A 57,671-nucleotide genomic window follows, 5' to 3' on the forward strand; every position below is an offset into this window, starting at 1 on the left:
TTTACATTACTGCTTTTGAAATATTTTAAATCTATATCTTAAAACTTATGCTCGTCTTTGCTAATTACCAAGAATGAAACTAAAGATATAATTGCCGCGGTTACTAAATAGAAACCTACATAACTCACATCATAGGTCTTAGCTAACCAAATTGCAATCATTGGCGCAAAAGCTGCGCCCAAAATTCCCGCCATATTAAAAGTCAAAGAAGCTCCTGAATAGCGAACATTTGTTGGAAATAACTCCGATAGAAAAGTTCCCAAAGGACCGTAAGTAAAACCCATTAATGACATTCCGATGCAGGCAAAAATGGTAACCAAAACTATATTTCCAGAACTTAAAAAGTAAGAAAAGAAGAATCCGAAAACGGCAATAGCCGCAGTTGCAGCGATAAGCATTTTGCGACGACCAATTTTATCAGCCACAACAGCAGAAACTGGAATAAAAAATGCAAAAAACAATACTGAGAATAATTGAATCAATAATCCGTCTCTTTTTACAATTCCTAAATCTGAAGTTGCCCAGCTTAATGTAAATACGGTCATTAAATAGAAAACTAAGAATGTTGTTATGGCAGCGAATGTTCCAAAAATCAATTGGTTTTTATATGATTTCACCAATTCTAAAAAAGGGACTTTCACTTCTTCTTCTTGCTTTTTAGCATTTTCAAACGAAGGCGTTTCTGTAATTTTAGTTCTTATATAAAACCCGACTATCACTAAAAATGCACTGGCAATAAAAGGAATTCTCCAACCATAATTCATAAAATCTTCATTACTCATAGAATCTGTCAATAACAAGAAAGTTCCACCAGAAAGCAATAATCCTATTGGAGCACCTAATTGCGGAAACATTCCGTACCAAGCACGTTTATTTGGTGGTGCATTTTCGATCGCCAATAAAACAGCTCCTCCCCACTCACCTCCTAGCCCAACACCTTGTCCGAATCGGCAAAGCATTAATAATAATGGCGCAGCAACGCCAATACTTTCATAACTTGGTAAAAATCCAATAGTTACTGTAGAAATTCCCATAGTTAATAAGGCCGCAACAAGAGTAAACTTACGTCCGATTTTATCGCCATAATGTCCAAAAAAAGCAGAACCTAAAGGGCGTGATAAAAAGGCAATAGAGAAAGTTGCTAAAGATTCTAATGTTGCCATTGTAGAATCTGAACTTGGGAAAAATAATTGCGGAAAAACCAACACCGCTGCATTGGCATAAATATAAAAATCAAAAAATTCGATTGTGGTACCAATAAGGCTTCCAAAAAGAACGTGTTTTAGAGAGTTCTTTTTATTCTCGTTAGTTTTCATGTAAAATAGATATAACTTTTTTTTTGATTACAAAAATATAGTTTCATCATTAATAATTCATATTTCAAAGAATTAGTTTTAGAACATCATTCGTTTTTTAACAAATTTGCTGTTTTTTCCAATTTAAAAACACGAGTTTTACTCCAATTTAAAAACTTGATTTTAGGTGCTTTAAAACAAAAATCAAAAATCAAATCTTAAGCATTCGTTAAAAGCGTTTTTAACTGTATATTTTCATTAAATTTACAGCTGTCAAAAATAAATTTAAAATTATGCCTACCGACTGTATCAGCTTTCAATCATCTGGATATTTCTCTAAATTAATGCAAGATTACTTAGATCAAAAGCCAGAGTTAAAACCGCTGTACAATAATTTTCCAACCTTAGAAAATTTCGAAAAACAAATTGCTGAAAAATCAGCTAATTTTGATCATAACAACCGAACTGCATTGGTTGACACTTTGCAAAAGCAATATCAAAATATTGAAATTTCAGATTTAACCAAACAAAATATTTCGCTTTTAGCACTCGAAAATACTTTTACCATTACAACCGGACATCAGTTAAATCTTTTTAGCGGACCATTGTATTTTTTATATAAAATTATTTCTACGATTAATTTAACTAAGGAATTAAAATCAAAATATCCTTCGTACAATTTTGTTCCAGTTTATTGGATGGCGACCGAAGATCACGATTTTGAAGAAATTAATTATTTTAATTTCAAAGGAAAAAAAATCCGCTGGAATGCTGAAAGTACTGGGCCAGTTGGAAGACTTTCATCTGAAGGTTTAGAAGATTTATTTGAAGTGTATTCGAAAGAATTAGGTTCAAGTACAAACGCAAATACACTAAAAAAACTTTTTGAAGACGCTTATTTAAAACACGAAAATCTAGCCGATGCAACTCGTTTTTTAGCCAATGCGCTTTTCGCAAATTACGGTTTGGTTATTCTAGACGCTGATAATGCGGATTTGAAACGTACTTTTATTCCTTTCGTAAAAGAAGAATTAGAAAATCAGACTTCATTTAAAGCTGTTCAAAAATCAATTGAAGAGCTTGCGGCTTATACCGTTCAAGTAAATCCGCGTGAGATTAATTTATTTTATATTGAAGACAAACTTCGCGAAAGAATTATTTTTGAAAATGATAAATATCTAGTTAACAACACTAAAATTTCATTTTCGAAAGAAGAAATTCTAAAACTTTTAGAAAGTAATCCTGAAAAATTCAGCCCAAACGTAATCATGCGTCCGCTGTATCAGGAAATTATTTTGCCAAATCTTTGCTACATTGGCGGAGGCGGAGAAATTGCTTATTGGTTAGAATTAAAAGCGTTTTTTGAGGCTGTAAATATTACTTTCCCGATATTATTAGTTCGAAATTCAGTTCTTTTGGCAACCGAAAAACAGGCTAAAAAAGCTGATAATTTAAATTTATCATGGAAAGATTTATTCAATAAATCAGAGAATTTAATTAATGAAATCACGCATAAACTTTCTCCTTTTCCAATTGATTTAGCGGAGCAAAAAGAAGCGCTCGAAAAACAATTTGCTTATCTTTTTGAATTGGCTGAAAAAACAGACAAATCTTTCTCAGGTGCGGTAAAAGCACAAGAAGTAAAGCAGAAGAAAGGCCTTGAAAATTTAGAAAAACGTTTATTAAAAGCTCAAAAAAGAAAACTTCAAGATCAGTTACAACGTGTTACAGATTTGCAATGCGAATTGTTTCCAAATTACAGTCTTCAAGAACGTCAAGCTAATTTTTCTGAATTTTATTTAGAAAAAGGAGAACAATTGGTTCCGCTTTTAATTCAGAAATTAAAACCTTTAGAACATAATTTTGACATCATAATAATCTAAAATAATTATCTTTAGAAATTAAAAGTGCTGATTTAGGAACAAATAACCAGCTCATTTCCTAGATTATTGCTCTCTCAAACCAAATAGAATTATATTTTATAACCATTAACTAACTAACCTAATGGTAAGAGAACGCCTAATTTCGCTTGATGTCTTTCGCGGACTGACTATTCTATTGATGACTATTGTAAACAATCCCGGTGATTGGGGAAATGTTTATCCTCCGCTTTTACACGCACACTGGAACGGCTGCACACCAACCGATCTAGTATTTCCATTTTTTATTTTTATAATGGGAGTTGCCGTACCGCTTGCAATGCCAGAGAAAACGTATGATGAAACAACATTCAACAAAATCCTGATTCGTTCTTTAAGAATGTTCTGTTTGGGGATTTTCTTTAATTTTTTTGGAAAAATTCAGCTTTTTGGATTAGACGGAATTCCACTTCTAATAGCAAGATTAGTCATTACTTTTGCAGTTGGTTATGCTTTGATGGGAAATTTCAGCACGCGTCTAAAAAACATTTTCGCATTTAGCATTTTAGCCATTTATCTCATTTTAGCTTACGGTGGATTTGAAAATTATCAAGACGTTCGTCTTCCTGGAGTTTTGCAGCGCATTGCAGTAGTATATTTTGTTGTTTCGCTTTTGTATCTAAAAACATCCCGAAAAACTCAAATTATTACAGGGGCAATTTTGCTTTTAGGATATTGGGCCGTTATGACTTTAATTCCTGTTCCTGGTTTTGGAGAAGCTAATTTAGAAAGAGGCACCAATTTAGCTGCTTGGGTTGACAGCATCTTCTTAAAAGGACACATGTATCACGAAACTAATACTTGGGATCCAGAAGGTATTTTAAGCACATTACCTTCAATCGTAAATGGAATTATCGGTTTATTCATTGGGCAAATTTTACTACTTAATATAAGCAAAATTCAAAAAGCATTTACAATGGGCAGAATTGGAACTGCACTTATATTTTTCGGATTAATCTGGGATTTAATTTTTCCAATAAACAAATCAATTTGGACAAGCAGTTATGTTTTATACACCACTGGTTTAGCAACTGTTTGTTTAACAGCTCTATATTACATCATCGACATTAAGGAATACAAAAAAGGCTTTAAACTATTTATTATTTGGGGAGTAAACCCAATGATTGTTTTCTTTGCTTCACAAATTATTCCTCAAGCTTTGGTAATGATTCGTTTTCAGCATCCATCGCTTGCTGGCGAACAAATTAACCTTTTAGATTATCTATACCGTTTTGGAATTGCACCATTTTTCAGCAATCCGATGACAGCTTCATTGGCTGGTGCATTAACTTATGTTGGAATATGGACATTTATATTGTGGATTTTCTACAGAAATAAACTGATTTTTAAAGTATAAAAAGCACCACATTATGTAGAGACGCACCGCAGTGCGTCTTTATTGTTTTTATCAAAATTGCGCTAGATGCACTACAGCGCATCTCTACAATCACCTATATGGTTTAAGAAAATGCTTTTATTGGTCAAAACATCATTCTAATGTGTTTAAATTATGAATTTATTAAAATCAATTCATAAAAAAAGTATACTTTTGCACAAAATTTAATAAAATACAAAATGGCAACAAATAGAACTTTTACAATGATTAAACCAGATGCTGTTGCAAACGGACACATCGGGAATATCTTAGCAATGATTACTAATGGTGGTTTCAAAATCGTTTCATTAAAATTAACTCAATTAACTGTTGCAGATGCAAAAGCATTTTACGCAGTTCACGCAGAAAGACCTTTCTACGGAGAATTAGTTGAATTCATGTCTCGTGGACCAATTGTTGCTGCTATTTTAGAGAAAGATAACGCAGTAGAAGATTTCAGAACTTTAATTGGAGCTACAAACCCAGCTGAAGCTGCTGAAGGAACTATTCGTAAAGCATACGCTACTTCTATCGGAGAAAATGCAGTTCACGGATCTGACAGCGACGAAAACGCTGCTATCGAAAGTGCATTCCACTTTGCAGGAAGAGAGCAATTTTAATTTTAGGTTAGACTTAAAATTTTAAATTATAAAACACAAAAAACCCCGCTTCAATTGAAGCGGGGTTTTTCTTTTAAGTATAAAATTGACTAAAGGTTATCAGAAGTCTTTTTTACCATTTTCTCGATTCTTCCATCTAAATCTTTTAGAAGCTCGTCTAATGCACTTTCACACATTGGCAATACTTTTTCAAAAGATAAAACAGGAATTCCTCCTACAATAGTTCCAGTTTTCTTAGAGTTTGCTCCTTCATTGAAAGCAAATACTTTTTTTCCGTTTTTATCATACAAAGCAATTCTTGCATAAGCTCTCATCTTGATAGTTCCTGTACCACCAACAGCAAATCCTTTTACAACAGCAAAATGAATTTCAGTAAATAAAACACCGTCAGCATTATCTTTAAACATAGTAGCTGTTGCTACTTCATTTGCAGAACCATTTATCCCTTCATAAATATATTTGTATCCAGGGAAATTGATAATATATTTTCCAGCTTCTCCTTCTTTGTCAAAATGAGGAACGTAATCAATATATTCTTGTTTTTGAGTCACATCAGTTTCTGGAATTAAATCAAATGGGAATTTTTTTGAATAATCATTGAAAAATGCCGTATGATATTTCTCCAAAATTGGCAATAAATTAAAGTTCGGATTACTTCCTAAATCTGTTACTGCTGCCAGACCATTTAAACCAAGCTCAGAAAGATCTATTGTTTTATCTGTATAAAAAGAAACAACAGCAACTTTTTTCTTTTGCGAATAACCAGTTAAAGTAAATAATACGGTTAAAATAAGTAAAATTTTTTTCATTGTTTTGTTAATTTGTTTGGGTTATTAAAAGGATGTTACTTACAAAAAATAACGCTCAAATGTATCGTAAAAAAAAACACTCCACAAGTGAAGTGTTAATTATTTTTAAAATTTATCTTATTAAAAAAAGCCTAATAAAATCAGCGTAAAACAACTTCTTTTACTACCTCACGACCCAATTCTTCATTGATCATTTTTATTATTTTATACTTTCCATGAGTCAATTCTTCACGTAGAACAGAAGAACCTAATTCCACATAAAGCGTACCTCCTTTCAAAACAACATTTCGAGTATAAGTATTCACTCCGCTCCCCATAAGATTTTTCCAAGCATCACGAACATCAATCTCATCCATTCCTGGCTGCAATTTATTCACTTGAATAATCTGCTGTAATACAGCACTAATAGTACTTTCGTTATTTAGTCTTTTCGCCATCGTCTAATAAATTTACTGGTCCAGCTTTTTTATAATGATATTCTATTTTTTGCGGATTCTTAACCACTAATTTGTCATCTGAAAGTGAAATAATTTCTTCACTCCATTTTGCATACTTTGTTTTATAATCCAAGAAAACCTGCTCTCCGGCAAAACGAACCGAAACATTTTCAAAAGTATCTGTTGTTAGAAAAGTTCCATCAAACTGTGGCATAACTTTCGTTCGAACACCTTTATTATTCTTGATTTGAAAAAAATCAAAAGTCTCGTTCATCTTATAATCTTTCTCTTCACCTTTATCAAAAACCACTTTTTCAATTTCCCAGTAGCCATTTAATTTAGTAATATCATCAGGTTTAATTTCCTGTTTGCAGCTCACAAATAAGAACGACAAAACCAAAATCATAAAAGTGTTTCTCATAAATAATATATTTTTTTAGCAGCCACTTACTTCGTTAGCCAACTTTAGCGCATTGCTATCTGTTTTGCAGAAATTTTTCTCGGACTACAAAGATAGCCTTATAATCATCAAAAAAATACTTTACATTAATTATTTCATTCTAAAAAAAACAAATTTACCAAGATGAAAAAAACATCAAAATACCTTATTCTGATTATATAATAACTTCTATGGGTAATGCTTATTTTAAAAGATAAGGATTTTTACACCCAAATACTCTAATTTAAAAATCAAATTTAAAATACCTTTTTCTACTAAAAAATGAAAAAAATATTACTACTAGTTTTTAGCACTATATTTTTATTTTCAAAATGTTATCAGCCAAAACAAGAAAAAAAAGCTTTCAATAAATCTGAAAAACATTCAAAAGAAAACGAGAGCAAACCTAGTAAAACAGATACTCTTTCTACAAAAAAAAACATCTCAAAAAGCACAAATTCAGAAGATTTCCCAATAAAGATCATTAAAGCAACACTATTAGACAATAGTTATTCTCATCATAAGAATATCAAAATAGTTTACAAGAATTCTAGCAAAAAAATGATTAAAGCTATAAAACTTAAGTGGTTTTGCATCAACGCATTTGAAGACCCTGCAAGCGGCAATTATTTTTATGGTGAAGGAAATTTTAAAGGAAATATAACTCGTTTAATAAAACCTGGAGAAACCAAATCAGAAATTTGGGAAGATTTCTCAACAGATGCAGATAAAATCATTAAGGTCACCGTTTATTACATTGTCTATAATGACGGCACTAAATGGGAATTAAACGAAGAAAAAACTACTCTATAGTCTATATAAATCTAAAAATAAGTTCCTTAACAGATTAAACTTTTTTGCATATTTTTGGTCAAACCCCAAACTAAAACCAAAAACATGACCAAATCAATTTTCACAATCTTGTTAGCACTATTTTTTACAGCCTGCAGCAAAGACTCATCTGAACCTGATCCTGTTCCAAATCCAGAAGAAACAATGTATTTTCCTCCATTAACAGGAACAACTTGGGAAACAAAATCTATTTCTGACCTAAAATGGAACCAAAGTGCTGTACAACCACTTTTAGATTATTTAGAACTCAAAAATTCAAAATCGTTTATCATTTTAGTAAACGGCCGAATTGTTTTAGAAAATTATTTTAACAAACACACCGCAACAACAAACTGGTATTGGGCTAGTGCAGGAAAAACATTAACATCAACAATGACAGGAATTGCTCAGCAAGAAGGTCTTTTAAACATTAACAATAAAGTTTCTGATTATCTTGGAACGGGCTGGACAAGCGAAACTCTTGCTCAAGAAAACCAAATTACCTGCAAACACTTACTAACTATGACTTCTGGAATTGATGACACTTCAGACGAAGTCGATCCAGAAGACTTAATATACAAAGCCGATGCAGGAAAAAGATGGGCTTACCATAATGTTTATGTAAAACTTCAAGATGTTGTAGAAAAAGCAAGTGGAAAAACTTGGAAGGATTATTTCAACACTAAATTAAGAGACAAAATTGGAATGGACGGCAATTGGGTTCAACTTGGTGTAAATAGCGTTTATACAAGCACAACAAGAAGTATGGCGCGTTTTGGATTACTAATGCTTAATAAAGGAAAATGGGATAATACTACAATTCTAAATGAATCTTTCTTTAACGAAGCAACTGCAACTTCTCAAGACATCAATTTAGGGTATGGATATTTATGGTGGTTAAACGGAAAAACTTCTTATCATTTACCACAATCGCAATTAACTTTTCAAGGAAGTGTAATTCCAACTGGACCGAGTGATATGTTTATGGCTTTAGGGAAAAATGACCAAAAAATATATGTTGTTCCGAGCAAGAAAATGGTTATTGTAAGAATGGGAGATGCTGCAGATGATGAAAATCTTGCTTTATCAGATTTTGACAAAACATTATGGCAGAAAATTAATGCTTTGTATCAATAAAACTAGCAATTTAAATCAATTGCCATCCTTTACTTTTCAAAAAGCTTTTGCAATCCTTGCAGAAGCTTTTTTCTTGATTAAAAGGATTACGCCCCTCGGCATCACGCATTAAACAAGTTTGTATTTTACAATGTGGCAGACCTTCGGTATGCCCTAATTCGTGCAAAACCAGTTTATAAAACTGTTCGTTTTTATTTTTTCGAGACAATCTAAAATCAGAAACAACACAAGCTTTTCCAGGTCTATAACCCAAACCCATTATACCCCAATCTTTTATCCTGTTTTTTGTTGTACTTATATCAAAATGAGACAATCCAACAATTACAGAATCCTTTCCTATATTATTTTTTAGGTTTTTAATAATGCTATCAGCCCGATACCTGTTTCTAGGTTTATAAAAAGATTTTTCAGGAAAGTCAATATTTTCCATCAAAACTACTTTCGGATTAATAGCTTTAATTTCAGCAAAAACCTTTTGAGTTTGTTTTTGCTGAAAATTGCCTAAAGGTTGAATAACAATAACTTTCTGAGCTTTTATCGCATTTTCATTATTCCTATTTACACATGAGAACAAGCCAAATAGTAAAATCAAAACACCATATTTCATAAAAGCAAATTCGATAAAGTTGTTATATTTTTGAAGATTATCTATTGGTTTTTATTCTTTTAAGAACTCCTAAAAAGAACAAAATAATTCCGACTACCAGCAACACATAATACACTGAAAGATTATTATCTTTCAATAAGTTTGCAAAAACAAAACATACTACACTGGCAAAATAGAATGTAATAGCCGATATATTTTTCATTATAAATTATTTAAAGAAACTGTCAACGAATTCATATTTATTGAAAACTTGTAAATCTTCAATTCCTTCGCCAACACCAATATATTTTACTGGAATTTGAAATTGATCTGAAATTCCAATCACAACTCCACCTTTTGCCGTTCCGTCCAATTTAGTAACAGCCAACGAAGTAACCTCTGTAGCAGCTGTAAATTGTTTCGCTTGTTCAAAAGCATTTTGACCTGTAGAACCATCTAAAACTAAAAGCACATCATGAGGAGCATCAGCAACAACTTTCTGCATTACACGTTTTACTTTTGTCAATTCGTTCATTAAGTTGATTTTATTATGAAGACGACCCGCTGTATCAATAATTACAACATCAGCATTTTGAGCAACTGCAGATTGCAAAGTATCAAAAGCTACAGAAGCAGGATCGCTTCCCATTTGCTGTCTTACAATAGGCACATTTACACGATCTGCCCAAACTTGCAATTGATCGATCGCAGCAGCACGGAATGTATCTGCAGCACCTAAAACAACATTATGACCCGCTTTTTTAAATTGATAAGCCAATTTACCAATCGTTGTTGTTTTTCCTACTCCATTTACTCCAACAACCATTAAAACATAAGGTTTTTTATCTTTCGGAATTTCAAATTCTGTTGCTTCACCTGTATTAGTTTCAGATAACAAAGCACCAATTTCATCACGAAGAATCTGATTTAATTCATCTGTTCCTAAATATTTATCTTCAGAAACACGCTTTTCGATTCTTGAAATGATTTTCAAAGTTGTATTTACACCAACATCCGAAGCCACAAGAACTTCTTCTAAATCATCTAAAACATCATCATCAACTTTAGATTTTCCAGCAACAGCTTTGCTTAACTTCGAGAAAAAAGTAGTTTTTGTTTTTTCAAGACCTTTGTCTAAAGTCTCTTTTTTTTCGGTAGAGAATAATTTTTTAAAAAAACTCATTTTTTGTAGATTATTTAGATTTACTAGATTTCTTGATTTTCAGACAAGAAATCCAAATCTTTAAAGAAAGTGTAATTGTTTCTCAAAAAAAGACCAATTGTTACGATTCTTTAAATTTTTAGACAAATATAGATAATAAAAAAGCTACTTCCGAATGAAAGTAGCTTTTCTATATAATGTAATTGTAATTATTTCTTTTTCAAGAATTCATCAACTTCTTCAGGAGCCATAATAGATTCTACGAATGTATATGCACCAGTTTTAGGAGATTTTACCATTTTGATGGCTTTTGACAATCTCTTAGAAGCTGTTTGTAACGATGCTACGGTTTTCTTTGCCATGATTCAAATGTTATTTGAAGTTTTTCATAAAACTCGAAATGGCTAAACCATTTGAGATTTATAAAAATCTCTAATTATTACTTAATTTCTTTGTGAACAGTTACTCTTTTCAAAACTGGATTAAATTTTTTAATCTCTAATCTGTCTGGAGTATTTTTTTTGTTCTTAGTTGTAATATATCTAGAAGTTCCTGCAACACCAGAAGCTTTGTGTTCAGTACATTCTAAAATTACTTGGATTCTATTACCTTTCTTTGCCATCTTGCTATATATTTATTTAGGAAAAGATTATTTGATAAATCCTTCTGACTGCGCTTTTTTCAAAACTGCAGTGATTCCATTTTTATTAATTGTTTTTATCGTAGATGCTGCTACTCTAAGAGTAATCCATCTATCTTCTTCTGGAAGATAAAAACGCTTTTTAACTAAGTTTACAGAAAACTTTCTCTTAGTTTTGTTCATAGCGTGAGAAACGTTATTTCCTACCATCGCTCTTTTACCTGTAAGGTCACAAACTCTTGACATTATACTTATCTTTTATCGTTATTCAAAATCAGGGTGCAAAGAAAAGAAAAATAAACCATTGTAGCAAAAAATTATTGCACAATTTTTAAAATTTCTTTCTGCAAAATTTCTAAACTCTTGACAGATGCCCTATCTATCACTTTTTCACGCGGTTGTCCGAAGTTAAATTCTTCAACAATTACTCCGTTTGGTGTTGCCAAAGCTATAAAAACAGCACCTATTTCAGCATCTGAATCACCTTTTGAAGGACCTGCATTGCCTGTCGTAGCAAGCGCATAGTCCGTTTTAAGCAAATCTTTAACACTCAAAGCCATAGCCGATGCGACCTCAGCGCTTACAACAGAAAATTGATCAATTAAACTTTGTGAAACTCCCAAAACATTTACTTTCACTTCTGTTGCATAAGAAACAATACTTCCTTTAAAATAATTTGACGAACCTGGAACAGCAGACAGTAATGAAGCAATTCTTCCTCCTGTACAACTTTCTGCTGTCGAGATTGTTTTATTTTGTTTAGAAAGCAGTTTTCCTATTACCGTTTCAATTGTTTCGTTTTCTTCATAACCTACAATTATATCGTGAATTATAGCATCTAAAGACTGAACATTAGATTCTATTGCTTCTTCTAGTTCTTCTTTATTGGTTCCTCTTGCCGTTAAACGCAGACGAACTCTTCCAGGATTTGGCAAATAAGCCAGTTTTATAAATTCCGGAAGATTATTTTCCCATTGTTCAATACGTTCTGCAACTAAACTTTCGCCCTGACCATAAGTCAAAATAGTTTTATGAATAATATAAGGACGTTTGTATTCGCGAACAATTTTTGGAATTATTTCTTCTTCCATCAAATATTTCATTTCATAAGGAACTCCTGGAAGCGAAATAAAAACTGTGCTTTCTTTCTTCATCCACATTCCTGGCGCAGTTCCAACTTTATTATGCAATACTGTACAAGTTGACGGAACTAAAGCCTGATCTTTATTCAGTTGAGAAATTGGTCTTTTATAAAAACCTTCAATCAATTCTGTTACGTGCGCTAAAACTTTTTGGTCTACAACTAACTCATCATTAAAGTATTCGCAAAATGTTTTCTTTGTAACATCGTCTTTTGTCGGACCTAATCCGCCTGTCACAATCACAACATCTACCTTGTTTTGCAATTGAGCAAAAGTGTCTAGAATATGTTTTTTGTCGTCGCTGATGGATAGCATTTCTACTACCTCAACCCCAATTCGATCTAATGATTTAGCAATAAAAGCCGAATTTGTATCTACGATTTGACCAATTAAAATCTCATCTCCAATAGTGATAATTGCTGCCTTCATATCAGTGAAATATTTTAGTTTCTTACATTAAGTAAGCTATAAATTTATAAGTAGAAAATTTAAATTTTGTCTTGGAGGAAGGTATTAACGGCTTTTACAAAATATAAGCCGCTTACAAAATTTAAAAACGATTTTGACTTATTCCTTATTTAAATAGAAGGAATAAGTCAAATTTTATATTAAAGATCAAAGTCTTTTTTAATTTCTTTAATCGCTTCTTTTACTTGTACTTTAATACTTTTAAAAGTTTCGATAATGTCTTTTTTCTTGCCTTCAGCTTTTGTCCACGCTTCAACTTGCAAGATTTCTTCAAAAGCCACATTTAGCCCCATTAAATCTAAAGTTGGCTTTATTTTATGTGCGTATGAATAAGCATATTTATGATCCTTTTTCTTAATTCCCTCTTTGATTTGTTTTAAATCTTCTGGAACTTCTGTAACAAATAAAGTTAAAATTTGATTTACAAATTCAGGATCGTTATCTGAAAGCGCATATACTTTCGAAAGGTTGTATTTTAAAGCCATTATTTTACTTGTATTCTGAATAATTTTTTATCTTCTAAAAAGCCTTCTAAAACATCATTTGGTTTTACAGCCGCAACACCTGCTGGCGTTCCTGTAAAAATAATATCTCCAATTTTTAATGTAAAAAACTGAGACACATGAGAAATCAATTCATCGATTTTCCAAAGCATCATACTTGAGTTTCCTTTTTGTACTGTTTCTGAATTGCTTCTTAATTCAAAATTAAGATTTTCCATAGAAACAAAATCAGTTTTTGGTAAAAAATCACCAATAACCGCTGAACCGTCAAATGCCTTGGCTTTTTCCCACGGAAGTCCTTTTTCTTTTAGTTTACTTTGTAAATCGCGAGCCGTAAAATCAATTCCGACACTAATTTCATCATAGTATTTATGAGCAAATTTTGGCTCAATATATTTCCCGACTTTATTAATCTTTACGATTATTTCAACTTCATGATGAACATCTTCAGAAAACTCTGGAATTACAAACGGATGCTGCTTCAACAAAACCGCAGAATCTGGTTTCATAAAAACCACCGGTTCACTTGGACGCTCGTTTTTTAATTCCTCAATATGATTGGCATAATTCCTGCCGACACAGATAATCTTCATTCTTTTTATAGGTTCTAAGATTCTAAGACGCTAAGGTTCTAAGAAAGCAAAAAACTTAGCATCTTAGAACCTTAGTACCTCAGCACCTTATTTTGTATTTAATTTTCTCAATTTAATTGCTGTCAAAACTTTTTTGGTGTACAACGGAAAATCAGCATTTTGAATCCAGCTGAAATATCCTGGTTCTGTTTCTAGAATTTTATACACTTTTGCACCTTTATGTTTTCCAAAAGTAAAAATTTCTTCGTCATCTTGATCAAAAGCAATCATCCCTGCAAAATCGGCGATTTTTTTACGAGTTGTAAATTCAGACAATGATTTCATATCATTTTCTAATTCTGGATAACGATCTAATTGCGCTTTTAAAATTTCATAAGTTGCCATTGTATCAGCTTCAGCTGAATGGGCGTTGTCTAAGCTTTTTCCACAATAAAACTTCAAAGCCGCACTTAAAGTACGTTCTTCCATTTTATGAAAAATTGTTTGAACATCTACAGAAACTTTGTTCTTCATATCAAAATCAACTCCCGCACGAAGCAATTCTTCAGCTAGAAGCGGAATATCAAAACGATCTGAATTAAATCCGCCCAAATCACTATCTTTAATCATATTATGAATGTGCGGTGCAAGTTCTGCAAAAGTTGGTTCGTTGGCTACTTTTTCATCAGTTATACCATGAACGGCAGTTGTTTGTGGAGGAATTGGAATTGTTGGATTAACCAGCCAGGTTTTACTTTCTTTGTTTCCGTTAGGAAAAACTTTGAATATTGAAATTTCTACGATTCTATCTTTACCGATATCAATTCCCGTTGTTTCGAGATCAAAAAAGCAAATTGGTTTGTTAAGTTTTAATTCCATTTCTAATTTTTATAAGTTTACAAATGTAATTTTTAAAGCCGAATATCTTCCTTTATTCTGATTTTTTTTGTCGAAAAATGCTTTCAAATCCTAATTTTAACTTTTCAAAAATAAGTCCTACACTGGACTACGCATTTCTACTTAATTCTTTTCTTACAAAACAAAAAAAAATCCGACAAGTTTAAAACCTGTCGGATTTGAATTTATTTATAATTGATTTTTAGAAATCTCTATCTACATCAAAAGCTTCTAAATATTCTGCTACTCTTTTCACAAAACTTCCTCCAAGCGCTCCATCAACAACTCTATGATCATAAGAGTGAGACAAGAACATTTTTTGGCGAATTCCGATGAAATCTCCTTCTGGAGTTTCGATAACCGCAGGCACTTTACGAATCGCTCCAAGTGCTAAAATTCCAACTTGCGGCTGATTGATAATTGGCGTTCCAAAAACACTTCCAAAAGTACCAACGTTTGTTACCGTATAAGTTCCGCCTTGCGTATCGTCTGGTTTTAGTTTTCCAGCTTTTGCACGGTTACCTAAATCGTTAACCGCTTTTGCCATTCCAACCAAATTCAATTGATCTGCATTTTTAATTACAGGAACAATTAAATTTCCGTTTGGCAATGCTGCTGCCATTCCTAAATTGATATTTTTCTTTTTAATGATATAATCTCCGTCAACAGAAATATTCATTCCAGGGAAATCTTTCAACGCTTTTGCAACTGCCTCCATCATAATTGGAGTAAAAGTCAATTTCTCGCCTTCTCTTTTTTCGAAAGCCGTTTTAACTTTATCTCTCCATTTTACAATATTTGTTACGTCTACCTCAATAAAAGATTGTACGTGAGCCGAAGTTTGAACTGAAGCTACCATATAACCTGAAATCAGTTTACGCATTCTATCCATTTCCACAATTTCATCGCCTCCGTTTACAGAAACTGGAACTGCTTGCTGGCTTTTTTGAGCAACAGGTTCAACTGCCTTTGGAGTTTCCGCTTTTGGAGCTTCAACTTTAGGAGTTTCAACAACTACTTTTGGAGCCGCTTCAACTGTTTGTGGCGCTTGAATAGAACCTGATTTACGATCTTCTACATATTTTAGAATATCTTCTTTCGTTACTCGTCCGTCTTTTCCTGAACCAGCAATATTTTCAAGTTCGTTTAAAGAAATGCCTTCTTCTTTTGCAATATTTTTTACTAATGGAGAAAAGAATTTATCTGATGTTGAGAAATCTTGAGAAGTTGCTACCGTTTCCTTAACCGCTTCAATTGTTTTTTCAATTTCTGCAGCTTCTGCTGGCGCAGCTGTTTCTTCTACAGTATTTGCTACTGCAGTTGGAGCATCTCCTCCTTCAGTTTCAATAATTGCAATAGTCTGTCCTACTTGCACTAAATCATCTTTACCAAACAATTGCTCAACTAAAATTCCTGATACTTCGCTAGGCACTTCGCTGTCAACTTTATCTGTTGCAATTTCGAGTACGGCTTCATCAGCCTCAATTTTGTCTCCAACTTCTTTCAACCAATTTGTAATAGTTGCTTCAGCGACACTTTCTCCCATTTTAGGAAGCTTTAATTCAAATCTTGCCATATTGTTAATCTAAAAGATGTTTTTGATTTTCAGATTGCGAAATTAATGAATATTTTAAACATAAATTACACTTAATATAATTTTTTACTCAATTTTTACAATTTGCCCTCTATCATTTCTGGAATCGCTTCCAATAATAAAATGGGCATTTTTGGGTAAAATTTTAAAAGTAATACTCTTATCTTTAAGAGTTTCTATGATTTCGATACATTTTTTGAACGAAATGTATCGATTATCCAAAATGATTTCGACCTTTTTTCCCTTAAAAATCAGGTACGAATTTACCATTTTTTCTTTCGGGATTTCTAAAAAGCTTACTTTATTTTTTAAAGTTAAAGCTATTTTTTGAGAGAAATCTTCATTTAAAGAATAAAAAACATACGATTCTGGATTGGGTTTTATTCTTGTTTTACCTTGAAACATTTTTATAAAAGAGAAAAACCAAGTTCCGATTTGGATAAAAAAACCAAAAAACAATGGTTTCTTAAAATGCTTTTGATAAAAGAAATTCATTGCTTCCTGAAAATGAAGCATATATTTTTCGTCTTTTATTGTGCTTTCTCCTTTATAATGCAAAACAGTTGTTTCATGAAAATAATAGTTTGTCTTTTCTTTCAGCAACGCGCGATAAGACAAATCAATATCGTCAGCATACATGAAACAATCTTCATCAAAACCATTTAAATCTTCATATAGTTTTCTTTCTAAAAACATAAAAGCGCCAACTAGAATATCCACTTTTCCAGTTTGATTTTCATTTAAATGCTGTGCATAATATTGATTAAAAAGTCTGGTTTTAGGAAAGATTTTATACAATCCGAAAATTTTTGTGAAGGAAACCCAAGGCGTTGGAACTCCGCGTTTGCTTTCTGGAAGAAATTCTCCTGTTCCGTCAATTAGCTTACAGCCAATGATTCCGAGATTGTTTTGCCTTTCGGCGAAAGCCAGAATCTTTGTAAAAGTATCTTCCACAACAACGGTATCAGGATTTAAAATACAGATGTATTTTCCTTTCGCTTGACGAACGCCAATATTATTGCCTTTTGGAAAACCAAAATTCTCTTTGTTTTCAATCAGTTTTATGTCTGGAAATTTTTCTTTCATCATCAAAACACTTTCGTCTGATGAATTATTATCCACTACAATAATTTCAGCATCGATTGATGCAATTGCTTCCTGAACACTTAAAACGCATTGTTCTAGAAAGTAACGCACATTATAATTGAGAATAACAACCGATAATTGCATGAATATTGATTCTGTAGATTTTGGCCGAAGTTAGAAATTTTCTGATAACCCCAAACGCAGAGACCAATCGTTTTTACTAATTCCGTAATCCAAAGCTAAATTACTTCCGTTTCTTTTATTCCATTTTATACGGATTCCAGTTCCTACAGCGGGATTCCATTTTCTAAATTGATAAGTATCTATTCTTGAAACTGAAGAAACATTGGTAAAAAAAACTGCTCCAAAAAAACCGTTTCGGCTAATGTCTGTACGATATTCGGTTTCAAAATAAGCCAAAGCATTACTTCTATATCTGTTTTTAGTAAATCCGCGACCCGTTTTTCCTTCACGATCCCAGCCTATACTTGGCAGATCCAAATAATGAGGTTTTCCTCCAAACGTTGACCAAAAAAAAGCTCTTGAAGCCCAAACCCGATGTTTGGTTTTGCTAAAAGAATGATATTTTCTGGCATCAAAATACAAAGACTGCCATTTATCGCCCTCAACTCCGCTGGTATTAATTCGGAAATCGGCTTCAACATATAAACCCTGTTCCGGATTAATAATGTTTTCTCTAGAATCGTAAAGACCTTGAAACGCAAAACCAAACGAAGTTTCGTTAGAATAATCGCCATTCATGTATTTGTAATAATCAGTTTCGCCGTCTATATAAGATTCTTCCGAAATGTTCTTATAATTATCCAAAAGAAAACCAACTCCGAGTCGATAATTACCGACAATCTGCCTCGTTATAAACTGATAAAAACGCCATTGCTGATAATCGAGTGTTGACATTTCTTCTTTAGAATCGTGTTCTCCCAAACCATAAGTGAGCTGCGGATAAATCATATAACGATAATCTCCAATAAGACTCCATTTATTATCCTTCGAATAAATATAAGATTGAATTGGAAACACAAATTGTTTGCTAAAACTAAAATAAGGTGAAAAGGTAATCTGAGACATTCTAGTCGTTTCGGGATCGCCCAAATAAAATGTAGTCAAAAAAGAAACAACCAAACCAGTGCTAGAATTAACTCCAACAGGAACTGGCAACAAAGAAAAAGTCAGTTTTCTTTTTCTTTCTGGACGAATAGTATCTTGCTTGTCAAAAACCCTATGAATAACATCTAAGATATCTCGCGTGCCCACGTCTGTGCTATCATTTTGAGCCTGACAAAACGATCCTATTAAAAATAAAACTAAGAAGTATTTAATTTTTAAACCACTCACACACAATATTTTAAAAACCGTCTCTTACAAATTTAAAATTTTATTAAGAATAACAGTCAAAATTTTGGGTGAATAAAAAAGAATTTCGAATGAATCAAAAAGTTATATTTGAAACACTAAATTGTTTGATTTTGAAAACCTTAAATATATTTCGCCTTTGTATTTTTCTTCCATTGATTGTAATCTTTGGTTTTTCGGTAAGCGATCAAAAAAAAGAAATAGATCTCGTAAATATAATTTTAACGCAAAGTACGCAAAGATTTTTTCGCAAAGTGCACAAAGAATTTGAGATAAATATTTTAAAAAAATACAAAGCTCACAAAGCTTTGTGAACTTACCCTTTGTAAAACGCACTTAAAAAACTTTGCTCCCTTTGCGAAAAAATCTTTGCGTACTTTGCGTTAAAACATTCTCTCAAAAATTCTTTGCATTAAAAAAATAGTTTCAATAAAACTATAATTGCATCTGAATTTTATATCTATTTAGAATTTTCATTACAAAAAGCATAATTATCGAAAATACTAAAGACCACAGAATTCCTGGGACTCCTACTCTGAAATATCCTGGAATAATATGAAAGTTTATAAGCTTACAGAAATAATAAATAACACCTGGCAAAATATAAATCAATAACGGATTTGCTGCTGCAGGCATGAAAAATTCACTCCATTTGGTTTGTTTTTTAACTTCCATTAACCAATACAGAAAATAGAACAAAACAGTACAGATTGCCGCTGAAAACATAGTCCAAGAAGGCGTTCCTTTTATTTTTGAAATTCCGAAATACGGACGAAGTAAAATTGCTGTCAGCGTAAACAAAACAATAAACCCAATTACAGGCCAATTAATTTTTGAACTGATTTTTCGATCGAAAAACAATAGCGAAATTATTACTCCTGCTGAAACTAAAGAAGCATGAGTAAGATGTCCGGCAATAAAACTAAGCCATGACGTATTTTGAACAAAAGAGTTTTCGGTTAAATTAAGAGAATTCATTGTGACAGAAAAGATTAAAAATCCAATCATTGCCCATAAATTTCCCGAAACCAGCCAATAATAAATTACTGTAAATAAATACGCCCAACCAATCAAACCTAGAATTCCCCACCATTTTGGCGTCATTCCTCTTTCTCCAGTATCTTGAATATATAAAAAGTAGAGTGCAATAAGAACTAAAATTCCACCATATTGCAATACATTTTTCAACCAAACAGGAAAATCTTTTGGGTATTTGTTCCAAATTGGAATTGGCATTGCGTAAGCCAATAATGCCCAAAATGCTGGCTCAATAATCATTTTTGCTGAATCGTAACCATATTCAGCATTAACCATAAAAACACCAATTATTATAAGTGCCAATGCTCTTTTTAGCGTGTGTGTCCAGATTGTTTTCGGGCTATCCCCTTTAATCAATCTGGCATTAAAAGCAAACGGAATCGACATTCCAACAATGAATAAAAAAGCAGGAAAAACTAAATCAACAAAGGTCATTGCATCTGCATCTGCTGGCATATGTCTCATCCATTGTGGAACATTAGTAATACTTGCCAGTTCGTTTACAAAAATCATCACAAAAATGGTAATTCCACGCAAAGCATCTATAGAAATGATTCTCTGATTGAATAAATTCTCTTTTATTTTCATAATTTTTTACTTTTTTACTAAAAATCAAATATAACATAATTCTAAAATGTCTTATTAGAAATTCTAGATTAATTTTGTACTCTAATAAATTGAGTCACACATTTTTTACCCCATGTTGTCATTTTTCAAATCTAAACCCATTTTAAAAGAGCTATTAGACGGTAGTTTTGTAGATATTCATTCTCACGTCCTGCCAGGAATTGATGACGGAGCAAAAAATATTACCAAATCGATTGCGCTTTCAAAATCTCTGAAAGAATTGGGTATTTCTCAAATTATTACAACTCCACATATCAATCATTATGTTTGGAACAATTCTCCTGAAATTATTCAATCTAAACTTCAGGAAACCCAAAATGCATTAAAAGAAAATAAAATTGAAACCCCAATACGGGCTGCCGCAGAATATTTTATAGACAGTTGGTTTGAAAATCATTTTAAAGAAGAAAAGCTGCTTACCTTAAAAGACAATTATGTTTTGGTGGAGATGTCTTATTTAAATGCTCCTTTAAACATTTATAAAACAATTTTTGAAATACAAGTTGCAGGTTATATTCCTGTTTTGGCACATCCTGAAAGATATGTTTTCTATCATAATAAATTTTCGGAGTACGAAAAATTAAAAAATGCTGGATGTCGTTTTCAGCTGAATTTACTTTCTACAGTAGAATACTACGGTTCTAAAATCACTAAAATGGCCGATGAACTTTTAGAGAAAGGAATGTATGATTTTTGCGGAACCGATGTTCATCACAAAAAACATATTGAAGCTTTTGATAATAAGCTAAAAATTAAAAATATAAATCCTTTAAAAGAGGTTATAACGAATAATCAGTTTTTTAAATTTTAAAAATCTAATAAGCGTTTTCTTCTCCTTTAAAAATATTAATAACGGTTTTAACTATAATTCTCATATCGAGCAGAAAACTCCAGTTTTCGATATACCAGATATCGTATTCCACTCTATTTTCCATATCGCTTAAAACCTTAGTTTCGCCTCTATAACCATTTACCTGCGCCCAGCCAGTAATTCCTGGTTTCGCATATTGACGCACTAAATAATTACTTATCAAATCACTGTATTCTTTAGCAAGTTTAACCATGTGCGGTCTTGGCCCTACAACAGACATATCTCCCCAAAAAACATTAAAAAACTGAGGTAATTCGTCAATACTGGTTTTACGAATAAAAGCGCCAAATTTAGTAATACGGGCATCTCCTTTTTCAGCTTGTTTATTGTGTGCTAAAACATTAACATGCATACTTCTAAATTTCAAGCACGTAAAAGTTCTATTATCTCTTCCTGATCTTTTCTGTTTAAAAAATATTGGACCAGGCGATTCTAATTTTATAATAATCATGATTATAGGAAAGAGCCACGGAAAAATCAGCAATATTACCAGACTTGAAAAACAGACATCAAAAATCTTTTTTATAACCCTGTTCGAAGCGAACTCCATTGGTTCTGTACGAAACATTAAAACAGGAGTGTTTTCATAAAAAGTAACTTCTACTCTGCTTGCTTTTGTGTAGAGCTGGAAATCTGGAATAAATTTTATACGAACCATATTCTGTTCGCAAATCCTAATAAGTTCATTAATTATCTCGATGTTTTCAATGTGTAATGCAACATACATTTCATCGATTTTCTTATCAATTACAAAGTTTTCTACGTCATCAAATTGTCCGATGATAAGAGCTGGATCAACGGTTGTTTCTATATTTTTTTTATCAAAAAAACCTAAAAATCGATATCCGTAAGTCAAATCTTTTCCGAGTACTTTACGAATTCTTTCTCCACTTTCATTGGCACCGACGATTATAAATGTCTTAAAATTATATCCTTTACTTCTAATATATTTTAGAAGTTTCATAGAAAAAAACCTTGTAAACATTAGCAGACCAAAAAAGATCAAATAAAAATATACCATTCTAAGCCTTGATATATCGCCATATTTCAGGTAAACAACCGAAACAGAAATTAAAGCTGCGTGAATTGAAATCTTTTTAATTGTTCTCCATAAAATAGACTCTATAGGTTCTATACGAATGCTTCTATTCGAATCGCTTTGAAGCAATAATGCAATCCACACTAAAGCTGCCAACAAAGAAACCGTTCTTTCTTCTTTGGACAACAATTTATCTAAACTTCCAAATCTTGCCAATGCAGAAAGCACTGTTGCTAAATTCAGTAATATAACATCTACCACAACAAACAAAAGCTTGAAGTAACGCGAAATTCGGTAATGCGATAGTTGTTGTAAAATTTTCATGACGGAGTTCAACTTTATCCTAAAAGACAAAAAAATGTCAAAAATAAAATCGATGCAAAATAACATTTAAATTATATTTTTTGGTACTTATTTTCTTCTAATTATTTAAAACTTTACCTTTAACGTATGTTAAAAATTATAGTCTTCTTTTTTGCCTTTACTTCTTCGATATATTCGCAAATTTCGGCGTGTACAGATCCGAAAGCTGAAAATTACAATGCCGCAGCAGAACAAAATGATGGAAATTGTAACTATAAAAATTTACATCTAAAGCCAGAGTATTCTATTCGTTTAAGCGATTCCATAAAGGAAACCTCGGGATTAATTGCTTTCGAAAATTTGCTTTGGACGCATAATGACGATCACGATACAACCATTTACGGATTATATTCTTTGGGAAAAATTAAAAAGAAAATTGTTCTTCCTGAAGTTATCAATCATGATTGGGAAGAAATCGCGCAAGACAGTACACATATTTTTATTGGTGATTTTGGAAATAATTATTCAGGGAACAGAACTGATTTGAAAATTCTTAAAATCGAAAAAAAATCTTTTTTAGAGGAAAGTCCGAAAATTGAAACCATTTCATTCACTTACTCTGATCAAACCGATTTTTCTCCTTCAAAACCAAATAAAACCGATTTCGATTGTGAAGCTTTTATTGTTTCTAAAGACAGCATTTACTTGTTTACCAAACAATGGAAAACGTCTAAAACTACTATTTATGTCCTTTCAAAAGAATCTGGATCTCAGATTGCGAAATTAAAATCTACATTAGACACAAAAGGTTTGGTCACTGGCGCCACTTATTTGGAAAACAAAAAACTAATTGCTTTATGTGGCTACATCAAAGTTGGAAAACCTTTTTTATATCTGCTTTATGATTTTAAAGATCACGATTTTTTATCTGGAAATAAAAGACGAATCGATTTAAAACTTCCTTTTCATCAAATCGAAGGAATTACAACAAAAGATGGTTTACATTATTTTTTAACGAATGAATCTCTTGTTCGAAAACCAGTAATAAATGTTCCACAGCAAATTCATTATTTTGATTTGAGTTCTATACTTGGATCGTATCTCCATAAATAATTTGAAGTTAATGTTTTTTAGCACATTAAATAAAAGTCAAGCTACTTTTGCAGAAGTCAAATTGAGATAAACTAACTTACCTTTTTCTGAGATTTCCCGATTAAATATTTGACAAAAAAAGGTGCTCCTTTAATTGAGCACCTGTTCTGCGTGGTTAAAAAAACTATTTGCTTATTGTTTTTTATTGATAACTTTCGGCCTTTGCAGCTCATTTGCTAAAATCCAGCCTGTACGGTATATCCATTCCGTCATTTTATGCAGTTTTGCAAAATCAATATTCTCAGATTCATCCATTGGAGTATGGTATTGGCTGTGCAGTACACTTGTAAAAAATACAGCTGGTATATTTTTTCTAGCGTAAGGCAGATGGTCTGATCTAAAATAAAAGAATTCAGGATGTTCAGGTCTGTCCCAAAGCTTATCAAGTTCGAATTTTGGCCCTTCATCATTAGCTTTTTTAGCTGCATTTACTAAATCTAAAGAATTTTGATGCGGATCACTTGAACCTAAAAGGGCAGCTTGATTAATATCATTTCTGCCAATCATGTCTCCGTTTAAGACGGCAATTATATCTTTTTCTGGTACGGTAGGATGTTCAGCATACCAACTAGACCCTAATAAACCACGTTCTTCTGAACCATGAAATACAAATAAAGCAGATCTTTTTCCTGGCTGTTTTTTAAATGCTCTTGCAATTGAGAGCATTGCAACACAAGTACTTGCATTATCATCTGCCCCATTATAAATTGAATCTTGTTCGTATTTTTGCCTTACGCCATCATGATCCTGATGTCCACTGAAAAGAACATATTCATTTTTTAATTTGGCATCTTTACCTTCCACTTTTCCAACAACATTCACCGATGGATATTTGTAGGTTTCAGAAATCACTTCGGCTGATAAATTTTCTTTTGTGTTTTTAAGAAATTCCAATTGATCGTTATGAACCCAAAAAGCGGGCATTCTAGGCGGAAGCGGCATTTTATCTCGATATCCTTCAATACCATATACACCGCGTTTCATTTGCGGTTCTACTTCAGACCAGCATTTTTCGCCAAATTCATCTGCAACAATAATAAGAGCGGCCGCACCTCTATAAGCTAAATCTTCGTAATATTTCTGCTTCACAAATCCGGGATAACGTCGTTCAAAAAGCGAGATATTATCTGAAATTCCGTCTTTTGATGCCAGAACAACAACAGCTTTTCCTTTTACATCTATTTTTCTGATTTCTTCTGCAGAAACTTTTCCTAAAAATAATATTGGCGCTTCGACTTTGTTTGTGGTTGTTTCAGCAACCAGAACTTCATTCCATAATTTAAACTCTTTTTGTCCGATTTTAAATTTGGAATTATTGGTAACCTGATGTCTGTATAAATCAAAAAACTGAAAAAAAGTGCCATCGTCTCCAGCGGGAGACATTCCGGCTTCTTTTGCTTTCTCTGCCAGCCAAACAGAAACTTTTAATTCATCTAAAGTACCTGCTTCGCGCCCATTAAAATGGTCACCAGCCATTTGGTACATATCTGTTTTAAGATCCTTTAAAGTTATAGCGCTAACCAAAGGTTTTTTTGCCATTTGTGAAAAAATCACATTACAGCTTAAACTGAATAATAAAAATAACTTCTTCTTCATAATTAAAAATCAAATTAAAGATTGAATAATTTTCTGATAAAAAAAGAAGGGTCTGAAAAAAAGACAAATCTATGTTTTTTATAAATATACTTCAAAAAAAGATAAAATTTCAATTCTATTCTGCTCAATTTTCAATAAAAACAAGACTTAACCTACAATATATCAAACATCAAAATAAAACGCTATTGAATCTTATTCAAAAGAGCATTACTTATTTTTACGATAATTTATTATTTTAATGATATAATGGTAAAACAACATTTTTCGAGGCATATTATCGATAAATAATCTTCATTTCAAAAAAAATAAATAATATTGCTAAATTGATTGTTACTAAAAACATGGCTCAAAATTCAAATATTGACGAAAAAAAACTTCTTCTTGAATTATCTCAAGGAAGTGAGCTTGCTTTTACAAATATGTACAATCAGTATAAAAATATTGTTTACTCTACTGCTTTAAGAATTACTAAGTCCAAAATCTTATCTGAAGAAGCAGTACAAGATATTTTCTTGAAAATTTGGCAGAATAAAGAAAACTTGTCGGAGATCGATAGCTTTGAAAATTACATTTATATAATCTCCCGCAATCATTTATTCAACTCGATAAAAAAAATTGCTCGAGAAACTAATCTTATAACCGAAATCAATCAAAAAGATACCGGTTTTATTGACACTGATAGTAATATAAAAGACGAACAGTATACTACTATTTTGAACCAGATTGTAGATCAGCTTCCACCTCAGCAGCAAAAAGTCTATAAAATGGCTAAATGGGACGGATTGAGCCATCAAAAAATTGGTGAAGATTTAGGAATTTCTACCGAGACTGTAAAAAAGCATATGGCTCAGGCTCTAAAATTTATCCGTCTTAAAATTTCTCCTTACATGAATATATTCATGTCGCTTCTTCTATTTTTAAAATTCTAGGCTAAAGTTTTTTCTTTCAAAAAAGCCTCAATTCGTATTTTTTTACATTTTTTTTACATTTTTTTCATTTTCGACTACTCCCTCCCCTTTTTTAAATGGTCTTTATCTAAAAGGAGCATATTAAACGTGTTCTTATCCCTGAAATTAGAAGGGCTGAAAAAAAAGAAAAAAAACTCCAATCTATCATTTACAAACAAGTACTAATTTAATTAACGAAACAAATGCAGCAAAAAAAATTCGAAGAGTTATTTGAAGGCTATCTGCAGAATAATCTATCTGATGCGGAACAGCAGCAAATGATGGAAATAATTAAGCAGGGAGAGCATGATGATTTTCTTAAGGAAAAAATTCATGGTATGCTGAAAGGAAATTACGCTATAGATGTAATGGATAAAAAACAAAGTGATGATATTCTGAATTACATTTTATCTAAACCTCAAAACGAATCTAAAGTTGTGGAACTGAATCCGAACCGTAGAAGAAAAGTAATTTTACAATCATTTTTAGTCGCCGCTAGTGTCGCTTTATTGATTGCTTTAGGTAACTCTTTGTTTTTTAAACAAAAAACAACTCTTCCTCTTGCGCCAGAGACACCAGCTGTTGTGGCACAAAATACTTTAATTGATTTTAGCGGAAAACAATTAGTGCATCTTCCTGATGGAAGTACTGTTCTTTTAAATGATAACAGTACTTTAAAATACGATCAGAATTCTTTTGACTCCGAAACTCGTGAAGTAACTCTTACTGGTGAAGCTTTTTTTGACATTAAACACAATCCAAAAAAACCATTTATCGTGCATACTGGAAAAATTCAAACCAGAGTTTTAGGAACCGCTTTTAATATTAATGCTCAAAATTCATCTAACAACATTGAAGTTACGGTTGCTCGCGGTAAAGTTCAGGTTGGTGATACCGAAAAAATATACGGCGTAATTACTCCTAATCAGCAGATTAAAGTTAACAAAAGCACTTTAAACTTTGAACAGAATAACGTAAGTGCGGCCATTGTAACCGAATGGAAAAGCAATTACTTAATTCTGGATGATATTAATATGGCTGAAGCCGCTTCATTAATTTCTCAAAAATACAAAGTACAGATTTTGATTTCGAATGATAAAATTAAGAATTGCCGAATAACAGCAAGTTTCTTAAACGAAGAAGATTTAGATCATGTATTGAAAGTAATAAGCAGTGTTATTGAAACTGAATATCATTACAATAAAGCAGGAACTGTCATTTTGGACGGAAAAGGCTGTGAATAAAAAATAAAAAAGAGATCAAGCTGACTAACCTCCTACTTAGAAAGCTTAGAAAATAAATATTAACCTTTAAAAACAGAGAACAATTAACCAAAACTAAATTAAAAAAGCCATCTAGCTCCTACACCAGATGGCCTAGATTTTTAACAATTAATCCAGTAACCATTAAAAAACAAGCAAATTTATGAAATTACGCTGTAAAACAACCATGTTTGACAGGGAAAAGAAATCATCTTTTTTTCACTTGTCAAAAAAAACAATTATGATTATGCGAATCAGTCTATTCCACATTTTTTTACTGACCTGCGGTACTCATATGATCTTCGCAACAGAAATGAGCGGTCAGAATATAGAGTCTATATCTGTTGATATTGAACTGCATAATCAAGATATTAAAACGCTGTTTAAAACCATCGAAAGTAGAACAGGTTTATTGTTTGCGTATCAGCCGCAAATCATAAAAGACTTTCCAAAAGTAACGACTCAACGAGGACGAAGAAGCGTTAGTGAAATCTTAAATTCTGTATTTCAAGGCACAAATTTGGTTTATAAACAAGTTGACAAAAATGTAGTAATCTATAAAAAAGAAGTTGCTAAAGCTCCAGAAAAAATAGAAAGTGAAAAAGATGTCGATTTTATGCTTAATGGTAAAGTGCTTGATGAAAATGGACAGCCTCTTCCTGGTGTTTCAGTTGCTGTTGTAGGAGGTAACAAACAAGGAATATCTGATTTTGACGGACAATTTTTTATCGAATTGCCTAAAGGAAAACATGTCTTGAGAATATCTTATTTAGGTTATAAAACTCAAGAAGTTACTGTTGAAAACCAAACTACAATTACAATCAAAATGCAGCCTGACTTAGCAAAATTAGACGAGGTTGTAATTATTGGATATGGTACAACTACTAGAAGAACTTCAACAGGTTCTGTGGTTAAAATTACTGCCGAAGATATTGAAAAACAGCCCATAACTAATATTCTGCAAAGTTTACAAGGAAGAACTCCTGGGGTATTTGTGACACAAACTTCTGGATATGCAGGAAGTAACATGAATATCAGCATTCGTGGAACAAATTCTATTGCGGGTGATAACCTTCCTTTGTATGTAATTGATGGGGTTCCTTACATTGGAGATGATATTAAAGAGCAGGTACAATCTGATCGAGTAATTAGAGGTGCTCAAAAATCAACAAGCCCATTAAATGTTATAAATCCAAACGATATTCAAAGCATTGAAATCCTTAAAGATGCCGATGCAACAGCAATCTACGGATCTAGAGGTGCAAATGGGGTTGTCCTTATTACTACAAAAAAAGGAGAAGCAGGAAAAACAGTCTTTACTGTAAACACCAACTCTGGAATTTCTGACGTGGCACATATGGTGAAAACTTTAGATACTCCAACTTATTTAAACATGCTACGTACAGCACTAACCAATGCTAATGCTCAGCCTAGCAGTTTCAGCACAGGAATTGCTTTAACAGATTTTGATCAAAATGCCTATACAAACTGGCAGGAAAAATTAATTGGCGGAACTGCCGATTTTACAAATTTCTCAGCAAGTTTAAAAGGAGGAAATGAAAATACAAACTTCTTATTGAGTAGTGCTTACCATAAAGAATCTACTGTTTTGCCAGGAGATTTTGGATACAATAAGTTTTCAACAAACTTTAATATTAACCACTCTACATTAAACAAAAAACTGAAAATAGGAGCTTCAGTTATTTTTTCAGCAGATGATAACAAACTGCCTTATTACGATATTACCAATTATGCTGTTAACACGGCACCCAACCACACTATTTATAATGCAGACGGATCATACTACTGGTCGCCAACTTATTTTAGTGATGTAAATCCATTGGGAGCTTTAAACAGGAGAGTTGAGGATAAAGGAAATAATTTAATTACAAGTTTTAGCCTTCAATACGAAATTGCAAAAGGATTATCTTTTAAAACTGATTTAGGATATGGAAGAGCACAAATGACTTCTGAACAATTTTTACCTGCATCGGGAATGAATAATGTGTATTACACAACAAATAATATTTCGCTGAATACATCTAGAAGCTATACGGTTTCAATTAATAATACTAACAATTTCAGTATTGATCCGCAGTTAAATTATACAACTCCTTTGTGGAAAGGTAATCTTACTGCTTTAGTAGGTGGGTCATGGCAAAATAGAAAGTCACGCATGCCTTCTTATGTAAATACTTCAGGTTACAGCTCTGACAACCTTGTAGGTATTACAGGGACTGCAGCAACAGCAACAATCTACAATGGCTCATCAGAATATAAATATGCATCTCTTTTCAGTAGGGTAAACTATAATATTCAAAATAAATATATTCTTAACGCCAATTTTAGAAGAGATGGTTCTTCTCGATTTGGAGCTAATAATCGTTATGGTAATTTTGGTTCAATTGGTGGCGCATGGGTTTTCTCAGAAGAGAACTTTCTTAAAGATAATGGTATCATAAGTTTTGGTAAACTTCGTTCAAGTTATGGAGAAGTTGGTAGCGACGCTATTGGAGATTACGGATATGCAAATACGTATTCGACTGCAACTTATGGTATTGGGAATTCTTCTATGGCGGCGACCAGAATTGCCAATCCAAATTTTCAATGGGAAGTTACAAAGAAATTTGAGGCTGCGATAGATTTAAGTTTTGTTAATGACAGAATCTCTTTCACTACGGCTTATTACAGAAATCTTTCTGGAAATCAGTTAGTAAGCGCAACTTTAAGTCCGCAGGCTGGATTTACTTCTTACCAAGCTAATTTAAATGCTGAAGTTGAAAATAAAGGATGGGAATTTACTTTGGCTACAACCAATATTCATAACAAAAATTTGAATTGGACTACTTCTTTCAATATTTCAACAAATTCAAATAAATTATTGTCTTTTCCAGGCATAGAAACCTCTAGCTACTACTCTACTTATGTAGTTGGAAATGCTTTAAGCGGTAGATATTTGTACAATTTTACAGGAGTAAATGAAAATGGCATTGCTCAGTTTGAGGATGTAAATGGAGACGGAAAAATCTCAACTGGATTTGCTCAGACAGGACTTGGCGATAGAAAATACTACGGTGCTGCTTATCCGAAATATTATGGTGGAATTTCAAATTCAATTTCATACAAAAATTTTGCCCTTGACTTTTTGTTCCAGTTTGTAAAACAAGACGGAAGAAGCCTACTTTCATCTATTGCAGTACAGCCAGGATACCCTTATGGTCTTGCTAATTATCAGGTTGATGAATATAATGAATATTTAGCGCAAGGAAATGTATTGAGCTCAAACTATCAGTCTAGTTTTTTTAATTATGCTGGATCTACAGCAACTATTGTTGACGCATCTTATATCAAACTAAAAAATGTAAGTGCAACCTACACTATTCCGTTAGATCAGGAGACTCAAAAATTCATACAAAATATACGTCTTTCTCTTCAGGGACAAAACTTAGTCACTTTTACAAAATACAAAGGATTTGACCCAGAAACCCAAGGTTTAAATTTACCTCCGTTACGTACAATTACATTAGGAACACAGTTTACATTTTAAATCTAAAATGACATGAAAAATACTTCAATAAAATACACCTATATATTTTCGTTTTTTCTTTTACTTGGATTAACGAGCTGCGATCAAATGCTTGAGGTTGATCTTCCAAGCAATGAGTTATCTTCTGTTACCATTTATGCTTCCGATCCTACTGCAGAAGCTGCTGTAAACGGAATCTATCAAAGTATGGTTACAGGTACTTTTTATGGATCATTGCATTATGTTTTTGGAGAAACTTCAGACGAGCTTATCCTTAAAACGCAATTGGAAAACGTTTACACTACAAATGAAATCCCTGAAAATGATGGAACTACTGGCTCCATGTGGACTGAGTTTTATAAAACTATTTATAATGCAAACAGTGTTATAGAAGGAATCGGCGCAAGCAAAACGTTAACGCCAACCCAAACACCACGCTGGATTGCCGAGGCAAAATTTTTAAGAGCGTACTGTTATTTCTATTTGACAAACATTTGGGGCGATGTTCCTTTGGTACTGACAACAAATGTTGATCAGTCTGCTTTAGCGCCACGTACAAGCCAAACTGAAGTTTACAATCAAATCGTACTTGATTTGACTGCAGCCGCAGCTGATCTTCCTGTAGATTATTCTAATTATAATTCTCAAAGAATTAGAGCTACCAAATGGGCTGCAGAGGCATTACTAGCAAGAGTAAATCTTTATTTAGGAAAATGGAGTGATGCTTCAGCTTATGCCACTTCTGTAATCGGTCAGACAGCAACTTATAAAATCATTACAGATCTAACTTCTACAAATAGTCCTTTTATTGCCGATAATAATGAGGCAATTCTACAAATTCCTTATTTTACAACTGCTTATACTTATGAAGGTGCAGCAGTCTATACAACCGCTGGAACATACATGCTTAGAAAAGGAAATACATTGTTTGAAACCGGAGATGCCAGAAAAACAAACTGGACTATAAGTGTTGCCGCAAGCGACGGCACATCATTTTTAGCGCCAAGAAAATATAAAAACTCTTATGTTTCAAGTCCAGTTGAGCGTTCTACGGTTCTTAGATTGGCAGAGCTTTATTTAATAAGAGCTGAAGCGAGACTAAAATCAAATGATATAACTGGCGCGCAGCAAGATATAAATGTAATTCGCAACAGAGCATTATTACCTTCAACTACATTAACCGATCCAACGCAATTAGCCGCTTTAATTTCGCTAGAAAGAGAACGCGAATTATTTGGAGAATTTGGCCACAGATGGTTCGATCTTAAAAGAAGCGGTACAATAGATCAAGTTCTAGGAGCTACAACAGGAAAAATATGGTCATCTACAGACAGCCTTTTTCCTATCCCAGAAACTGCTATTCGTTCTAATCCCTTCTTAACCCAAAATTCAGGATACTAAATATTAAAAGTAACGCAGGAATGAATGTGTAAAACTCATTCCTGCGATTTTAAAAAACACTATGGAAACAACAACAATTGTAAGAGTTGAGGACTTGTCGCATCAATACAGTAAGGATTGGGCAATACAAAATATCAGTTTTGAAATAAAAGAAAATAGAATTTTAGGCCTTTTAGGATCTAACGGAGCTGGAAAATCTACTACAATGAATATTCTTTGTGGCGTTTTAAATCAAACCAAAGGAAACATATATATTGACGGAATTAATCTGAAAGAAAACCCAGTCGAAGCCAAAAAACTAATTGGCTTTTTACCGCAGACGCCACCTCTTCACTTGGATTTGACAGTAGATGAATATCTAATTCACTGTGCACAATTAAGATTAGTGCCAAAAGAAAATCTAAGAAACGCCGTAGAAAAGGCAAAAGAAAAATGCGGAATTTCACATTTCAGCCACCGATTAATCAAAAATTTATCAGGAGGTTACAGACAGCGTGTGGGGATTGCACAAGCTATTATTCACGAACCAAAATTGGTAGTTCTGGATGAGCCTACAAACGGATTGGATCCGAATCAGATTCTGGAAGTTCGAAATTTAATTAAGAAAATAGCATTGGATAAAGCCGTAATATTTTCGTCACACATTCTTTCTGAAGTTCAGGCAACCTGCCAGGATATCAGAATGATTGAAAATGGACATATGGTTTTTTCTGACACGCTTGAAGCTTTCAACAACTATATCGAAGCCGATAAACTAACGGCAAGCTTTGAAAATCCGCCAGCTGCTGAGGCCTTTAAAGAAATTCCAGAAATCACAGAAGCCGTTTTCCTAACTCCCAAAAAAGTACAGATTACTTTCAGCGGAACACAAGAAGTTGCAGAAAAAATTATCTCATTAAGCGTTTACAACAACTGGAAACTGCGCGAAATTCAATTTGAAAAAGTTTCATTAGATGAAATCTTCGCACAATTATCTAAAAAAGCCCCATCTAAAAACGCTATTCTTTCTTAAATAAAAATAAACAAATGAAAACAATATATAGAATTGCTAAAACAGAGCTCAACACTATGTTTTACTCGCCTGTTGCATGGGTTGTTTTAGTAATATTTTCAATCCAGTCAAGCTGGAAATTCTTTGGCACTATCGAACGTTTCGAAAAAGCTCAAAAAATCGGGCAAAGCATGGACAATTTATCGCAAATTGTTTTTTCAGGCTTCAGCGGTTTATATACCGAAATGCAAAATTATCTCTACTTATATGTGCCACTTTTAACAATGGGATTAGTGAGTCGTGAAATTAACAGTGGTTCGATTAAGCTTTTGCTTTCTTCACCAATTAGAATTAAAGACATTGTATTAGGTAAATATTTAGCCATTGCTGCTTACTGCCTTCTGTTCATAGCAATTTTAGGCCTGCAGGTTGCTATTGCATATTTTTCTATAGAAAATTTAGATCTTAAGTTTGCCATATCTGGACTAATTGGTTTGTATTTATTAGTTTGCACTTACGCTGCAATCGGGCTTTTTATGTCTTGTCTGACTTCTTATCAGGTTGTAGCAGCCATTAGTACTTTAGTAGTTTTGGCAGGTCTAAATTTTATTGGAAAACTTTGGCAGGATGTCGAAATTGTAAAAGATATTACCTATTTCCTTTCGATCGCTGGACGTGCCAACGAAATGCTTGAAGGATTAATTATCAGCAAAGATGTCTTTTACTTTGTTTTAGTAAGCAGTCTTTTTATTGTGTTGAGTATTTATAAACTTCAGACAGGAAGAGATGCACAAACCGTATCGAAAAGAGTTTTAAAATATACTTTATTAATAGCTGCTGTCTTATCTCTTGGTTATATCACTTCTAGAGCACCGCTTACTTTTTATCACGATATGACACGAAATAAAGACAATACATTAACCAAAAGCAGTTTAGATGTCGTTGATAAGATAGAAGGACCTGTTAAGATAACGACTTATGTTAACTTATTGGATATTAATTATTATATGGCAATGCCTTACTCTCAGAATTCTGACATAGCGAGTTTTGCAAAATATACCCGCTTTTTGCCTCAAATAGAAATGGAGTATATTTATTATTACGACACTTCAACAAATGAAGCTTTATATGCTCAAAATCCAGGATTAAACGACAAACAGCTTGCCGAAAAAATGGTAGAGTCGCAGGATATGAAACTTAAAAAATTATATGCTCCTACAGAGATCAAAAAAATTATCGATTTAGGACCTGAACAAAACAGAGTGGTCAGAACAGTTGAATACAACGGAAAAAAGACTTTCTTGAGAATGTTTGATGACTTATTTAAAGTACCATTTGAAAAAGAAATCTCAGCTTCATTAAAACGCTTAGTTTCCAATCCTGTAAAAATTGTATTTGCAACTGGAAATATGGAACGCAGTATTGAAAAAAATGGAGATAAAAATTATAAAACTGGATTTAACGAAATAACATTCAGAAACTCGTTAATCAATCAGGGATTTGATGTTGCTTCTGTTGATATCAATGCACAGAATGTTCCTTCTGAAACTGATATTCTAATCATTGCAGATCCTAAAACGCAACTAAGTCAAGGCGCTGTTGACCGTATTACAAAATATATCGATCAGGGAAAAAACTTAATGCTTTTGGCAGAACCAGAAACGAATTCGGCTTTAGCTGCGATTACAGATAAACTTGGAATCGGATTTACAAAACAAACTTTAGTTCAAGAAAGTGAAACGAATTCTCCTGATTTCTTAGTAACTGAACTTCAAAAAAAAGTTGATTCTACTGTAATCAAATTGAGTAAAATCAATAACCCAATTCCATTTTTAGGAAGCAGCGGTATTACAACGACAAAAGAGACCGGATTTAAAATTACGCCTCTTTTAAAAACTAATAACCAACCGGTTTGGGAATCTCAGACAGGAATTACTTCCATTTCAGAAGATTTAAAGAAACAGCCTTCTTTAAAAGAAATTCCGTTGGTGGCTGCGTTAACCAGAAACATTAATGGTAAAACGCAAAAAATAATTGTTGCGGGAGATGCTGATTTTATGGGCAATGCCGAATTAAGTCGTGGCGGATCTGGAACTTTTCAATTTGTAACTGATATCTTCAGCTGGTTCAGCAATTATCAATTCCCAATTGATACTACTCGTCCTCAAAAAACCGACAAAAAAATCACGATTACTTCAAATCAAGTTTTCATCGACAAAATCTTGTTTATCGGAATCTTTCCATTGTTGATCATACTAAGCGGAGCTTTTATACTTATTCGAAGAAATAGAAGATAAAATTCAAAAAAATGAATACTAAAAAAAATATCATTATTGCTATTATGGCCTTGTCTTTTCAAGGCGCATTTTCGCAGTTTAAAACCACAATTCCGCTGGATAAAAACGTTACGACCGGAAAATTAAAAAACGGTCTAACGTATTATATTCTGCATAACGAAGAACCGAAAGACAGAGCCAGTTTTTATTTCGTTCAAAATGTCGGCGCTATTTTAGAAGATGGCAGCCAAAACGGATTGGCGCATTTTCTGGAACATATGGCGTTTAACGGAACTGAGCATTTTAAAGGAAAAGGAATCATTAAAATGTTAGAGAAAAATGGTGTAAGTTTCGGAAAAGACATTAATGCTTATACCGCTCAAGATGAAACGGTTTACAATATCAGTACTGTTCCTGTAACAAACGAAAAACTAATCGATTCTACGCTTTGGGTTTTACACGATTGGTCTGGTTCTCTTTCTTTAACCAATGAAGAAATTGATGCCGAAAGAGGTGTAATCAGAGAAGAATGGAGAACTCGCCGTACAAGTGGTTTCCGTTTAAAAATGCAGACGGATCAGGTTTTGTATAAAGGTTCAAAATACAGTAAAAGAGACGTTATTGGTGATTTAAACATCATCAATAACTTCAAATATCCTGAATTGAGAAACTATTACAAAAAATGGTACAGACCCGATTTGCAAGCTGTAATTATTGTGGGAGACATTGATGTAAAAGTAATGGAAGAAAAGGTAAAAGCTATTTTTTCCGGAATTCCTTTAGCCAAAAAAGCTGCCGCACGCACCTATTCTGAAATTCCGAAACATGATGAATTGTATTTCGGAACTGCCTCTGATAAAGAAGCCTCATCAACCAATATTACATTGCAATATGTTTTAGATGAGCCTTTGGTAAAAGACAGTATTTTGAGTCGTAAAAACGTGATGAATTCATTTTACACCAGCATTCTAAACAATCGTTTCAAAGAATTGATTTTAAAAAACCAGAGTTCGGCTTTAGGTCTAAAAACGTATTTTGAGCCGATTTCGAGATTAAATACTTCTTTTAATATTTCGGCTGTAGCCAAAAAAGGAAAAACACTAGAAGCCTTTGAAGACGCTTACACTGAAGCCGAACGCTTAAAACGTTTTGGAATTGCACAAACAGAATTGGACAGAACTAAAAAACTTTTTATAAGTTCTTACGATGATTTTTTAAGTAATAAAGATAAAGTTGACAACGACTCTTGGGCAGATAAACTGACGAATTATTTCCTGAAAGCTAAACCATTTCTTTCTGTAGAAGATGATTACAAATTGATTGTTGGCATCATCAAAAGCATTACTTTAGAAGAAATTAATACTTATATCAAAACCATTCAAAAACCAACCAATCAAGTCGTTTTGGTAACGGGTTCTGATGAAGATAAAGTAAATTTTCCCAATAAAGATGCTGTAGTTCAGGTAATGAAAAAAGTCGAAAACAAGACTTTAGAACCTTATACTAAAAAAGAGAATAATGAACCTTTAATTGCAAAAGAATTAAAATCTGCTGCAATCAAAAAGACATTTGAAGTACCAGGAATTATAGCAGCAAAAGGCTATACTTTAGAAAATGGTGCTAACGTAATTGTATTGCCAACAACCTACTCGCAAGATCAAGTTGTGATGACAGCATTTTCTAAAGGTGGTAAATCCTTAATTAAAACCGAAGATTTGGCTTCTGCCGAAATTGCTACAACAATTGCAAGATCGTCTGGTTTAGGCAATTTTGATAATATTGCTTTAAAAGAAAAACTGACTGGAAAAGTAGCGCAATCTGCTCCGTTTATTGGCGAGAACACACAAGGTTTTCAAGGAAGTTCTAACAAAGCCGATTTCGAAACCATGCTGCAACTGATGTACCTTTCTTTTGAAGCTCCTCGTTTTGATCCAAACATTTTTAACATCTTAAAAGAACAGTATAAAAATCGTTTAGAAACTATAAAGAAAGATAATGGAAATACATTTAAAGATTCTATTGCCTTAGCCAATTCTAATCATAATCCGAGGACTTTTATTTTTGATGAAAAATTTTTAGAAACCATTGATTTGAAAAAAGCAGAAGACATTTACAGAGACCGAATTAAAAATGCTTCGGATTTTACTTTTGTTTTTGTTGGTAATATTCCTGATGGTGCTCTAGAATTGATTCAGAAATACATCGGTAATTTAAAATCTAATCCTGCCGTAAAAGAAACTTTTGCAGATCAGAATATTGGTCCAAAAAAAGGAAAAACAGTTGTGCATTTCAAACGTCCGATGGAAGTTGTAAAAAGCACAATTTATCTAAATCTTACAGGAAAAATAGAATACAGTAAAGAAAATGCAATGGGAATATACATCATTGGCGAATTGCTTTCGAAACGTTTCCTTCAGACAATTAGAGAAGAAGAAGGCGGAAGCTACGGCGTAAACGTTGGCGGAAATCTGGAAATCATTCCAAAACCATCCTTCAGCCTTGCGCTTACTTTTGACTGTAATCCTGATAAACAAGAAAAATTAATGCAGATTGTCTGGAAAGAAATAAATGATTTAAAATCTAAACCTGCAAATGCAAATGATCTTGAAGATATAAAAAAGGCGCTTCTTAAAAACAGAGAAGAATCTCTTAAAACAAACACTTTCTGGGCTTCCACAATATACAATTACTGCCTAAACCAGATTCCATTTTCATCAGATGATGAATACAGCAATCTACTATTAAAGATTAACCAAAAAACTATTCAGCAGTTGAGCAAACATATTGTGGATAGTTCCAGTAGTGTAGAAGTTATTATGAGCCCTGAGCAATCAGGCAAACAATAGCTTTAGAATACATTTTTTTTATTTTATTAGTCATTAAAGGTTGTCTTTGCCAGACAGCCTTTTTTGTATTTGAAATTTTGATAAAAACTGGAATGAAATTTAAGATTGGTCTCCTGTTTTACAGATTTTGTTTGCATATCTAATAGGCGTTATTAAAACATTTAGAAGATAAATTTAAAAGCGCTCTTTATTCTTTAAACAAAAAGATATCTTTGCAGCTTTACAAAAAGCTATTAAATTAAATATTAGACTCCTAATTAGAGACTTATATTTATAAAACAAAATATTTAACAGAATGAATTATTTGTCAGTCGAGAATATATCAAAGTCATTTGGCGAAAGAGTCCTTTTTGACAACATTTCTTTTGGAATTAATAAAGATCAAAAAATCGCTTTTATTGCAAAAAATGGTTCTGGAAAAACAACCATTATGAGCATTATTAATGGTTTGGAAGAACCAGATACTGGTCAAGTTGTTTTAAGAAAAGGAATCCGAATGGCGTTTCTTTCGCAAGACAATAATCTTCAAGATGAACTTACGATTGAGGAAAGTATTTTCGCTTCTGATAATGAAACGCTTAAAGTTATTGAAGCTTATGAAAAAGCTTTAGAAAATCCTTCTGACGAAGAAGCTTATCAAAAAGCTTTTGATGCAATGGATCAGCATAATGCCTGGGATTTTGAAACGCAATACAAACAGATTTTATTCAAATTAAAACTAGAAGATTTTAAGCTTAAAGTTAAAAATCTTTCTGGGGGACAGAAAAAACGTCTTTCGTTAGCAATAATTCTAATCAATCGTCCAGATTTATTGATTCTAGATGAGCCAACAAACCACTTAGATCTTGAAATGATTGAATGGCTTGAAAGTTATTTTGCTAAAGAAAATATCACTCTGTTTATGGTAACGCACGACCGTTTCTTTTTGGAACGCGTTTGCAATGAAATTATCGAATTAGACAACGGAAAACTATACCAATACAAAGGAAATTATTCTTACTATTTAGAGAAAAAAGAAGAAAGAATCACTTCTGAAAATGCAAGTATTGACAAAGCAAAAAACTTGTTTGTAAAAGAATTAGAATGGATGCGCCGCCAGCCAAAAGCGAGAACAACCAAGTCTAAATCTCGTCAAGACGACTTTTACGTTATTAAAGAAAAAGCACAAAGCCGACGAAAAGAAAATAAAGTTGAGCTTGAAATTAATATGGAAAGAATGGGAAGCAAAATCATTGAGCTTCACAAACTTTCTAAAAAATTTAAAGACCGTGTTATTCTAGACAATTTCAGTTTTGATTTTCAACGTGGAGAAAGAATCGGAATTATCGGTAAAAACGGAACTGGAAAATCGACTTTCTTAAATCTTTTGACAGGAACACTTCCGCCAGACAGCGGACGCGTTGTTAAAGGAGATACTATAAAAATTGGATATTATACACAGTCTGGAATTAATCCAAAACCGGGTCAGCGTGTTATTGATATCATAAAAGAGTACGGAGAATATATTCCGTTGACAAAAGGGAAAATTATTTCGGCTTCCCAATTATTGGAGCGTTTTCTTTTTGATGCTAAAAAACAATATGATTATGTTGAGAAATTAAGCGGTGGAGAATTAAAGCGTTTATACTTGTGTACTGTTTTAATTCAGAATCCAAACTTTTTGATTCTCGATGAGCCTACAAACGATTTGGATATTGTGACTTTGAACGTTCTGGAAAGTTTCCTATTGGATTATCCTGGATGTTTATTGGTAGTTTCGCACGACCGTTATTTTATGGATAAAATTGTCGATTATTTATTTGTTTTTAGAGGACAAGGCGAGATCGAAAATTTCCCTGGAAACTATTCTGATTTCAGAGCTTACGAAGACAGCGCTGATGTTGCTCAAAAAGAAGAAAACAAAGCTGAAAAGAAAGAGTGGAAACAAAATAATCCAACTGGAAATTTAAGCTTTAACGAACAAAAAGAATATCAAAAAATCGAAAGAGAAATTAAAGATCTTGAAGCTGAAAAAGCTAAAATCGAACAATTATTCTCAGATGGAAAAGTTGCTGATGCTGATATTGAGAAAAAAGCAAACGAACTTCAAAATATAATCAATAAAATCGACGCAAAAGAAGAACGCTGGTTTGAGCTTTCTGCAAAACTTGAAGGATAGATTTTAAGTTTTCAGTCTCAGTCGCAGTTTTCAGTTTTGTTTTTTTTTGAAAGAAAATTCTTTAATTTTATTAATTTTGAAAAAAATTAGATAATGGATTATAAAGAATTATTGGCATATAAGAAATCATTTGAACTTGCGATGGAAATTTTCGAATTGTCAAAAGCTTTTCCTAAAGAAGAAAGATATTCGCTAACAGATCAAATACGACGATCATCGAGAAGTGTTGCAGCAAATATTGCAGAATCTTATCGAAAAAGAAGATATACAAATCACTTTATTAGCAAATTGACTGATAGCGATGCTGAAAATTCAGAAACAAACACATGGCTTGAATTTTCATTAAAATGCGAATATATTAGCAAAGAGACTTTTGACAAGTTAAATATTAAAAGTCTTGAAATTGGAAAACTGATAAATTATATGATTAACAATCCGAATAAATTTGGATGTAATTAGAAAATAAAAATATACGATCCAACAAAACTGAAAACTGTGACTGCGACTGCGACTGCGACTAAAAACTAATTTCCATATATTTACGCCCTTAAAAAAATTAAATACCACATGAAAAAATTATTAACCGTATTATTTACTTTAGCATTATTTGCTTCTTGTACAGGTGTAGAAAAAGATAATTCTGAACCGCCAAAAGATTACACCGAACAAAATGAACAAGAAATTAAAGATTATTTAACTAAAAACAATTTAACTGCAACAAGAACCGATTCTGGTCTTTATTACATTATTAATGAACCAGGTGAAGGTGCTCAACCAACAGCAACTTCGAATGTAACTGTTGCTTATAAAGGTTATTTTACAAGCGGAAAAATTTTTGATCAAAGTAAAGACGCTGGAATTTCATTTGGTTTAAACCAAGTAATTAAAGGATGGACAGAAGGTATTCCTTATTTTAAAGAAGGCGGATCTGGAGTACTATTAATACCTGCACGCTTAGGTTACGGCAGTTATGATTATATGACAATACCCGGAGGTTCTGTACTTATTTTCGACGTAAAACTGATTAAAGTAAACTAATATTTCTAGATGCTTTTTCAAATAAAATCTTATCTAAAATTTCTTTGGAATTCTAAAAACGAACACGCCGTTCATTCGCCGTTTGTTTTTAATTTATTGACAAAATGTTTTTATGATAAGAAAGCAAAGCCAGAATATGCAATTCTAAAAAAGTACAGAAAATCACTTTTAGAGAATAAAAATTTCATTGAAGTAACCGATTTTGGAGCAGGTTCTAAAGTTTTCAAATCCAATAAAAGACAGATTTCTAAAATTGCACAAACAGCTGGAATTTCGCCAAAACGAGCAGAATTATTATTTCGAGTTACCAATTATTTTCAGCCAAAAAATATTCTTGAAATTGGAACATCGCTAGGTTTGGCAACTTCTGCGTTGGCTTTAGGATCCCGAAGCCTCGGGACGAAAGCAAAAGTAGTTACAATCGAAGGCTGTCCAAATACTGCAAATGTTGCTCAAAATTATTTGGCAGAATTTGATTGTAATAATGTTGAAAATGTAATTTCTGAATTTGAATCTTTTTTAATTTCTGAGAACATTCAAGCTACAAATTACAACCTAATTTATTTTGACGGCAATCATTCAAAAAAAGCAACTTTAGCTTATTTTGAACTTTTGTTGCCAACAATTGATAATGATTCCGTTTGGATTTTCGATGATATTCATTGGTCAGAAGACATGGAAGAAGCTTGGGAAATCATTAAAAATCATCCTCAAGTAAAAGTTACGATTGATACTTTCCAGTGGGGATTTGTATTCTTTAGAAGAGAACAAGAAAAAGAGCATTTTATAATTCGAGCATAAAAAAAAGACGATCATTTGATCGTCTTTTTTACTAATTCAAAATTTTAAAATTTTATTTTTTTGCATCTTTATTTTCTTCAGATTTTGCTCCCATTCTATTTACAGTATACATTGGCGCAAACTTGATTTTCAAACCAGCAATTTTTCTGTTATCCTCAGCAGACAAACCTTCTTTTTCAACTGTATTTTTACGGCTGTCAAGAGCTTCATACATTAATTTAATTTCATCCCAGTCTTCTCTAGAATATTTGTCCTTATTATTTTCTACAGTATGAACAAACTGCTGATAAACGCTATGAATATTTTGAGCATTAACCCAATTAAAACTCATATCATCACCAATTTTTCCTGCACCAAATAAAGCATCTCTTAATTGCTGTTTTGGACTTGGAGCTGGAGGGGTAAATTGGGCGGTTATTTCATTTTTAAATTCTTCGTATTTAATTTTACTTGCATTTACTTTTTCAGTTGCGGCCGCATTATCTTTAATATCCGCTAAAGCTGCTTGAGCTTCTTGAGATCTTCTGTCATATTCTGCTTCCACACTTGTCCAATTGTCTTTCAAATCGGCAGCGGCCACATTTTTAACTGAGTCAACATAGATTACATAGTTTTCTACTGTTTTTTGAGCCTTTTCTTGTTTTTCATCTTTACACGATGTCAATCCTAATACTAATAATGTAATTCCTGTAACTATTTTTATATTTTTCATAATCTTGATTGTTTAATTAATTAGATAATATTGTTTAATTAATAGATAATCAAATTTACCAAATACCTAAGCCAATAAATTACATTATTATCACTTTTGAAAAATTAAAAACATATTAAAACTATAAAAAACAAAAAATAATGATAATTATGCAAAATCGTTTCAGAAAGATGTAACATTCTTTGCTTTAAAAAATATATTATTTGAATGCTTATTTCTGAAAGAACTTTTGTAACAAAATCCGATTCTGAACTACTTATCATTTTTATTGAAAAGTGTTTTGTACTTTTAAATCCAAAATTGTAAGAAGAAATGGCTGAACCATTAATTAAAATAACCGACATCAGACGAAATTTTGTTCTGGGTAACGAAATCGTTTATGTTTTAAAAGGAATAGATTTAGAAATACAAAAAGGCGAATATGTTGCTTTAATGGGACCTTCCGGATCTGGAAAATCTACTTTGATGAATTTATTAGGCTGTTTAGACACTCCTACATCTGGTCGTTATGTTTTAAATGGAAAAGATGTCAGCCAAATGCGAGATGACGAGTTAGCCGAAATTAGAAACAAAGAAATTGGTTTCGTTTTTCAGACTTTCAACCTTTTACCAAGAACAACTGCTTTAGATAATGTAGCTCTTCCTATGATTTATGCAGGTTATGGAAAATCTGAAAGAATTGCCCGCGCAACCGAAGTTCTAAATCAAGTAAATCTTGCTGATAGAATGGATCACCAGCCGAATCAGCTTTCTGGAGGACAACGCCAGCGTGTTGCTGTTGCCCGTGCCTTGGTCAACAAACCTTCTATTATTTTGGCCGATGAACCTACAGGAAACTTAGACAGTAAAACTTCTGTAGAAATTATGAAGCTTTTTGGAGATATTCACGCTCAAGGAAATACTGTAATTTTAGTAACGCACGAAGAAGATATTGCAGCTTATGCGCATAGAGTTATTCGTTTAAGAGATGGTTTGATCGAAAGCGACACAACTAAATAATTTTAGATTTCAAATAGTTTAACCGTTTATTTGGTTAATCGTTTAATCGCAAAAGGAAAATCTCAATATCTTGAAAGATTTTAAATTTAACTCAAAAAGAGAAATCTTAAAATCTTAGCATCTCAGAACCTTAGCATCTTAAAAAAATGAAAGTATATACCAAAACAGGCGATAAAGGAACAACAGCTCTTTTTGGAGGAACCCGAGTACCAAAAGACCACATAAGAATTGACAGTTATGGAACTGTTGATGAATTAAATTCGTATATCGGGTTAATTCGTGATCAGGAAATCGATTCACATTATAAAGGTATTTTAATCGAAATTCAAGATCGTCTTTTTACGGTTGGTGCCATTTTGGCAACTCCACAAGAGAAAGAAGTTTTGAAAAACGGAAAACTCCGCTTAGAAAATCTTGGAATAATCGACTCAGATATTGAATTACTCGAAAACGAAATAGATAAAATGGATGAAAGCCTTCCTCCAATGACTCATTTTGTTTTACCAGGTGGCCACCCAACCGTGTCACATTGTCATATAGCACGCTGTATTTGCCGTCGAGCGGAGCGTTTAGCAGTGCATTTAAGTCATAATGAACACGTTCCAGAAATAGCAATTACATACTTAAACCGACTTTCTGACTACCTTTTTGTCTTGGCACGAAAGTTGTCGTCAGACTTAAAAGCGGAGGAAGTGAAATGGATTCCACGTAAGTAAACAGTTACGGTTTTCAGTTTTCAAACTGCAAACTCACACAAAAACTGAATACTTTAAAGTGTAGTAATTAGTAGCAAACATCAGTTTTCACACTGCAAATTGCGCCTGAAGACTAACTACTAATAAGGACGTTCTTAAATTTTATTAAAATAAATCAAAATTTACTTGTCTTTTTCAGTAAAAAATTTATTTTTGCACAAACTAAACAGATAACAGATGTATTGGACATTAGAATTAGCATCTTATTTAAGTGATGCGCCATGGCCTGCTAACAAAGATGAACTTATAGACTACGCTATTAGAGCAGGTGCTCCATTAGAGGTAGTAGAAAACCTTCAATCAATCGAAGATGAAGGCGAGATATATGAATCAATGGAAGAAATTTGGCCTGATTATCCAACAGACGAAGATTATCTTTGGAATGAGGATGAATATTAAAAAATAAACCAAAGGAAAAAGTCTCTCGTTATGGAGACTTTTTTTTTGGCTCAAATACATATTATATAATAAAGAAATACGATAAATCATGAGTTTCATAAACAGTATTATTAAAGTCTTTGTGGGCGATAAATCGCAAAAAGATGTCAAAGCTTTACAACCTTACTTAAACAAAATCAAGACATTCGAAGCTCCTTTAATGAGTCTATCAAACGACGAATTAAGAGCTAGAACCCTTTATTTTAAAGATAAAATAAAAGAAGCTAGAGCTGATAAAGATGCTAAAATTGCTTCGCTTAAAGCGGAAGTAGAAAACATCGAAGACATCGATAAAAGAGAAGACCTTTATGATGCAATAGATGCTCTTGAAAAAGAAGCTTATGAAATCTCTGAGAAAACTTTATTGGAAATTCTTCCAGAAGCGTTTTCTGTAGTTAAAGAAACGGCTCGTCGTTTTAAAGAAAACTCACATATTGAAGTTACTGCAACTCCAAAAGACCGCGAATTCTCAGCTGCTAAACCATATATTACTATTGAAGGTGAAAAAGCGATCTGGGCTAACCAATGGAATGCCGCAGGAAAAGATATCACTTGGGACATGATTCACTATGATGTTCAGTTAATTGGTGGTATGGTATTACACGAAGGTAAAGTTGCCGAAATGCAAACGGGAGAAGGTAAAACTTTAGTTGCAACTCTTCCTCTTTACTTAAACGCTTTGACAGGAAATGGAGTTCACTTAGTAACTGTGAATGACTACTTGGCAAAACGTGATAGCACGTGGAAAGCTCCTTTATTCGAATTCCACGGTTTATCTGTTGACTGTATCGACAACCACCAGCCAAGTACAGAAGCTAGAAAAAAAGCTTATGATGCTGATATCACTTACGGAACTAACAATGAGTTTGGTTTCGATTACTTAAGAGACAACATGGCGCACTCGCCAAGCGATTTAGTTCAAAGAAAACACAATTATGCTATTGTCGACGAGGTCGATTCTGTATTAATTGATGACGCTAGAACACCGCTTATTATTTCAGGACCAGTTCCGCAAGGAGATCGTCATGAGTTTAATGAATTGAAACCAAAAATTGAAAACTTAGTTGCACAACAACGTCAGTTAGCAAATGGTTTCTTAGCTGAAGCTAAAAAATTAATCAAAGAAGGAAATACTAAAGAAGGCGGATTCTTATTATTAAGAGCTTACAGAAGTTTACCTAAAAATAAAGCATTAATTAAATTTTTGAGTGAAGAAGGAATTAAACAATTGCTTCAAAAAACTGAAAATCAATATATGCAAGATAACAATCGTGAAATGCATAAAGTTGACGAAGCTTTATATTTTGTGATTGAAGAAAAAAACAATCAAGTTGAATTGACAGACAACGGTATTAAATACCTTTCTGGAGATACTGATGCAGATTTCTTCGTTTTACCAGACATTGGAACAGAAATCGCTGCAATTGAAAAACAAAAATTAGACAAAGACGCTGAAGCTGAAGCTAAAGAAAGATTATTCCAAGATTTTGGAGTAAAAAGCGAGCGTATCCATACTCTTACTCAGCTTTTAAAAGCTTATGCTTTATTTGAAAAAGACGTAGAGTATGTTATCATGGACAACAAAATTATGATTGTCGATGAGCAAACAGGTCGTATCATGGACGGGCGTCGTTACTCAGACGGTCTTCACCAAGCGATCGAAGCAAAAGAAAACGTAAAAATCGAAGCTGCTACTCAAACATTTGCTACAGTTACATTACAGAATTATTTCAGAATGTACAACAAATTGGGTGGTATGACTGGTACAGCGGTTACAGAAGCTGGCGAGTTATGGCAAATTTATAAATTGGATGTTGTTGAAATTCCAACTAACCGTGGAATCGCAAGAATTGACAAAGAAGATTATATCTACAAAACAACACGTGAGAAATTCAACGCTGTTATTGAAGACGTGACTGAATTATCAAAAGCTGGAAGACCAGTATTGATTGGAACAACTTCTGTTGAGATTTCAGAATTATTAAGCCGTATGCTTAAAATGAGAGGAATCACACATAACGTATTGAATGCGAAAATGCACAAGCAAGAAGCACAAATCGTTGAAGAAGCTGGTAAAGCTGGAGTTGTAACTATTGCAACAAACATGGCTGGTCGTGGTACCGATATTAAATTATCTCCCGAAGTAAAAGCTGCTGGAGGTTTAGCAATCGTTGGTACAGAGCGTCATGATTCTCGTCGTGTAGACAGACAGTTACGTGGTCGTTCTGGTCGTCAAGGAGATCCAGGAAGTTCTCAGTTCTATGTTTCTCTTGAAGATAACTTAATGCGTTTATTCGGTTCTGAAAGAGTTGCTAAGGTAATGGACAGAATGGGATTAAAAGAAGGTGAAGTTATCCAACATTCTATGATGACTAAATCTATCGAACGTGCTCAGAAAAAAGTAGAAGAAAACAACTTTGGTGTTCGTAAACGTTTATTAGAATATGATGACGTAATGAACTCTCAACGTGAAGTAGTTTACAAACGTCGTCGTCACGCATTGTTCGGAGAGCGTTTGAAACTGGATATTGCAAACATGCTTTATGATACTTGCGAATTAATCGTAAACAACAGTAAAGTAGCAAATGACTTCAAAGGATATGAATTTGATTTAATTCGTTATTTCGGAATTACATCTCCAATTTCAGAAGCTGATTTCTTAAAATTATCTGATATTGAAGTTACTGGAAAAGTATACAAAGAAGCTTTAGCTTTCTATACTGAAAAAACAGAAAGAAGCGCTAGAGAAGCTTTCCCAATTATCAAAGGAGTTTTCGAAGAGCCAAACAATCATTTCGAAAGAATTGTAGTTCCTTTTACAGACGGAATCAAAACTTTGAATGTGGTAACTGACTTGAAAAAAGCTTACGAAAGCGAAGGCGCTCAGTTAATTGCTGATTTTGAGAAAAACATTACACTTTCTATTGTTGATGAAGCTTGGAAAAAACACCTACGCAAAATGGACGAATTGAAACAATCTGTTCAATTGGCTGTTCACGAGCAAAAAGATCCATTGCTTATTTACAAATTAGAAGCTTTCAACTTGTTTAGAGGAATGTTGGACAACGTTAACAAAGAAGTTATTTCATTCTTATTTAAAGGTGATTTACCTGCTCAAAACGCTCCAGAAATTCACGAAGCAAGAGAAGTTCGTCAAAAAGAAAACTTACAGTTAAGCAAAGACGAAATTCCAAATAGCGAAAGCATCAACCGTGAAGCTGGTGAAACACAACAACGTCAAGTTACTGAAACTATCGTTAGAGATATGCCAAAAATCAACAGAAATGATAATGTTGTAGTTCAAGAAATTGCTACTGGTAAAACAGAAACAATGAAGTACAAAAAAGCTGAAGCTTTAATTGCTGCTGGAACTTGGGTTTTGATTAACTAATATTTTTTTTAAGTATTCAGTCACAGTCACAGTCACAGTTTACAGGCTGATACTTATAAATTCCATAAAAAAACCGACAGTTAGAAACTGTCGGTTTTTTATTTTTTAGCAAATTATTTTTTATTTTCCAATTTACTCCCTCAGTCCTAAAACTGTGACTGAGACTGAAAACTGAGACTCATCTAGGGTTATCTTGATAATAACGCGCTTCAATTCGTTTTATATCTTTAATAGAATTTTTAGCCCACTCTAAACGTTTAACTAAAATTTCTTCTTCAGTCAATTTCCAATTGATATCAGATCTGCGAAGTCTGTTTGTCAAGCTTTGAATAATGATTGCAGCCGAAACCGAAATATTTAAACTTTCAGTAAAACCAACCATTGGTATTTTTAAGAAACCATCTGCATTGTCCATAATTTCTTGTGACAATCCTTCCTTTTCCGTTCCGAAGAATAAAGCGCTTGGTTTTGTAATATCGAAATCTTCCAACATGCAATCTTTCTCGTGCGGAGTTGTTGCAATAATTTGATATCCTTTACTTCTCAAATCAGAAAGACATCCTGAAACCGAATCAAATCGGTTAATATCAACCCATTTTTGTGCACCTAAAGCAATTTCTTTGTCAATACGTTTTCCAAAACGCTGTTCAATCACATTCAATTCCTGAATCCCGAAGACTTCACAGCTTCGCATTACAGCACTTGTATTATGCATTTGATAAACATCTTCTACTGCAACTGTAAAATGTTTTGTTCTATTTTCTAGTACTTTTAAAAAATTAGCTTTTCTGTTTTCAGTCAATATATTTTCTAAGAATGCGAGGTAATCTAAATCAATCATTTTATTTATGTTTGGCGCAAAAATAATAAATAAAAGAGAAAGAAGACTTCACCTTATTTTTCAGCCTGCCAAATCTTCAATAAAATTGGCATTAAGCTTTTCATGCAAAACATTTAATTGAGCCAAATTCACAGCCAAAACATCGTCTTTGTATGAATCTCCCGTAAAAACAGCGCTTTCATTTTTAGAATGTTTTTTAAGACGTTCTAGCATTGCATTTATTTCTTTTTCAGAAAAACAGACATTAATAAAAGTGATAAATCGTTCTATAACCTTTTTCATTCCGTCATTATAATTGAGCATTATCACATTTTGGTCTGTTTCATAAAAATCCAAAAAACTTTGAAAATATTTTTCTAAAACCAAAGCTTGATACTCGTAAAAACTTAACTCCTCAATTTCTTTTGAAGTAATTCCGAAAACACTCGACGGAATTATATTTGGAACCATATGCATTCCTGCCATCTTTTGATGCGATCTTAAAACCTCTCCAGGATTTCGGTATAATAAAGCAAAAGGAATTTCAGAAAAAACCGATCTTAAATAAGAAGCCTTAAAAATACTCCATGCATCCAATTTTATAATTAAATGCTTTTGATCTGGAAATCTTTTTTGACCTAAGAACCTCAAAACCGATTTCAGCAAAACTGTTTTGGTATCTTCATTAAAAGCATCACTTCTTAAAATCTGATCGATAATAGGAGCTTCAGAAACCATGATATTTTCAGATGAAGTTGCAAGAGACTGACTTAACATGGTAGATCCGCATCTTGACACATGAAAAACTAATCCCTTTAATTCAACAAAATCTAATTCTTTGGACCATTCAATAATATTTTCTGCTGTACTAACTAATCTAAAACGCTTCGAATTATAACTATGGCTTCTGCATTTCACAATTGTTTCTTCAAAAAAAGGCTCTGAAAAAGGTATGTCTGAGAAATAAATCCATTCAAAATAGATTTCATTCTCTTTTTCAACTAAGTTAATAGGAATCCAATTTGAAATAAAATCTTTTACATTTTCCATTTTATAAATTCATTTGCGATTGAAGTTCTTCAATTATCTTGGTATTAATTTCAGATGGATTTCTAGAAAGTTCTGCAATAATCTGCTGTTTTACTTCATCTGCATATTGTTTTTTCGGGACATAATTTACATCAAAACCCATTTTAGAAAACAATTCGTCAGACCATTCATTTCTTAAACAATCCACTGTTAAGTGAATTCTTGGTTCCAAACTTTTGTTTTGCACGCTATGCGGTAACTGAAAATTAGCATACCAGCACTCTCCCATTCTCATCGGAATTCGTTTCTTATCTACATAAAAATATACTTCAGAATTGGTGAGAATTGGAATATGAATCCTGAAAAACCCATCTTCATACGAAGTATCATTATCAAAATGTTCTTTAATCTCGCTATTAGGTCCGAGTCTTAACAATCTAACTGATTCTTTTTCGCATTCAAACCAATCCATTATTTCTTTAAAATAAGGACAACTGTCAAGTAAAGGCGTATTTTTATATTCTTTATCTGGAAAGGAAAGAATATCAGTTTCTAAACCAGATTGAGATCGTAAAGAAATACTTGTCCATTTTCCTTCATATTTATTTGTATTAAAATGCGGCATCCACAAATTTGTTTCGCAAGTCAATAAATCATTTTTCAATTTTTCAATCGAAAAAGAAATTGGAAGTTGGCATGAAGAAGGATTCATAAGTCTTAAAATTTTAAATTGCTAATTATAAAATTGTACAGTTTATTGGCAGAAACTGAAATGGTCTCAGAATCTGTTTTTAATACTAAATCTGCATTTTTTGGAGTTTCATAAACATCCGTTATCCCAGTAAAATTTCTAATTTTATTTTGATCATTGTCAGGCAATAATGCTCTTTTATACAATCCTTTTGGATCTCTTTCGATCAAATTATGAATCGAGCAATCCAAAAAGACCGTTTTTACAAATTCAAAAGTCCTTAATTCATTCCTAAGATTTTCATACGGATTTATAACCGACATGAGCACAATCTTGTTTTCTTCAATCAGACCTCGACCAACATTAAAAAGACGTCTTACATTTTCGCAGCGATCTTCTTTAGAAAACCCTAAATCTTTACAGATGGTTTGTCGGTAAACATCTCCATCTACTATTTCTGCTTCATAATTATTTTGAAGCAGCAGATGCCTGACATTTTCTGCCAGCGTCGTTTTTCCCGAACCAGATAAGCCTGTAAATTGAATTAAAATCATTTTAGAAACACTTTTATCAAACGTGACATTAAAATTAAATAATTCAAAACGAGAGATAAAGAGTATAAATACCCATTATTTTCCTTTAAAAAGAACAGCTGATCCTGACTATTTACTAAACATTTGAAGAAAGAAATTACTATTTTTATCTTTTAATAAAATTAAGAATGAAAAAGAAACTTGTAGTCTTAACCGGAGCAGGAATCAGTGCCGAAAGCGGTATCAAAACATTTCGCGACAGCGATGGTTTATGGGAAGGTCATGATGTAATGGAAGTTGCAACGCCAGAAGGCTGGTTCAAAAATCAAGAATTAGTTTTGGATTTTTATAACAAACGTCGCCAGCAGTTAAAAGAAGTAAAACCAAATCTTGGACATATTATTTTGGCCGAATTGGAAAAAGATTTTGATGTACATATTATTACTCAAAATGTTGACGATTTGCACGAACGCGCCGGAAGCACAAAAGTTTTGCATTTGCATGGGGAATTATTAAAAGTTCGAAGCACACAAAACAAAAATCTAATTTTAGATTGGACAGAAGATTTGTTTACGGGAGATTTAGACACAAACGGCCATCAATTGCGTCCGCATATTGTTTGGTTTGGCGAAGAAGTTCCTGCTTTGGAAGAAGCTATTGACATTACCGAAACGGCAGATTATTTTGCTGTAATTGGAACTTCGCTGCAAGTTTATCCTGCCGCAGGCCTAATTGCTTACACACCAAGCACAACTCCTGTTTTTTATATTGATCCAAAGCCAATTGCAATTCCGAATCTTCGAAACAAAGTGGAAACGATTGCCAAATTTGCATCAGAAGGAGTTGCCGATTTAAGAGAGCGATTAAATTCATTTTGAATGCATAAATGCGCTTTTTAATTAGCTGTAATCGCTAAATTCTGTTTATATTTGCACCTTTCGAAAAAACAACATAACAATGACTACTCTAAACGAACTGAATGCTATATCGCCAATTGACGGAAGATATAGAAATAAAACTCAAAATTTAGCCCCTTTTTTCTCTGAAGAAGCTTTAATTAAATATCGCGTTTTAGTTGAAGTGGAATACTTCATTGCATTATGCCAAATTCCATTGCCACAATTAAAAGGCATTGATTCAAGTTTATTTGAAAGCTTGAGAAATATCTACAAAAATTTCTCAACAGAAGATGCGCTTTGGATTAAAGAAACAGAAAAAGTAACCAATCACGACGTAAAAGCGGTTGAATACTTTATTAAAGATGCTTTTGAAAAATTAGGTCTATCTCAATACAAAGAGTTCATTCACTTCGGATTAACGTCTCAAGATATTAATAATACTGCAATTCCGCTTTCTACAAAAGAAGCGTTTGAGCAAGTTTATATGCCAACTTTAATTGCTGTAATTGCAAAACTAAAAGAGTTAAGCACAGAATGGAAAGACATTCCAATGCTTGCTCGTACGCACGGACAGCCAGCCTCTCCTACTCGTTTAGGAAAAGAAATTTTGGTGTTTGTTGAGCGTTTAGAAGAGCAAATGCGTTTGTTGTTCAATATTCCGTTTGCTGCTAAATTTGGTGGAGCAACAGGAAACTTTAACGCGCATCACGTAGCGTATCCACAGATTGACTGGAAACAATTTGGAAACAAATTTGTTGAAACAGATCTTGGTTTAAAACATTCTTTTCCAACAACTCAAATTGAGCATTACGATCATTTTGCTGCTTTTTTTGATGCTTTAAAAAGAATCAACACCATTATCATCGATTTAGATCGTGACATTTGGACGTATGTTTCGATGGATTATTTCAAACAAAAAATCAAAGCTGGAGAAATTGGTTCTTCTGCAATGCCACATAAAGTAAACCCAATTGATTTTGAAAACTCTGAAGGAAACTTAGGAATTGCAAATGCTATTTTCGAGCATTTAGCAGCTAAACTTCCAATTTCAAGATTACAGCGTGACTTAACTGACAGTACTGTTTTACGTAATGTTGGTGTTCCTTTCGGACATACAATTATCGCTTTTGAAGCTACTCTTAAAGGTTTGAATAAATTACTTTTAAACGAAGGTAAATTTGCTGAAGATTTAGAGAAAAACTGGGCAGTTGTGGCTGAAGCTATTCAGACTATTTTACGCCGCGAAGCTTATCCAAATCCGTACGAAGCTTTAAAAGGTTTAACAAGAACTAACGAAGCTATCGACAAAAATGCGATTCATAATTTCATTGCAACTTTAGAAGTTTCAGATTCTGTTAGAGCAGAATTATTAGCTATAACTCCTAGCAATTACACAGGAATTTAAGAAAAACTCCAAATATTTTATCAAAAAAAGCTATCTTTATCGAGATAGCTTTTTTTATTTAACCCGGAGTAGTCCAGATTACTTCACTTAACTTATTTTCGTTGGAGTTCAGTGAATTACATTTTAAAAAAGTCTTTTCGTACAAAAAACCAGATTTTGAACAAAGACTTTAAATGAAAAGCTGGATCAAGCTCCACGAAAACTAAAATACCACCTATGATTGCATTAAGCGCCGCTGCTGAAAGTACACACCATTTACAACCTTTAATTAGTGATTTAGGATTAATCCTGATGACTGCTGGAATTGCCGTTCTAATATTTAAAAAAATGAAACAGCCTCTGGTTTTAGGCTACCTAATCGCAGGATTTTTGGCTGGAAACCATTTTGATTTTTTCCCATCTATAACCGACATGAAAAGTGTGGAAGTTTGGGCAGAAATTGGGGTTATATTTTTACTTTTTAGTTTAGGACTCGAATTCAGTTTTAAAAAATTAATGAAGGTTGGAGGGACTTCATCTGTCACCGCTATAACCCAGATTTTGTTTATGACTGTAATTGGTTATGCGGTTGGACAATGGATGGGCTGGGGAAAAATGGACAGTATTTTCTTGGGAGCAACACTTTCAATTTCATCCACAACTATTATTATCAGAGCTTTTGATGAATTGGGAGTCAAAGGAAAAAAGTTCGTTGGAATTGTTTTTGGTGCTTTAATTGTTGAAGATATTGTTGCTATTTTAATGCTTGTTTTACTGTCAACTATTGCAGTAAGCGATCAAGTTTCTGGTACAGAATTACTGCAATCTGTCTTAAAACTAGTTTTCTTTTTAATTATTTGGTTTTTGGGCGGAATTTTTATTATTCCAACTATTTTCAAAAAAGCAAAACATCTCTTAACTGACGAGATGCTGCTGATTATCTCATTAGCATTATGTCTAATGATGGTAATTTTTGCTGCAAATGTTGGATTTTCTCCAGCTTTAGGCGCTTTTATCATGGGATCTATTATTGCTGAAACCACAATGGCAGAAAAAATCGAACATTTAATTCAGCCTGTAAAAGATTTTTTTGGTGCCGTTTTCTTTGTATCGGTAGGAATGTTAATTAATCCCGTAACTTTGGTTAATTATGCACTTCCAGTGGCTATAATTACACTATTGACTATATTCGGAAAAGCATTCAGTTCTTCGATTGGAGCTTTAATTTCTGGTCAGCCTTTAAAACAATCTGTTCAAACCGGAATGAGTTTGGCGCAAATTGGTGAGTTCTCGTTTATTATTGCAACACTTGGGATGACCTTAAAAGTTACCAGTGATTTCTTATATCCAATTATCGTTGCTGTATCTGCAATTACCACTTTTACAACTCCGTTTTTAATTAAATATTCAGAACGTTTTGCTTTCTTTTTAGAATCCAAAATGCCTAAAAGATGGGTTAAAAATATAAACCGTTATAGTGTCAACGCACAGGCAATTAAATCGGTAAGTACTTGGCAGATTGTCCTTCGTTCTTCAATCACACAAATTATTCTTCATACCATAATTATCACGGCAATTATTTTATTGTCTTCTAAATTTGTTGCTCCTTTAGTTGCAGACACTAGATTTGGAAATACTTTAGCAGCTTTACTAACTTTAGTTGTTATAGCACCTTTTTTATGGGCGCTTTCATTACGTCGTGTAAAAGTCGAAGAAGTTGAAATACTGTGGGAAGAACGTAAATATCGTGGGGCATTATTAATGCTAATCCTGATTAGAATGAGTCTTGGTTTATTCTTTGTCGGATTCTTGTTAAATATTTTCTTCTCTCCTTTGGTTGCTTTCGTCGCGCTTATTATTGCAATAGGAGCTTACCAGATTTTCCCTAAAAAATTAAACGAGCAATATCATAAAATCGAAAATCACTTTCTAAAAAACCTCAACGATCGCGAAAACAAAAAAATCGACAGAAGATATGCCAATTTAATGCCGTGGGATGGACATATGTCTTTCTTCGAAATTAAAAAAGAATCAAACTTAGTTGGACAGACTTTACAGGAACTCAAAATTCGTGAGCAATTAGGAATTAATATCGCTTACATCAAACGTGGAGAAGTAACGATTCCAATTCCGACCAAAACTGAACGTTTGTTTCCTGGCGATGAAATTTGTGTAATTGGAACCGATGCTCAAATTACAGAATTCACAAAATTCTTAACTCAAAATGAAACAGAACCACCTGTAAAAGTAGAAGAAACTGATATTGTATTACGCCAAATGGAAGTTTCTCAAGACGAATTTATTCAAAAAAGCATCGGACAATTTAGAACCAAAACCGACGGAATGGTAGTTGGTATCGAGCGAAATGGAAATCGTATTTTAAATCCCGAATCTAGCTTAATATTAGAGAAAAATGATATTCTCTGGGTTGTAGGAGATAAAAAAAGGATGAATGCTTTGTTGGCAGCGAAATAAGTTCCTAAGTTTCTGAGATGCTAAGATTCTAAGTTTTTATCTTGCCTCTTTTTAAACTTTAGTAAAAATAAAGCGCTAAGATTTCATAATGAAATCTTAGCGCTTTTATATTAATTATTTTGAAAAACTAAGAATCTTAGCATCTCAGAAACTTAGAAACTCAGAATATTATTTATTCGGTTGCGGTGTCAAACGTAAATAAGGTTTGATAGGCGTATGTCCTTTTGGGAATTTAGCTGGGATGTCGCTGTCTGGAATTGCTGGTGCAATTACTACATCTTCTCCATCTTTCCAGTTTGCAGGAGTTGCAACGCTGTAATTTGCTGTTAATTGCAAACTGTCAATTACACGAAGTAATTCATCGAAATTTCTTCCTGTCGAAGCTGGATATGTTAAAGTCAATTTGATTTTTTTATCTGGTCCGATAACAAAAACAGAACGCACTGTAAATTTGTCACTCGCATTTGGATGAAGCATATCGTAAAGATTTGCTACTTTTTTATCCTCATCAGCAATAATTGGGAAATTTACCTCTGTATTTTGAGTTTCGTTGATATCTTTAATCCACTCTTTGTGAGAATCCAAACCGTCTACACTCAAAGCAATAACCTTAGTATTTCTTTTTTTGAATTCTGGAACATAGTTCGCTACAGTTCCTAATTCAGTTGTACAAACCGGAGTAAAATCTGCTGGATGCGAGAATAAAACACCCCACGAATCTCCTAACCATTCGTGAAAATTAATTGGTCCTTGCGTAGTTTCTGCCTGAAAATCTGGAGCTATATCG

The 57,671-nt window shown here is 32.9% G+C and carries 52 protein-coding genes (1 of these 52 cut by a window edge); 26 read left to right on the forward strand and 26 right to left on the reverse strand.

All coding sequences use genetic code 11. The annotated features are described in order from the left end of the window. Positions 1-38 precede the first annotated feature (38 nt). Positions 39-1,316 (reverse strand): MFS transporter, encoded by a 1,278-nt coding sequence (locus DM444_RS17765; protein ID WP_111289074.1) that lies wholly within the window; start codon positions 1,314-1,316, stop codon positions 39-41. 272 nt (positions 1,317-1,588) lie between these two features. Here DM444_RS17765 and bshC point away from each other — a divergent pair, with 272 nt between their 5' ends. From bshC to DM444_RS17780, 3 genes are all read left to right on the forward strand, one after another. Further along, complete coding sequence (gene bshC / locus DM444_RS17770) at positions 1,589-3,178, forward strand: bacillithiol biosynthesis cysteine-adding enzyme BshC (RefSeq protein ID WP_111289076.1); 1,590 nt, start codon at positions 1,589-1,591, stop codon at positions 3,176-3,178. 121 nt (positions 3,179-3,299) lie between these two features. Further along, positions 3,300-4,571 (forward strand): acyltransferase family protein, encoded by a 1,272-nt coding sequence (locus DM444_RS17775; protein WP_111289078.1) that lies wholly within the window; start codon positions 3,300-3,302, stop codon positions 4,569-4,571. A gap of 218 nt (positions 4,572-4,789) precedes the next feature. Continuing rightward, the gene (locus DM444_RS17780; protein WP_012026941.1) at positions 4,790-5,209 is read left to right on the forward strand and encodes a nucleoside-diphosphate kinase; all 420 of its coding nucleotides are present in this window, start codon (positions 4,790-4,792) and stop codon (positions 5,207-5,209) included. Between the two features lie 89 nt (positions 5,210-5,298). Here DM444_RS17780 and DM444_RS17785 read toward each other — a convergent pair whose 3' ends face one another. From DM444_RS17785 to DM444_RS17795, 3 genes are all read right to left on the reverse strand, one after another. After that, complete coding sequence (locus DM444_RS17785; protein ID WP_111289080.1) at positions 5,299-6,018, reverse strand: hypothetical protein; 720 nt, start codon at positions 6,016-6,018, stop codon at positions 5,299-5,301. Positions 6,019-6,158: 140 nt separating this feature from the next. Continuing rightward, positions 6,159-6,455 (reverse strand): DUF721 domain-containing protein, encoded by a 297-nt coding sequence (locus DM444_RS17790; protein ID WP_111289082.1) that lies wholly within the window; start codon positions 6,453-6,455, stop codon positions 6,159-6,161. Beyond that, on the reverse strand, positions 6,436-6,876 hold the full coding sequence (locus DM444_RS17795) for a lipocalin-like domain-containing protein (protein ID WP_111289084.1): 441 nt from the start codon (positions 6,874-6,876) through the stop codon (positions 6,436-6,438). Before DM444_RS17795 ends, DM444_RS17790 begins: the two co-directional genes overlap by 20 nt. 300 nt (positions 6,877-7,176) lie before the next feature. Here DM444_RS17795 and DM444_RS17800 point away from each other — a divergent pair, with 300 nt between their 5' ends. Then, positions 7,177-7,707 carry a hypothetical protein gene (locus tag DM444_RS17800; protein ID WP_111289086.1) on the forward strand — a complete coding sequence of 177 codons (531 nt, stop codon included), beginning with the start codon at positions 7,177-7,179 and terminating at the stop codon, positions 7,705-7,707. Positions 7,708-7,791: 84 nt separating this feature from the next. Continuing rightward, positions 7,792-8,862: a serine hydrolase domain-containing protein gene (locus DM444_RS17805; RefSeq protein ID WP_111289088.1), complete on the forward strand. Its 1,071-nt coding sequence runs from the start codon at positions 7,792-7,794 to the stop codon at positions 8,860-8,862. Positions 8,863-8,872: 10 nt separating this feature from the next. Here DM444_RS17805 and DM444_RS17810 read toward each other — a convergent pair whose 3' ends face one another. The 13 genes from DM444_RS17810 to DM444_RS17865 all read right to left on the reverse strand — a co-directional run bounded on the left by DM444_RS17810 (position 8,873) and on the right by DM444_RS17865 (position 18,868). Beyond that, a complete protein-coding gene (locus DM444_RS17810) occupies positions 8,873-9,469 on the reverse strand; it encodes a Zn-dependent protease (protein ID WP_111289090.1) in 597 nt (198 codons plus the stop codon). A 37-nt stretch (positions 9,470-9,506) separates the two neighbouring features. Next, positions 9,507-9,671, reverse strand: a complete 165-nt coding sequence (locus tag DM444_RS23785) for a hypothetical protein (RefSeq protein ID WP_204251693.1) — start codon at positions 9,669-9,671, stop codon at positions 9,507-9,509. 6 nt (positions 9,672-9,677) lie between these two features. Further along, positions 9,678-10,631 carry a signal recognition particle-docking protein FtsY gene (gene ftsY, locus DM444_RS17815; RefSeq protein WP_111289092.1) on the reverse strand — a complete coding sequence of 318 codons (954 nt, stop codon included), beginning with the start codon at positions 10,629-10,631 and terminating at the stop codon, positions 9,678-9,680. A gap of 188 nt (positions 10,632-10,819) precedes the next feature. Next, on the reverse strand, positions 10,820-10,972 hold the full coding sequence (locus tag DM444_RS17820; RefSeq protein WP_070261881.1) for a DUF4295 domain-containing protein: 153 nt from the start codon (positions 10,970-10,972) through the stop codon (positions 10,820-10,822). A gap of 77 nt (positions 10,973-11,049) precedes the next feature. Beyond that, positions 11,050-11,232, reverse strand: coding sequence for a 50S ribosomal protein L33 (gene rpmG, locus DM444_RS17825; protein ID WP_011963553.1), 183 nt, complete (start codon positions 11,230-11,232; stop codon positions 11,050-11,052). Between the two features lie 27 nt (positions 11,233-11,259). Next, positions 11,260-11,496, reverse strand: a complete 237-nt coding sequence (gene rpmB, locus DM444_RS17830; RefSeq protein ID WP_008468080.1) for a 50S ribosomal protein L28 — start codon at positions 11,494-11,496, stop codon at positions 11,260-11,262. A gap of 71 nt (positions 11,497-11,567) precedes the next feature. Further along, positions 11,568-12,821 carry a CinA family nicotinamide mononucleotide deamidase-related protein gene (locus DM444_RS17835; RefSeq protein WP_111289094.1) on the reverse strand — a complete coding sequence of 418 codons (1,254 nt, stop codon included), beginning with the start codon at positions 12,819-12,821 and terminating at the stop codon, positions 11,568-11,570. A gap of 179 nt (positions 12,822-13,000) precedes the next feature. Further along, positions 13,001-13,345 carry an Hpt domain-containing protein gene (locus DM444_RS17840; protein ID WP_008468078.1) on the reverse strand — a complete coding sequence of 115 codons (345 nt, stop codon included), beginning with the start codon at positions 13,343-13,345 and terminating at the stop codon, positions 13,001-13,003. Continuing rightward, positions 13,345-13,956 carry a fumarylacetoacetate hydrolase family protein gene (locus DM444_RS17845; RefSeq protein ID WP_111289096.1) on the reverse strand — a complete coding sequence of 204 codons (612 nt, stop codon included), beginning with the start codon at positions 13,954-13,956 and terminating at the stop codon, positions 13,345-13,347. The genes DM444_RS17840 and DM444_RS17845 overlap by 1 nt, the downstream gene beginning before the upstream one ends. An 87-nt stretch (positions 13,957-14,043) precedes the next feature. Beyond that, positions 14,044-14,814, reverse strand: coding sequence for a 3'-5' exonuclease (locus tag DM444_RS17850; protein WP_111289098.1), 771 nt, complete (start codon positions 14,812-14,814; stop codon positions 14,044-14,046). 220 nt (positions 14,815-15,034) lie between these two features. Beyond that, the gene (locus tag DM444_RS17855; protein ID WP_111289100.1) at positions 15,035-16,408 is read right to left on the reverse strand and encodes a dihydrolipoamide acetyltransferase family protein; all 1,374 of its coding nucleotides are present in this window, start codon (positions 16,406-16,408) and stop codon (positions 15,035-15,037) included. An 84-nt stretch (positions 16,409-16,492) separates the two neighbouring features. After that, positions 16,493-17,656, reverse strand: coding sequence for a glycosyltransferase family 2 protein (locus DM444_RS17860; protein WP_111289102.1), 1,164 nt, complete (start codon positions 17,654-17,656; stop codon positions 16,493-16,495). Between the two features lie 30 nt (positions 17,657-17,686). Then, the gene (locus DM444_RS17865; protein ID WP_239455711.1) at positions 17,687-18,868 is read right to left on the reverse strand and encodes a BamA/TamA family outer membrane protein; all 1,182 of its coding nucleotides are present in this window, start codon (positions 18,866-18,868) and stop codon (positions 17,687-17,689) included. Positions 18,869-18,957: 89 nt separating this feature from the next. Here DM444_RS17865 and DM444_RS17870 point away from each other — a divergent pair, with 89 nt between their 5' ends. After that, positions 18,958-19,200 (forward strand): hypothetical protein, encoded by a 243-nt coding sequence (locus DM444_RS17870; RefSeq protein WP_162614994.1) that lies wholly within the window; start codon positions 18,958-18,960, stop codon positions 19,198-19,200. Between the two features lie 121 nt (positions 19,201-19,321). Here the strand turns inward: DM444_RS17870 and DM444_RS17875 are convergent, their stop codons facing one another. After that, complete coding sequence (locus DM444_RS17875; protein ID WP_111289106.1) at positions 19,322-20,512, reverse strand: DUF5009 domain-containing protein; 1,191 nt, start codon at positions 20,510-20,512, stop codon at positions 19,322-19,324. Positions 20,513-20,624: 112 nt separating this feature from the next. On the opposite strand from DM444_RS17875, the gene DM444_RS17880 reads away from it, so the two are divergent. Next, complete coding sequence (locus DM444_RS17880; protein ID WP_111289108.1) at positions 20,625-21,362, forward strand: tyrosine-protein phosphatase; 738 nt, start codon at positions 20,625-20,627, stop codon at positions 21,360-21,362. 4 nt (positions 21,363-21,366) lie between these two features. On the opposite strand, the gene DM444_RS17885 is transcribed toward DM444_RS17880, so the two are convergent. Next, positions 21,367-22,785, reverse strand: a complete 1,419-nt coding sequence (locus tag DM444_RS17885) for an undecaprenyl-phosphate glucose phosphotransferase (RefSeq protein ID WP_111289110.1) — start codon at positions 22,783-22,785, stop codon at positions 21,367-21,369. A 126-nt stretch (positions 22,786-22,911) separates the two neighbouring features. Between DM444_RS17885 and DM444_RS17890 the strand changes: the two genes are divergently transcribed. Next, the gene (locus DM444_RS17890) at positions 22,912-23,877 is read left to right on the forward strand and encodes a T9SS C-terminal target domain-containing protein (RefSeq protein ID WP_111289113.1); all 966 of its coding nucleotides are present in this window, start codon (positions 22,912-22,914) and stop codon (positions 23,875-23,877) included. A 171-nt stretch (positions 23,878-24,048) separates the two neighbouring features. Here DM444_RS17890 and DM444_RS17895 read toward each other — a convergent pair whose 3' ends face one another. Next, the gene (locus tag DM444_RS17895; RefSeq protein ID WP_111289115.1) at positions 24,049-25,512 is read right to left on the reverse strand and encodes a M28 family peptidase; all 1,464 of its coding nucleotides are present in this window, start codon (positions 25,510-25,512) and stop codon (positions 24,049-24,051) included. 341 nt (positions 25,513-25,853) lie between these two features. On the opposite strand from DM444_RS17895, the gene DM444_RS17900 reads away from it, so the two are divergent. The 11 genes from DM444_RS17900 (at position 25,854) to DM444_RS17950 (ending at position 42,758) form a co-directional block, all read left to right on the forward strand. After that, positions 25,854-26,441: an RNA polymerase sigma factor gene (locus tag DM444_RS17900; protein ID WP_111289117.1), complete on the forward strand. Its 588-nt coding sequence runs from the start codon at positions 25,854-25,856 to the stop codon at positions 26,439-26,441. A gap of 221 nt (positions 26,442-26,662) precedes the next feature. After that, positions 26,663-27,703 carry a FecR family protein gene (locus DM444_RS17905; RefSeq protein WP_111289119.1) on the forward strand — a complete coding sequence of 347 codons (1,041 nt, stop codon included), beginning with the start codon at positions 26,663-26,665 and terminating at the stop codon, positions 27,701-27,703. 265 nt (positions 27,704-27,968) lie between these two features. After that, positions 27,969-31,268, forward strand: coding sequence for a TonB-dependent receptor (locus tag DM444_RS17910; RefSeq protein WP_162614995.1), 3,300 nt, complete (start codon positions 27,969-27,971; stop codon positions 31,266-31,268). A 12-nt stretch (positions 31,269-31,280) separates the two neighbouring features. After that, entirely contained in the window at positions 31,281-32,648 is a 1,368-nt protein-coding gene (locus DM444_RS17915) for a RagB/SusD family nutrient uptake outer membrane protein (protein ID WP_111289123.1), read from the forward strand. 61 nt (positions 32,649-32,709) lie between these two features. After that, positions 32,710-33,660: an ABC transporter ATP-binding protein gene (locus DM444_RS17920; protein WP_111289125.1), complete on the forward strand. Its 951-nt coding sequence runs from the start codon at positions 32,710-32,712 to the stop codon at positions 33,658-33,660. A 14-nt stretch (positions 33,661-33,674) separates the two neighbouring features. Further along, a complete protein-coding gene (locus DM444_RS17925; protein ID WP_111289127.1) occupies positions 33,675-35,936 on the forward strand; it encodes a Gldg family protein in 2,262 nt (753 codons plus the stop codon). 11 nt (positions 35,937-35,947) lie between these two features. Next, complete coding sequence (locus DM444_RS17930; RefSeq protein ID WP_111289129.1) at positions 35,948-38,761, forward strand: M16 family metallopeptidase; 2,814 nt, start codon at positions 35,948-35,950, stop codon at positions 38,759-38,761. Between the two features lie 295 nt (positions 38,762-39,056). Next, positions 39,057-40,919 (forward strand): ABC-F family ATP-binding cassette domain-containing protein, encoded by a 1,863-nt coding sequence (locus DM444_RS17935; protein WP_111289131.1) that lies wholly within the window; start codon positions 39,057-39,059, stop codon positions 40,917-40,919. A gap of 93 nt (positions 40,920-41,012) precedes the next feature. Then, positions 41,013-41,378: a four helix bundle protein gene (locus tag DM444_RS17940; protein WP_111289133.1), complete on the forward strand. Its 366-nt coding sequence runs from the start codon at positions 41,013-41,015 to the stop codon at positions 41,376-41,378. A 108-nt stretch (positions 41,379-41,486) separates the two neighbouring features. Further along, positions 41,487-41,957: an FKBP-type peptidyl-prolyl cis-trans isomerase gene (locus DM444_RS17945; protein ID WP_111289135.1), complete on the forward strand. Its 471-nt coding sequence runs from the start codon at positions 41,487-41,489 to the stop codon at positions 41,955-41,957. 9 nt (positions 41,958-41,966) lie between these two features. Further along, the gene (locus tag DM444_RS17950) at positions 41,967-42,758 is read left to right on the forward strand and encodes an O-methyltransferase (RefSeq protein WP_111289137.1); all 792 of its coding nucleotides are present in this window, start codon (positions 41,967-41,969) and stop codon (positions 42,756-42,758) included. Positions 42,759-42,810: 52 nt separating this feature from the next. On the opposite strand, the gene DM444_RS17955 is transcribed toward DM444_RS17950, so the two are convergent. Next, positions 42,811-43,470, reverse strand: a complete 660-nt coding sequence (locus DM444_RS17955; RefSeq protein ID WP_111289139.1) for a DUF6565 domain-containing protein — start codon at positions 43,468-43,470, stop codon at positions 42,811-42,813. Between the two features lie 312 nt (positions 43,471-43,782). Here DM444_RS17955 and DM444_RS17960 point away from each other — a divergent pair, with 312 nt between their 5' ends. The 4 genes from DM444_RS17960 (at position 43,783) to secA (ending at position 49,053) form a co-directional block, all read left to right on the forward strand. After that, positions 43,783-44,469 carry an ABC transporter ATP-binding protein gene (locus DM444_RS17960; protein ID WP_111289141.1) on the forward strand — a complete coding sequence of 229 codons (687 nt, stop codon included), beginning with the start codon at positions 43,783-43,785 and terminating at the stop codon, positions 44,467-44,469. A 146-nt stretch (positions 44,470-44,615) separates the two neighbouring features. Further along, positions 44,616-45,185 (forward strand): cob(I)yrinic acid a,c-diamide adenosyltransferase, encoded by a 570-nt coding sequence (locus DM444_RS17965; protein ID WP_111289143.1) that lies wholly within the window; start codon positions 44,616-44,618, stop codon positions 45,183-45,185. Between the two features lie 216 nt (positions 45,186-45,401). Continuing rightward, entirely contained in the window at positions 45,402-45,623 is a 222-nt protein-coding gene (locus DM444_RS17970; protein WP_007138072.1) for a DUF2795 domain-containing protein, read from the forward strand. A gap of 88 nt (positions 45,624-45,711) precedes the next feature. Further along, the gene (gene secA / locus DM444_RS17975; protein ID WP_111289145.1) at positions 45,712-49,053 is read left to right on the forward strand and encodes a preprotein translocase subunit SecA; all 3,342 of its coding nucleotides are present in this window, start codon (positions 45,712-45,714) and stop codon (positions 49,051-49,053) included. A 178-nt stretch (positions 49,054-49,231) separates the two neighbouring features. Here secA and DM444_RS17980 read toward each other — a convergent pair whose 3' ends face one another. Genes DM444_RS17980 through cysC form a run of 4 tightly spaced genes read right to left on the reverse strand, consistent with a single transcriptional unit; the run spans position 49,232 to position 52,147 of the window. Next, positions 49,232-49,894, reverse strand: coding sequence for a TrmH family RNA methyltransferase (locus DM444_RS17980; RefSeq protein ID WP_111289147.1), 663 nt, complete (start codon positions 49,892-49,894; stop codon positions 49,232-49,234). Positions 49,895-49,954: 60 nt separating this feature from the next. Further along, complete coding sequence (locus DM444_RS17985; protein WP_111289149.1) at positions 49,955-50,923, reverse strand: sulfotransferase family protein; 969 nt, start codon at positions 50,921-50,923, stop codon at positions 49,955-49,957. 1 nt (position 50,924) lies between these two features. Continuing rightward, on the reverse strand, positions 50,925-51,614 hold the full coding sequence (locus tag DM444_RS17990) for an aspartyl/asparaginyl beta-hydroxylase domain-containing protein (RefSeq protein ID WP_111289151.1): 690 nt from the start codon (positions 51,612-51,614) through the stop codon (positions 50,925-50,927). Between the two features lie 5 nt (positions 51,615-51,619). Continuing rightward, the gene (gene cysC, locus DM444_RS17995; protein WP_111289153.1) at positions 51,620-52,147 is read right to left on the reverse strand and encodes an adenylyl-sulfate kinase; all 528 of its coding nucleotides are present in this window, start codon (positions 52,145-52,147) and stop codon (positions 51,620-51,622) included. Positions 52,148-52,314: 167 nt separating this feature from the next. Between cysC and DM444_RS18000 the strand changes: the two genes are divergently transcribed. The 3 genes from DM444_RS18000 to DM444_RS18010 all read left to right on the forward strand — a co-directional run bounded on the left by DM444_RS18000 (position 52,315) and on the right by DM444_RS18010 (position 56,884). Then, positions 52,315-53,004: an SIR2 family NAD-dependent protein deacylase gene (locus DM444_RS18000; RefSeq protein WP_111289155.1), complete on the forward strand. Its 690-nt coding sequence runs from the start codon at positions 52,315-52,317 to the stop codon at positions 53,002-53,004. Positions 53,005-53,083: 79 nt separating this feature from the next. Continuing rightward, on the forward strand, positions 53,084-54,430 hold the full coding sequence (purB, locus tag DM444_RS18005; RefSeq protein ID WP_111289157.1) for an adenylosuccinate lyase: 1,347 nt from the start codon (positions 53,084-53,086) through the stop codon (positions 54,428-54,430). Between the two features lie 216 nt (positions 54,431-54,646). Continuing rightward, positions 54,647-56,884 carry a cation:proton antiporter domain-containing protein gene (locus tag DM444_RS18010; RefSeq protein ID WP_111289159.1) on the forward strand — a complete coding sequence of 746 codons (2,238 nt, stop codon included), beginning with the start codon at positions 54,647-54,649 and terminating at the stop codon, positions 56,882-56,884. Between the two features lie 168 nt (positions 56,885-57,052). On the opposite strand, the gene DM444_RS18015 is transcribed toward DM444_RS18010, so the two are convergent. Then, a protein-coding gene (locus tag DM444_RS18015) for a peroxiredoxin (protein WP_008468040.1) crosses the window boundary here: on the reverse strand, positions 57,053-57,671 show its 3' portion. Its footprint extends 20 nt past the window's final position; the window shows 619 of its 639 coding nt (coding positions 21-639); the start codon falls outside the window, past its right edge; the stop codon is at positions 57,053-57,055.

The organism is Flavobacterium ginsenosidimutans, from assembly GCF_003254625.1.
Lineage (GTDB): Bacteria > Bacteroidota > Bacteroidia > Flavobacteriales > Flavobacteriaceae > Flavobacterium > Flavobacterium ginsenosidimutans.

Coding starts and splice junctions, on each gene's coding strand:
- secA (WP_111289145.1), top strand. CDS start 45,712: ATGAGTTTCATAAACAGTATTATTAAAGTCTTTGTGGGCGATAAATCG.
- DM444_RS17860 (WP_111289102.1), bottom strand. CDS start 17,656: ATGCAATTATCGGTTGTTATTCTCAATTATAATGTGCGTTACTTTCTA.
- DM444_RS17810 (WP_111289090.1), bottom strand. CDS start 9,469: ATGAAATATGGTGTTTTGATTTTACTATTTGGCTTGTTCTCATGTGTA.
- DM444_RS17765 (WP_111289074.1), bottom strand. CDS start 1,316: ATGAAAACTAACGAGAATAAAAAGAACTCTCTAAAACACGTTCTTTTT.
- DM444_RS17790 (WP_111289082.1), bottom strand. CDS start 6,455: ATGGCGAAAAGACTAAATAACGAAAGTACTATTAGTGCTGTATTACAG.
- DM444_RS17985 (WP_111289149.1), bottom strand. CDS start 50,923: ATGGAAAATGTAAAAGATTTTATTTCAAATTGGATTCCTATTAACTTA.
- bshC (WP_111289076.1), top strand. CDS start 1,589: ATGCCTACCGACTGTATCAGCTTTCAATCATCTGGATATTTCTCTAAA.
- cysC (WP_111289153.1), bottom strand. CDS start 52,147: ATGATTTTAATTCAATTTACAGGCTTATCTGGTTCGGGAAAAACGACG.
- DM444_RS17920 (WP_111289125.1), top strand. CDS start 32,710: ATGGAAACAACAACAATTGTAAGAGTTGAGGACTTGTCGCATCAATAC.
- DM444_RS17945 (WP_111289135.1), top strand. CDS start 41,487: ATGAAAAAATTATTAACCGTATTATTTACTTTAGCATTATTTGCTTCT.
- DM444_RS17775 (WP_111289078.1), top strand. CDS start 3,300: ATGGTAAGAGAACGCCTAATTTCGCTTGATGTCTTTCGCGGACTGACT.
- DM444_RS17895 (WP_111289115.1), bottom strand. CDS start 25,512: ATGAAGAAGAAGTTATTTTTATTATTCAGTTTAAGCTGTAATGTGATT.
- DM444_RS17890 (WP_111289113.1), top strand. CDS start 22,912: ATGTTAAAAATTATAGTCTTCTTTTTTGCCTTTACTTCTTCGATATAT.
- DM444_RS17960 (WP_111289141.1), top strand. CDS start 43,783: ATGGCTGAACCATTAATTAAAATAACCGACATCAGACGAAATTTTGTT.
- DM444_RS17910 (WP_162614995.1), top strand. CDS start 27,969: ATGCGAATCAGTCTATTCCACATTTTTTTACTGACCTGCGGTACTCAT.
- DM444_RS17935 (WP_111289131.1), top strand. CDS start 39,057: ATGAATTATTTGTCAGTCGAGAATATATCAAAGTCATTTGGCGAAAGA.
- ftsY (WP_111289092.1), bottom strand. CDS start 10,631: ATGAGTTTTTTTAAAAAATTATTCTCTACCGAAAAAAAAGAGACTTTA.
- DM444_RS17915 (WP_111289123.1), top strand. CDS start 31,281: ATGAAAAATACTTCAATAAAATACACCTATATATTTTCGTTTTTTCTT.
- DM444_RS17850 (WP_111289098.1), bottom strand. CDS start 14,814: ATGGAATTAAAACTTAACAAACCAATTTGCTTTTTTGATCTCGAAACA.
- DM444_RS17780 (WP_012026941.1), top strand. CDS start 4,790: ATGGCAACAAATAGAACTTTTACAATGATTAAACCAGATGCTGTTGCA.
- DM444_RS17880 (WP_111289108.1), top strand. CDS start 20,625: ATGTTGTCATTTTTCAAATCTAAACCCATTTTAAAAGAGCTATTAGAC.
- DM444_RS17870 (WP_162614994.1), top strand. CDS start 18,958: ATGAATCAAAAAGTTATATTTGAAACACTAAATTGTTTGATTTTGAAA.
- DM444_RS18000 (WP_111289155.1), top strand. CDS start 52,315: ATGAAAAAGAAACTTGTAGTCTTAACCGGAGCAGGAATCAGTGCCGAA.
- DM444_RS18010 (WP_111289159.1), top strand. CDS start 54,647: ATGATTGCATTAAGCGCCGCTGCTGAAAGTACACACCATTTACAACCT.
- DM444_RS17930 (WP_111289129.1), top strand. CDS start 35,948: ATGAATACTAAAAAAAATATCATTATTGCTATTATGGCCTTGTCTTTT.
- purB (WP_111289157.1), top strand. CDS start 53,084: ATGACTACTCTAAACGAACTGAATGCTATATCGCCAATTGACGGAAGA.
- DM444_RS17875 (WP_111289106.1), bottom strand. CDS start 20,512: ATGAAAATAAAAGAGAATTTATTCAATCAGAGAATCATTTCTATAGAT.
- rpmB (WP_008468080.1), bottom strand. CDS start 11,496: ATGTCAAGAGTTTGTGACCTTACAGGTAAAAGAGCGATGGTAGGAAAT.
- DM444_RS17905 (WP_111289119.1), top strand. CDS start 26,663: ATGCAGCAAAAAAAATTCGAAGAGTTATTTGAAGGCTATCTGCAGAAT.
- DM444_RS17980 (WP_111289147.1), bottom strand. CDS start 49,894: ATGATTGATTTAGATTACCTCGCATTCTTAGAAAATATATTGACTGAA.
- DM444_RS17785 (WP_111289080.1), bottom strand. CDS start 6,018: ATGAAAAAAATTTTACTTATTTTAACCGTATTATTTACTTTAACTGGT.
- DM444_RS17925 (WP_111289127.1), top strand. CDS start 33,675: ATGAAAACAATATATAGAATTGCTAAAACAGAGCTCAACACTATGTTT.
- DM444_RS17970 (WP_007138072.1), top strand. CDS start 45,402: ATGTATTGGACATTAGAATTAGCATCTTATTTAAGTGATGCGCCATGG.
- DM444_RS17955 (WP_111289139.1), bottom strand. CDS start 43,470: ATGAAAAATATAAAAATAGTTACAGGAATTACATTATTAGTATTAGGA.
- DM444_RS17800 (WP_111289086.1), top strand. CDS start 7,177: ATGAAAAAAATATTACTACTAGTTTTTAGCACTATATTTTTATTTTCA.
- DM444_RS17855 (WP_111289100.1), bottom strand. CDS start 16,408: ATGGCAAGATTTGAATTAAAGCTTCCTAAAATGGGAGAAAGTGTCGCT.
- DM444_RS17950 (WP_111289137.1), top strand. CDS start 41,967: ATGCTTTTTCAAATAAAATCTTATCTAAAATTTCTTTGGAATTCTAAA.
- DM444_RS17835 (WP_111289094.1), bottom strand. CDS start 12,821: ATGAAGGCAGCAATTATCACTATTGGAGATGAGATTTTAATTGGTCAA.
- rpmG (WP_011963553.1), bottom strand. CDS start 11,232: ATGGCAAAGAAAGGTAATAGAATCCAAGTAATTTTAGAATGTACTGAA.
- DM444_RS23785 (WP_204251693.1), bottom strand. CDS start 9,671: ATGAAAAATATATCGGCTATTACATTCTATTTTGCCAGTGTAGTATGT.
- DM444_RS17885 (WP_111289110.1), bottom strand. CDS start 22,785: ATGAAAATTTTACAACAACTATCGCATTACCGAATTTCGCGTTACTTC.
- DM444_RS17990 (WP_111289151.1), bottom strand. CDS start 51,614: ATGAATCCTTCTTCATGCCAACTTCCAATTTCTTTTTCGATTGAAAAA.
- DM444_RS17805 (WP_111289088.1), top strand. CDS start 7,792: ATGACCAAATCAATTTTCACAATCTTGTTAGCACTATTTTTTACAGCC.
- DM444_RS17940 (WP_111289133.1), top strand. CDS start 41,013: ATGGATTATAAAGAATTATTGGCATATAAGAAATCATTTGAACTTGCG.
- DM444_RS17840 (WP_008468078.1), bottom strand. CDS start 13,345: ATGGCTTTAAAATACAACCTTTCGAAAGTATATGCGCTTTCAGATAAC.
- DM444_RS17965 (WP_111289143.1), top strand. CDS start 44,616: ATGAAAGTATATACCAAAACAGGCGATAAAGGAACAACAGCTCTTTTT.
- DM444_RS17795 (WP_111289084.1), bottom strand. CDS start 6,876: ATGAGAAACACTTTTATGATTTTGGTTTTGTCGTTCTTATTTGTGAGC.
- DM444_RS17845 (WP_111289096.1), bottom strand. CDS start 13,956: ATGAAGATTATCTGTGTCGGCAGGAATTATGCCAATCATATTGAGGAA.
- DM444_RS17820 (WP_070261881.1), bottom strand. CDS start 10,972: ATGGCAAAGAAAACCGTAGCATCGTTACAAACAGCTTCTAAGAGATTG.
- DM444_RS17900 (WP_111289117.1), top strand. CDS start 25,854: ATGGCTCAAAATTCAAATATTGACGAAAAAAAACTTCTTCTTGAATTA.